Annotated in this window: 40 protein-coding genes and 1 CRISPR repeat array (2 of these 41 cut by a window edge); of the genes, 21 read left to right on the top strand and 19 right to left on the bottom strand. The window is 37.9% G+C overall.

What is annotated here, in order from left to right; all coding sequences use genetic code 11:
- Nucleotides 1-7,631: a CRISPR direct-repeat array (repeat unit 24 nt; unit sequence GTAATAACGACAAGAAACTAAAAC) (it extends 295 nt beyond the left edge of the window).
- 259 nt (nt 7,632-7,890) lie between these two features.
- Nucleotides 7,891-8,433, top strand: coding sequence for a hypothetical protein (locus SACI_RS09000; protein WP_011278678.1), 543 nt, complete (start codon nt 7,891-7,893; stop codon nt 8,431-8,433).
- Between the two features lie 581 nt (nt 8,434-9,014).
- Nucleotides 9,015-9,203, top strand: a complete 189-nt coding sequence (locus SACI_RS08995; protein ID WP_015385697.1) for a hypothetical protein — start codon at nt 9,015-9,017, stop codon at nt 9,201-9,203.
- A gap of 783 nt (nt 9,204-9,986) precedes the next feature.
- Here the strand turns inward: SACI_RS08995 and SACI_RS12270 are convergent.
- On the bottom strand, nt 9,987-10,166 hold the full coding sequence (locus tag SACI_RS12270; protein WP_230937935.1) for a hypothetical protein: 180 nt from the start codon (nt 10,164-10,166) through the stop codon (nt 9,987-9,989).
- A gap of 289 nt (nt 10,167-10,455) precedes the next feature.
- Here SACI_RS12270 and SACI_RS12265 point away from each other — a divergent pair, with 289 nt between their 5' ends.
- The 8 genes from SACI_RS12265 (at nt 10,456) to cas6 (ending at nt 18,931) form a co-directional block, all read left to right on the top strand.
- Nucleotides 10,456-11,682, top strand: a complete 1,227-nt coding sequence (locus tag SACI_RS12265; RefSeq protein WP_230937936.1) for a serine/threonine-protein kinase — start codon at nt 10,456-10,458, stop codon at nt 11,680-11,682.
- A 771-nt stretch (nt 11,683-12,453) separates the two neighbouring features.
- The gene (locus SACI_RS08985) at nt 12,454-12,945 is read left to right on the top strand and encodes a hypothetical protein (RefSeq protein WP_011278676.1); all 492 of its coding nucleotides are present in this window, start codon (nt 12,454-12,456) and stop codon (nt 12,943-12,945) included.
- Nucleotides 12,946-13,466: 521 nt separating this feature from the next.
- The gene (locus SACI_RS08975; RefSeq protein ID WP_011278675.1) at nt 13,467-14,276 is read left to right on the top strand and encodes a hypothetical protein; all 810 of its coding nucleotides are present in this window, start codon (nt 13,467-13,469) and stop codon (nt 14,274-14,276) included.
- Nucleotides 14,277-14,782: 506 nt separating this feature from the next.
- Nucleotides 14,783-15,442, top strand: a complete 660-nt coding sequence (locus SACI_RS08970; protein ID WP_011278674.1) for a hypothetical protein — start codon at nt 14,783-14,785, stop codon at nt 15,440-15,442.
- A gap of 775 nt (nt 15,443-16,217) precedes the next feature.
- The gene (locus SACI_RS08965) at nt 16,218-16,547 is read left to right on the top strand and encodes a hypothetical protein (RefSeq protein WP_230937937.1); all 330 of its coding nucleotides are present in this window, start codon (nt 16,218-16,220) and stop codon (nt 16,545-16,547) included.
- Nucleotides 16,544-16,678, top strand: a complete 135-nt coding sequence (locus SACI_RS12335; RefSeq protein WP_257719737.1) for a hypothetical protein — start codon at nt 16,544-16,546, stop codon at nt 16,676-16,678. The genes SACI_RS08965 and SACI_RS12335 overlap by 4 nt, the downstream gene beginning before the upstream one ends.
- A gap of 26 nt (nt 16,679-16,704) precedes the next feature.
- A complete protein-coding gene (locus SACI_RS08960; RefSeq protein WP_015385693.1) occupies nt 16,705-17,715 on the top strand; it encodes a glycosyltransferase family A protein in 1,011 nt (336 codons plus the stop codon).
- A 370-nt stretch (nt 17,716-18,085) separates the two neighbouring features.
- A complete protein-coding gene (gene cas6 / locus SACI_RS08955) occupies nt 18,086-18,931 on the top strand; it encodes a CRISPR system precrRNA processing endoribonuclease RAMP protein Cas6 (RefSeq protein ID WP_011278672.1) in 846 nt (281 codons plus the stop codon).
- A 257-nt stretch (nt 18,932-19,188) separates the two neighbouring features.
- Here cas6 and SACI_RS08950 read toward each other — a convergent pair whose 3' ends face one another.
- From SACI_RS08950 to cbsA, 6 genes are all read right to left on the bottom strand, one after another.
- Entirely contained in the window at nt 19,189-19,584 is a 396-nt protein-coding gene (locus tag SACI_RS08950; protein WP_015385692.1) for a hypothetical protein, read from the bottom strand.
- 361 nt (nt 19,585-19,945) lie between these two features.
- Nucleotides 19,946-20,239 (bottom strand): antibiotic biosynthesis monooxygenase family protein, encoded by a 294-nt coding sequence (locus SACI_RS08945; RefSeq protein WP_011278670.1) that lies wholly within the window; start codon nt 20,237-20,239, stop codon nt 19,946-19,948.
- Nucleotides 20,240-20,261: 22 nt separating this feature from the next.
- Nucleotides 20,262-21,860: a proton pump complex cytochrome B SoxC gene (soxC, locus tag SACI_RS08940; RefSeq protein ID WP_015385690.1), complete on the bottom strand. Its 1,599-nt coding sequence runs from the start codon at nt 21,858-21,860 to the stop codon at nt 20,262-20,264.
- A 45-nt stretch (nt 21,861-21,905) separates the two neighbouring features.
- On the bottom strand, nt 21,906-22,883 hold the full coding sequence (soxL2, locus tag SACI_RS08935) for a Rieske iron-sulfur protein SoxL2 (RefSeq protein ID WP_011278668.1): 978 nt from the start codon (nt 22,881-22,883) through the stop codon (nt 21,906-21,908).
- Nucleotides 22,884-22,921: 38 nt separating this feature from the next.
- Entirely contained in the window at nt 22,922-23,854 is a 933-nt protein-coding gene (cbsB, locus tag SACI_RS08930; protein WP_011278667.1) for a cytochrome b558/566 subunit B, read from the bottom strand.
- Complete coding sequence (gene cbsA, locus SACI_RS08925) at nt 23,851-25,239, bottom strand: cytochrome b558/566 subunit A (RefSeq protein ID WP_011278666.1); 1,389 nt, start codon at nt 25,237-25,239, stop codon at nt 23,851-23,853. The genes cbsB and cbsA overlap by 4 nt, the downstream gene beginning before the upstream one ends.
- Nucleotides 25,240-25,620: 381 nt before the next feature.
- On the opposite strand from cbsA, the gene SACI_RS08920 reads away from it, so the two are divergent.
- On the top strand, nt 25,621-27,066 hold the full coding sequence (locus tag SACI_RS08920; RefSeq protein ID WP_011278665.1) for an aldehyde dehydrogenase family protein: 1,446 nt from the start codon (nt 25,621-25,623) through the stop codon (nt 27,064-27,066).
- 330 nt (nt 27,067-27,396) lie between these two features.
- Here the strand turns inward: SACI_RS08920 and SACI_RS08915 are convergent, their stop codons facing one another.
- Both SACI_RS08915 and SACI_RS08910 read right to left on the bottom strand, forming a co-directional pair.
- Nucleotides 27,397-28,566 carry a DUF973 family protein gene (locus SACI_RS08915; RefSeq protein ID WP_011278664.1) on the bottom strand — a complete coding sequence of 390 codons (1,170 nt, stop codon included), beginning with the start codon at nt 28,564-28,566 and terminating at the stop codon, nt 27,397-27,399.
- A 595-nt stretch (nt 28,567-29,161) separates the two neighbouring features.
- The gene (locus tag SACI_RS08910) at nt 29,162-30,166 is read right to left on the bottom strand and encodes a DUF973 family protein (RefSeq protein WP_157727262.1); all 1,005 of its coding nucleotides are present in this window, start codon (nt 30,164-30,166) and stop codon (nt 29,162-29,164) included.
- 319 nt (nt 30,167-30,485) lie between these two features.
- Here SACI_RS08910 and SACI_RS08905 point away from each other — a divergent pair, with 319 nt between their 5' ends.
- Entirely contained in the window at nt 30,486-31,319 is an 834-nt protein-coding gene (locus SACI_RS08905; RefSeq protein WP_011278662.1) for a hypothetical protein, read from the top strand.
- Nucleotides 31,320-31,501: 182 nt separating this feature from the next.
- On the top strand, nt 31,502-34,420 hold the full coding sequence (locus tag SACI_RS08900; protein WP_011278661.1) for a PKD domain-containing protein: 2,919 nt from the start codon (nt 31,502-31,504) through the stop codon (nt 34,418-34,420).
- 225 nt (nt 34,421-34,645) lie between these two features.
- Here SACI_RS08900 and SACI_RS08890 read toward each other — a convergent pair whose 3' ends face one another.
- Nucleotides 34,646-35,593 (bottom strand): GH12 family glycosyl hydrolase domain-containing protein, encoded by a 948-nt coding sequence (locus SACI_RS08890; RefSeq protein WP_015385687.1) that lies wholly within the window; start codon nt 35,591-35,593, stop codon nt 34,646-34,648.
- Between the two features lie 763 nt (nt 35,594-36,356).
- Here SACI_RS08890 and SACI_RS08880 point away from each other — a divergent pair.
- On the top strand, nt 36,357-36,722 hold the full coding sequence (locus tag SACI_RS08880) for a GntR family transcriptional regulator (protein WP_011278659.1): 366 nt from the start codon (nt 36,357-36,359) through the stop codon (nt 36,720-36,722).
- Nucleotides 36,723-36,724: 2 nt separating this feature from the next.
- Nucleotides 36,725-37,798: a DUF5808 domain-containing protein gene (locus tag SACI_RS08875; RefSeq protein ID WP_230937973.1), complete on the top strand. Its 1,074-nt coding sequence runs from the start codon at nt 36,725-36,727 to the stop codon at nt 37,796-37,798.
- A 72-nt stretch (nt 37,799-37,870) separates the two neighbouring features.
- On the opposite strand, the gene bgaS is transcribed toward SACI_RS08875, so the two are convergent.
- Nucleotides 37,871-39,346, bottom strand: a complete 1,476-nt coding sequence (gene bgaS, locus SACI_RS08870; RefSeq protein ID WP_011278657.1) for a beta-galactosidase BgaS — start codon at nt 39,344-39,346, stop codon at nt 37,871-37,873.
- A 277-nt stretch (nt 39,347-39,623) separates the two neighbouring features.
- On the opposite strand from bgaS, the gene SACI_RS08865 reads away from it, so the two are divergent.
- The 3 genes from SACI_RS08865 (at nt 39,624) to SACI_RS08855 (ending at nt 45,135) form a co-directional block, all read left to right on the top strand.
- Nucleotides 39,624-40,838 (top strand): MFS transporter, encoded by a 1,215-nt coding sequence (locus SACI_RS08865; protein ID WP_011278656.1) that lies wholly within the window; start codon nt 39,624-39,626, stop codon nt 40,836-40,838.
- A 128-nt stretch (nt 40,839-40,966) separates the two neighbouring features.
- Nucleotides 40,967-41,710 carry a class II glutamine amidotransferase gene (locus SACI_RS08860; protein WP_011278655.1) on the top strand — a complete coding sequence of 248 codons (744 nt, stop codon included), beginning with the start codon at nt 40,967-40,969 and terminating at the stop codon, nt 41,708-41,710.
- Between the two features lie 230 nt (nt 41,711-41,940).
- The gene (locus SACI_RS08855; protein ID WP_011278654.1) at nt 41,941-45,135 is read left to right on the top strand and encodes a thermopsin; all 3,195 of its coding nucleotides are present in this window, start codon (nt 41,941-41,943) and stop codon (nt 45,133-45,135) included.
- A gap of 50 nt (nt 45,136-45,185) precedes the next feature.
- Here SACI_RS08855 and SACI_RS08850 read toward each other — a convergent pair whose 3' ends face one another.
- The gene (locus SACI_RS08850) at nt 45,186-45,626 is read right to left on the bottom strand and encodes a hypothetical protein (RefSeq protein WP_011278653.1); all 441 of its coding nucleotides are present in this window, start codon (nt 45,624-45,626) and stop codon (nt 45,186-45,188) included.
- A 446-nt stretch (nt 45,627-46,072) separates the two neighbouring features.
- Between SACI_RS08850 and SACI_RS12380 the strand changes: the two genes are divergently transcribed.
- Complete coding sequence (locus SACI_RS12380) at nt 46,073-46,603, top strand: cyclase family protein (RefSeq protein ID WP_015385684.1); 531 nt, start codon at nt 46,073-46,075, stop codon at nt 46,601-46,603.
- A gap of 18 nt (nt 46,604-46,621) precedes the next feature.
- Nucleotides 46,622-47,056: a cyclase family protein gene (locus SACI_RS12375; RefSeq protein WP_080504026.1), complete on the top strand. Its 435-nt coding sequence runs from the start codon at nt 46,622-46,624 to the stop codon at nt 47,054-47,056.
- 149 nt (nt 47,057-47,205) lie between these two features.
- Here the strand turns inward: SACI_RS12375 and SACI_RS08835 are convergent, their stop codons facing one another.
- The 4 genes from SACI_RS08835 to SACI_RS08820 form a co-directional block, all read right to left on the bottom strand.
- Nucleotides 47,206-48,015: a PD-(D/E)XK nuclease family protein gene (locus tag SACI_RS08835; RefSeq protein ID WP_011278650.1), complete on the bottom strand. Its 810-nt coding sequence runs from the start codon at nt 48,013-48,015 to the stop codon at nt 47,206-47,208.
- 151 nt (nt 48,016-48,166) lie between these two features.
- Nucleotides 48,167-49,714, bottom strand: coding sequence for a cation:proton antiporter (locus SACI_RS08830; RefSeq protein ID WP_011278649.1), 1,548 nt, complete (start codon nt 49,712-49,714; stop codon nt 48,167-48,169).
- A 95-nt stretch (nt 49,715-49,809) separates the two neighbouring features.
- Nucleotides 49,810-50,367, bottom strand: a complete 558-nt coding sequence (locus SACI_RS08825) for a hypothetical protein (RefSeq protein ID WP_011278648.1) — start codon at nt 50,365-50,367, stop codon at nt 49,810-49,812.
- A gap of 357 nt (nt 50,368-50,724) precedes the next feature.
- Nucleotides 50,725-52,383 carry an SLC13 family permease gene (locus SACI_RS08820; protein WP_011278647.1) on the bottom strand — a complete coding sequence of 553 codons (1,659 nt, stop codon included), beginning with the start codon at nt 52,381-52,383 and terminating at the stop codon, nt 50,725-50,727.
- A 289-nt stretch (nt 52,384-52,672) separates the two neighbouring features.
- Here SACI_RS08820 and SACI_RS08815 point away from each other — a divergent pair, with 289 nt between their 5' ends.
- Nucleotides 52,673-54,730 carry a xanthine dehydrogenase family protein molybdopterin-binding subunit gene (locus SACI_RS08815; protein WP_011278646.1) on the top strand — a complete coding sequence of 686 codons (2,058 nt, stop codon included), beginning with the start codon at nt 52,673-52,675 and terminating at the stop codon, nt 54,728-54,730.
- A 148-nt stretch (nt 54,731-54,878) separates the two neighbouring features.
- On the opposite strand, the gene SACI_RS08810 is transcribed toward SACI_RS08815, so the two are convergent.
- The 3 genes from SACI_RS08810 to SACI_RS08800 form a co-directional block, all read right to left on the bottom strand.
- Complete coding sequence (locus SACI_RS08810; RefSeq protein ID WP_011278645.1) at nt 54,879-55,967, bottom strand: aminotransferase class I/II-fold pyridoxal phosphate-dependent enzyme; 1,089 nt, start codon at nt 55,965-55,967, stop codon at nt 54,879-54,881.
- Nucleotides 55,968-56,090: 123 nt separating this feature from the next.
- Nucleotides 56,091-57,323 carry a metal-dependent hydrolase family protein gene (locus tag SACI_RS08805; protein WP_011278644.1) on the bottom strand — a complete coding sequence of 411 codons (1,233 nt, stop codon included), beginning with the start codon at nt 57,321-57,323 and terminating at the stop codon, nt 56,091-56,093.
- A protein-coding gene (locus tag SACI_RS08800; protein ID WP_011278643.1) for an MFS transporter crosses the window boundary here: on the bottom strand, nt 57,324-57,671 show its 3' portion. Its footprint extends 933 nt past the window's final position; the window shows 348 of its 1,281 coding nt (coding positions 934-1,281); its start codon lies beyond the right edge, outside the window; the stop codon is at nt 57,324-57,326.

The raw sequence follows: 57,671 nt of genomic DNA, 5'->3' as shown, positions 1-57,671 counted from the left end.
CAGTTGTAATAACGACAAGAAACTAAAACGAGAAGAAGCAAAGCATACCGCTCTACAAGGTTCCTTCAGTTGTAATAACGACAAGAAACTAAAACTATGTCGATCTGTCCGGTGTGCTGGTGGGCGAGCATGTAATAACGACAAGAAACTAAAACAAATAGTGGTTTCCAAGACTGTGCAAATGCTTTTTTATAGTAATAACGACAAGAAACTAAAACTTTTAGCTGTTTCTCCATTCCGTCCCACCAACTATGTAATAACGACAAGAAACTAAAACTAAAATATTTTAATGTTCCGGAGATAGATTATAACTGTAATAACGACAAGAAACTAAAACTGATATTTGGAGTGGTCGTGATTTTAATGGGAGCTGTAATAACGACAAGAAACTAAAACATTAACTACATCGCTAACAGCTTGGTACAGCCTGTGTAATAACGACAAGAAACTAAAACAACAAAAAAATGAAGTTTTGGGTTATGACTTTCTACGTAATAACGACAAGAAACTAAAACTAGAGGCACAATTACAGAATTTAGTAATTGATCAAAGGTAATAACGACAAGAAACTAAAACTGAATTCTGCCTTTTTATATAACGCATTACTGTGATCGTAATAACGACAAGAAACTAAAACTTTGAGACGCTGAAAGACGTAGCGAAAGACTCTGCGTAATAACGACAAGAAACTAAAACATTAAAATGCTGTAGAAACACTTGACCAAATATAGTAATAACGACAAGAAACTAAAACTAAAGGGATCCTGACCTAAGGACTATCGGGCTTACTTTGTAATAACGACAAGAAACTAAAACACTATCTCAGCTATCGTCACTATCGACATCTTCACGTAATAACGACAAGAAACTAAAACCATTTTATTTATATAGCCTCGTTGTATAGCTTCTGTAATAACGACAAGAAACTAAAACACTGCTAAAGAGCGCAGGTATTGCGCAAGACTACAGTAATAACGACAAGAAACTAAAACATAATATACGACGCTCTGGTTAGGTAAAGGTACTCTGTAATAACGACAAGAAACTAAAACAAAATTTCATTCTAAAGAGATAACAGATTTGGGCTGTAATAACGACAAGAAACTAAAACAGTGAATGCTTGTCCTGAGCCTAGTCTGTTTAACGGTAATAACGACAAGAAACTAAAACACATTTGCTGGAGTTCAGAAAATATCAGTAACCAAGTAATAACGACAAGAAACTAAAACAAAGTTGTTTCAGCCCCATCTTCAATAAGTGAAGGTGTAATAACGACAAGAAACTAAAACAACATAAAAAACACTGCTAGTTTCTATCTGATTAATGTAATAACGACAAGAAACTAAAACATAGATAAAATAAATAGTTAATGTTTCATAAAATCTGTAATAACGACAAGAAACTAAAACAACAACGTGATGATACTGACATTTGCGGGCTATTGTGTAATAACGACAAGAAACTAAAACGCTGTTCATATAACTGTAATAAATTAAGAAACTTGTAATAACGACAAGAAACTAAAACAACTCTTGAATTGTTAAGTCTTTAATGAATGCATGTAATAACGACAAGAAACTAAAACAATGTACACCGTAGCCATTTTTTTGCACTTCTTTGTAATAACGACAAGAAACTAAAACAAGAACAGCGATGTTTACAAGTCAGCACAAGACGTGTAATAACGACAAGAAACTAAAACCATTTTCTTGGTTTTATCTATTTACCGTTTTAAACGTAATAACGACAAGAAACTAAAACCTAGATTGTTAGCACCGTGCATTAGCAATAATGCGTTGTAATAACGACAAGAAACTAAAACGATTGCTGATGACGATGGAATAGTTACCACAAGCGTAATAACGACAAGAAACTAAAACTTTTATTTTCACCGACAAAACGAAAAAAATTGAATGTAATAACGACAAGAAACTAAAACTTAAAGAGGCAACAAAGCGAAAAATTCTATATGCCGTAATAACGACAAGAAACTAAAACTTGTTGTGCTAACTGGTTTATCGCATCCCCTATTCGTAATAACGACAAGAAACTAAAACTTATGTTATTTGTACAAACTTCTTAGTTGCCAATTGTAATAACGACAAGAAACTAAAACTTCTTGTAGTTTCGGGAAGACATTCTCACTGGTGTAGTAATAACGACAAGAAACTAAAACTAGTAGTAGTTAATACTGCTGACTGAATTTTTCTTAGTTGTAATAACGACAAGAAACTAAAACTTTATTTCAAAAAGTTACACTATAAAGATGAATTAGTAATAACGACAAGAAACTAAAACTTGGGTAAGATCTAGACCTTATGTTCCTCTTTCTGTAATAACGACAAGAAACTAAAACTTGGGATATATTGCACAGACAAACTTTGTCTCCGTAATAACGACAAGAAACTAAAACATGTTAGGAATATTGTTAAAAATCCGCCTATAATTCCGATGTAATAACGACAAGAAACTAAAACATTTTTTATGCCATACCAACCCATTTTAATCAAAGTAATAACGACAAGAAACTAAAACCAGTATATGCGTGTTGATGATTTTCTGAAGACTTGTAATAACGACAAGAAACTAAAACATAGCAAAGTACGAATAATCTATATTCCTGACCTGTAATAACGACAAGAAACTAAAACATATCTCATGGTTATGTTTCTTCAGATCCAGGCTGTAATAACGACAAGAAACTAAAACGCGGCAGCTACTGGGTCTAACGCCTTCCACTCGATGTAATAACGACAAGAAACTAAAACACATAAGCCAGCTAAAGAAGACGTATCTGACTGAGGTAATAACGACAAGAAACTAAAACATTATAAGTAAGGGCTGACTTGTTGAGTAAGACTGGTGTAATAACGACAAGAAACTAAAACATGATTATGAAATTTGTACAGCAAATGTTGATGAGAAGTAATAACGACAAGAAACTAAAACAATGTCTTTTTTTATATAAATTTTTCGAGTCCTAATGTAATAACGACAAGAAACTAAAACAGGGAAAAGATCCTCTTCCTAGCTCCTTTCTCTTGGTAATAACGACAAGAAACTAAAACCCTGTACAACGAAAACGGGACATTGTGGGCAATACAGTAATAACGACAAGAAACTAAAACCTCGACCTCTTCTACTACTTCTGGTGGTGCACCCATGTAATAACGACAAGAAACTAAAACTTAATTAAAGCGGCAAGCTCTCTAGCCAGGCTAGATCCCTTGTAATAACGACAAGAAACTAAAACAAAACAATGTTTTAGTTTTACAGACATTATAAAATTGTAATAACGACAAGAAACTAAAACACTTCAAGAATGGAATACATTTGTTAAAAATTTGCTGTAATAACGACAAGAAACTAAAACGCCCAAGCTCAGGCTGGAAACAGTGGAAATCCGCGTAATAACGACAAGAAACTAAAACATATAACAAAGCGCATTGCTGATACGTTACACAGAGTAATAACGACAAGAAACTAAAACTCCATGCCCTCGCCCCCGCCTTTTCTTTTTCTTTGTAATAACGACAAGAAACTAAAACTTCCACATTGATGAGGTAAGCCTCTGAAAAGGTTTGTAATAACGACAAGAAACTAAAACTGTGACCAAATTGAGGCAGAAGTATCCGCAGGGGAAGTAATAACGACAAGAAACTAAAACACCCCTGACTTTGTCCTTAAAGATAATGAGTTCTTTGTAATAACGACAAGAAACTAAAACAGAAAATGAGTAGTGAAGTTAAGACAAAAAATAAGTCAGTAATAACGACAAGAAACTAAAACTTCACTGTCAAATTTGTCTAGCAGTTCTTTTGCGACTTGTAATAACGACAAGAAACTAAAACATTATACCACGCCAAAGAGATGGCGTGAGGCGATAGTAATAACGACAAGAAACTAAAACTATTTGAAGGCTTCCCTTAGGGCGTTCTTTAGCGGTAATAACGACAAGAAACTAAAACATCGGGCAGGTAGAAAGTCGCTAGGATCTCAGCGATGTAATAACGACAAGAAACTAAAACGTTAAATTCGGCGCCCCAGTAGAAGTCTTTCTCGCGTAATAACGACAAGAAACTAAAACCTATGTGTTGATGAGAGCACAGCTGGGCATGGAGCGTAGTAATAACGACAAGAAACTAAAACAGATGTAGAGAAAACGATCGATTTAAGGCATGCGAGTAATAACGACAAGAAACTAAAACAATAAATCAATCCTTTTTTTAAGGTCTTTCCAAGAGTAATAACGACAAGAAACTAAAACTCAACACAAGGAAACACTTACAATTGGTATGAGTATGAAGGTAATAACGACAAGAAACTAAAACCACTAGACACTGCAGGGACAGATATCAAAAACTTGTAATAACGACAAGAAACTAAAACGTGCCCCTGTCTCCTGCAGTTTTAACGCTAAATATCTGTAATAACGACAAGAAACTAAAACACCTATCACTTTCCTTGCGAATTCAACCAGTGTTAAGTAATAACGACAAGAAACTAAAACCACCAGCTGTGATGACATAGTCTTTGTCCAGTAATGGGTAATAACGACAAGAAACTAAAACTTCTTCATAAGGATGTATCTGTACCAGTTCACCAGTAATAACGACAAGAAACTAAAACGTCTTTACAGAACTTGGGGCGAAGTAGTATCCCGCAGTAATAACGACAAGAAACTAAAACGATGAACTCGCCTGTGTTACTTGATGTGTATAAGGAAGTAATAACGACAAGAAACTAAAACAACTCTGAGACTGAGGTTCTTTTTGTCTCACTAGATGTAATAACGACAAGAAACTAAAACATAGGCTAGAAGCTGCAAAGAGGCTGGGCTGGAAAGTAATAACGACAAGAAACTAAAACTACTGCAAGATCTACATTATAGTTCAATGATTTTGTAATAACGACAAGAAACTAAAACACGAGTCTCTTTATCAATATAGTGATGTTATCTACATGTAATAACGACAAGAAACTAAAACTTTTTTGCTTTTAGCTTTTCGTATTCTATTAATGATGTAATAACGACAAGAAACTAAAACAGTGGCTTAATGTACCTTTTGGTACTGACTATCCAATGTAATAACGACAAGAAACTAAAACGCTGATAGATAAAGATAAAATAAAAATAGACTTTGTAATAACGACAAGAAACTAAAACGTCTACTTTAAGTGAACTTTATTGTAATCGTATCAAAGTAATAACGACAAGAAACTAAAACTAAGCGTCTAAATAAGTTACCGACAATTGTTATGTAATAACGACAAGAAACTAAAACATTGTTGAGAGATGCTACTTATGAAGAAAATGGAAGTAATAACGACAAGAAACTAAAACCTTCATAACTCAACAAAACAAATAAGGTATGCCACTCTGTAATAACGACAAGAAACTAAAACCTTAGCGTAAGAGAGCGTATATTATGCAGCGTATATTGTAATAACGACAAGAAACTAAAACAATTTTCAGAGTCACTTACTTGGAAATTTTGTCTCTCGTAATAACGACAAGAAACTAAAACCAAAAACTGCCGTTTAATGCGCCACTTCTAGAACAAGTAATAACGACAAGAAACTAAAACTTTTGAGAATAGAGTCTATGAAATCTCCTTTTATTGTAATAACGACAAGAAACTAAAACAGGTTCACTCACCCTCGCCTCGCAAGATATTCCAAAGTAATAACGACAAGAAACTAAAACACAATTCTTTCTTTTTTTATAGCTGTTGTACACATTCCTGTAATAACGACAAGAAACTAAAACTAGTAATATCTAGCGACTTCCATAATTGCTGATGCGTAATAACGACAAGAAACTAAAACATTATAAAATTGATGTATTATACATTTGCAGAAATGTAATAACGACAAGAAACTAAAACCGCTATTCTCAAGTACTCTGCGATCTCGCCCTCTGAAAGGTAATAACGACAAGAAACTAAAACTTCATATCGCTCTTTTGAATACTTCATCAATTCTTGTTGTAATAACGACAAGAAACTAAAACTTTTATATTCTGTTGTTCATTTTTTATATCATTTGTAATAACGACAAGAAACTAAAACATATTATTAGGAATGACAGCCGGAGCTACTACTGTGTAATAACGACAAGAAACTAAAACTTGTACAAAAAAGCTGAATTTAAGCAAGTCGGAATGTAATAACGACAAGAAACTAAAACATTTAGTTTGAATATTATGAGTAATTGAGAGTTGGTGTAATAACGACAAGAAACTAAAACTTGCTACAGGAAATGGAGAAGGTGAATATCAGGGAGGGTAATAACGACAAGAAACTAAAACTTTTATCTTCAAAGAGTTGAAAAAGAGAGGGTTAGATAGTAATAACGACAAGAAACTAAAACCTTTCTTCTTCATCTTTATCGATCAAAATTAGCCTTAGCAATAACGACAAGAAACTAAAACTTTATTATCAAGAGCATTAAGTAATTTTGGAAGACCGGTAATAACGACAAGAAACTAAAACTAATAACTCTCCTACCTTTTCTATTTTTAGCATTTGGGTAATAACGACAAGAAACTAAAACTATTTCGTAATCTTCTATAAGTTTTGAGTTGAATGGCGTAATAACGACAAGAAACTAAAACGTATAGTACTGGTGTATTACTTCCAGATATCCCTGTAATAACGACAAGAAACTAAAACCACTCTCTTCAATCCGATTATATCAATTTACTACAGTAATAACGACAAGAAACTAAAACGATTACTGCAGTGATGATGAAATATCGTGCTAATGATGTAATAACGACAAGAAACTAAAACGTTGTAGTCATTCCAGTAATGACTAAGATATTGTGTGTAATAACGACAAGAAACTAAAACTGTAATACAATATTACGCTAGCAATACAACAAACATAGTAATAACGACAAGAAACTAAAACACACTCGCCGACTCTCTCTCATTTATTGCGAGATAGTAATAACGACAAGAAACTAAAACGTGTTGTTCGAGACTTCTACTGCCATTAATATTAGGTAATAACGACAAGAAACTAAAACGATTACTTTATGCTTTATTCAAATATAGAATAAAAAGTAATAACGACAAGAAACTAAAACGTTGGGTATTTAAGCTTACGCATTATATTTTTGAGGTAATAACGACAAGAAACTAAAACGATTACTGCAGTGATGATGAAATATCGTGCTAATGATGTAATAACGACAAGAAACTAAAACTAATATAGCGACCACAGAACTCTTGCTATATTTCGTAATAACGACAAGAAACTAAAACCTCTCAAGAAATTCCAAAAGTTTATCAAACTCCTCGTAATAACGACAAGAAACTAAAACTTTCTACATTATGTACTACCGATAAAACATGTGATCAGTAATAACGACAAGAAACTAAAACTTCTCTTGGTTCAAAACCACTTAAATCTTCGTTATTTGTAATAACGACAAGAAACTAAAACTTTTCATCAACATCTTGACTCCGGTATTCGACATCAGTAATAACGACAAGAAACTAAAACAGTGGTCAGGGCTAGATATCTGCCCACTACCAACTGTAATAACGACAAGAAACTAAAACTATCAAGAAAAATAGGGCTAGCCCAATTCCAATGATGTAATAACGACAAGAAACTAAAACTCCATGTAAAATATCATGACACATATATTAATTTTGAAGCAAAATTTTACGTCCCAAATGTTATCGCTTATGTAGGGTTATAACGTGTCCCTTGTGTGGTTATGAGAATCAGTACTCATACAAAGTTGATTACCATATTGATCCAATCTCGGCGGAGGGGGAGTCTGCAACGTTAAATGTTCCCTCCTTCAACTCTGCTGTAACAAATAAGGAAAAAGTTTTTATTCTCTCAATATTTTGATTTAGTTTATGAGGATAATTGACGAGACTAATTGACATAGTGAAGAGTAATCCGAAGATTCTCCTGTATTTGCTGCTTCCAGCGTATGTACCCATTTTTCTCACCGTTATAGCCATTATTGAAGCGTTGACGGCAGTCCCTCATTTAAGTGAAGTAACGCCTTTACTAATTATCACACCTATAATAACTGTGTTCTTCGTTCCCGCAATAGCATTCTCGTTGTACCCAAATCTACCTCTGGAGGTGGTAAGAACTGGAAGAGACCTAGTTTTAAGAGGAGTTTGGAGAAAATACGTACTGAAAGACTTTGAATTACTAGGTGAGGAAATGCCCATTTTGCCACAAAAATACCTTATTCTTGGACCTCACTTTGACCCATTTGGCGCGGTTAACAAGAACTTGAAATACCCTACGTGGATGAGGCTTAATGTCGAGAACTACGGCGAAGTGATGGTCTTCACTGCGTACGACTGCGGGAAGTGGTATTTGGTAAAAGGTAAGGGTGGTCGTGACGGAGAGGAGTACGCATTCATCTGCACTAAGGAGTTTTGGGTAAGCTGAGGTCATAGAGTTATGAGATGTGAAGATAGGGTATCACGGCGTAGTCTTAATGGCGATCGATGGTCCTCTGGCGAGGAAGGGAGAAGCTGTAAGCTTAGTGAAGTAAGAACGTGAGGAAACTAGAACTGAGCTTCTAGGTATCTAATGAGGATAATTGTATAGAGTGATAATGATAAAAAACAGAAATATACTGACACTAATTATATTTTGCATTAATATTGAGAAAAATTTTACAAGATGAAAATTTACCAAAAAGTATTTATAGATTTTTATTTCTATTCCGTTTAATATGCATAAGGTCTATCCTTTCATGGTTTACGCCGTAACTTCACTCCATATGGGCGTAAGAATGGGGTCAGGTATTGTTGATCTACCAGTGTAGAGAGATCCGATGGGACACCCTATAATATTCTCCTCATCTTTTAGGGGAGCGCTAAAACATTTATGCGTAACAAAGTTCTCGACGTCATCTATCTCGTCAAAGGAGAATGAGCCTAAGGTGTTAGAGCCGAAGCGGGTGGAATATTAGCGACCATTTTATATCTCTTTGCCTTTTCGGCGCAGAGAGTTAACCTGGAGGGATGGGAACTTCAAAGGTCTCAATGACTGATATGACAGTATTAGCTATTAGAGTGAGACTTGTTAACTTAACTGAGAATTTAGCAATACCCATTCGCCCTGGAGACAAAGTGGATGTAATGACAGTGAATTCAAAGAGCTATAAGGAGAGACTATACCTTGTCTTGGGAGAGAGGGCTGTCATTAACTAGAGATATTGGAGGAGTACCAAGGTCTAAAAGCACTCGTCATATCAGAGTGCTCAGCTACATCACCAGTCAGGTCGCGACTCCATCATCACTAGTAAATTCTCTGACTGCGTGAAAATAAATGATAGGTACTCCTTCACCCTTATAACCGGAGACTACTGGAAATCTCAGAGTATCAAGACGGAGAACTACGTCATCACTAGTCATTGTTGAAAGATAACATAATGTAGACAAGATACACGGTTAGAGTGTTTATGTTTTATAGTAGTCATTGAGGAGGAATGGCTAGAACTCACAATATTTATTAAAGTAAGTACAACATCTCTAACTAATGGGAGACGGAAACTCTTCTGATCCCTTGGTAGGGCTCTGTCTCATAATCATAGCGTTTACCTTCTTGTTCACGTCCTGGAACTACTTTAGTGCAATAATACCCTCTGTCTTGAGCTCAGTCCAGGGTAAAGACTTCGTATCGTCTGTCCTTTACTCAATGGAAGTTAAAAGTTCAATCTACCAGTTAAAGGGAGAGCCAAGTGATCAACTAGTCCAGGCGGAAGTAACATTCATGGGTATTTTCTTCAACCCAGTTAGCATGCAGAACTTGGAGTACTTAGCCCTAAGGGTACAGGGTGTTCCTGACGGAGATGCCTTTAACTGGTTCCCTGTATGGATCGTAACAGGGATTGACTTCTTAGCAGGGGTAGTACTGGCTAAGAGGGCTTATGACTTAAGGTCACGTGGGCTAGCCCTGGTGTCCACCTCTATGATCACCAGTAGCACTGTACTTTACTTTGCTAGACCACAAGAGCCGTTCCTAAAGTTCTTCCTTTTACCAGAGAGCCTACTCTTTGTTGTGGGGCAGATAGTCTCTGGTCTAGAGCTCAGGAGGGAGTCGAAGTTAGGGGCATTATTTGTGGCACTCCCAATCTTCCCGGTAATTAACCTCTTTGGCTTCGGCTGGCTCACCGTACTTGAGGGTAGCAGGGTGTATACTCAGCCCATGAACATTACATCATCAACACAGTACTCCAAGGACGAACTTCTGCAGGAGTTCGTAAACTCACTGCTAAACCGTGAGTACGACAACGCCAGGGCTGTGTTAGCGGAGCTGGAGAACCAGGGGGTAGGTGTGGAGGAGGCGTTTAACGAGTTTGTCAGGGCTACACGTACCTACAAGAGGTGTAACGAGGTAATTTGGCTAATGGACAACTTCCTCATAGACTACTGTAAGTGCAGGGAGTGTAGGGGGACTTCAGTGGAATGTGTGAAAACTACAGGCGATATACCTTACACAGTGGACAGACTACTGGAGTGCCTCAGGTGGGTGAACCAGAGTGAGGCTGTAGACTTAGCCAAGGTCGTACTACAGAAAGTGACCAAACAGGACCACAGGAGGGCTAAAGCTGAGGAAGTACTCAGGGCTATCTCTAGAGCTTCCACGAGCCGGACAACTGTTACGAACACTAGCAACCTACCTCCACTGGAGAAGTGGGACCCGAACCTCTGGGTCGGCAGAGAGATCTACGGGTATAAGGTGGAGAGCGTATTGGGTGAGGGTGGTACGTCTTATGTCCTCTCAGCAACTTCAGGTGAGAGGTTTGCGATCAAGGTACCAAAGCTCAGCCAGCCCTCTAGTTCAGCGACCAAGCTGAGTAAGGTCACCTTCGAGGAACTCTATAAGGAGTCCTCAAACTTGCAGAGGCTCTCTGAGGGGGTAGAGAACGTAGTGAAAATATATGGGATTTTCCTGGACATAAACCTCTTGAGGAGGATAGAGAGAGGTGAGGTGAAGTACTACCTCACTAACCCTCCTGCTATTGTCATGGAGTACATGGAGGGTGGTACGTTAGCAGACCTCATGAGGAATGACATTGTCGTGAACTCCTCTCATTGGGGTGATATAGTTAAAGTCGTGGCTAGAAAGGTGGCTAAGGCTTTGGACTACATACACAGTTCAGGCTATGTGCACTTAGACGTTAAGCCCCAGAACATATTCTTCTCCGCCCCTGTAGGTAAGACCGGGGGTGAGGTGTTTGACTCACTTGTCAAGGGAAGGAATGAGGTGAAACTGGGGGACTTGGGCTCAGCGAAGAGAGTAGGTGAGAGGGTATCTCAGTACACTCCAAACTACTGTCCTGTAGACCAGGTGGAGGCGTTAATAGTGGGCAAGGGAGCTGAGACCACAATGGACGTATATGCCTTTGGTGCTACCATATATACTGCACTTACGGGTAAGGCGTTTAGTCCCCCTGAGGTCGTGGGCTTAGTTGAGGAGGCTGTAGAAGACTACACGAGGGGTGGAAGCCCCTTAGGTAAGCTAAAGTTAGCTAGAGATAGGTATGAGGAATACTACTTTAACGTTCTGCCCTCAACTCTGACCAGTGCACCAAGGGAGATAAGTGAGGTGGTTATTAAGGCTACTCACCCTGACCCCTCCAAGAGGGCTAAGGTGAGTGAGTTGCTAAAGGTGCTGGAGAAGTGAGAAGTGGGGCTTAACTCGATTTGAAATAACTTCTTCCAACGTGAATTTTTCTAGTTAAAAAGAAACCGTGTTAACTTTCAGCGTGAACTAGTTTACAAGGAGTAGGTTTCATAAATCTTACACGTCAAGTCTAGGGTTAAAAATTAACCATTTATTCGCATTACTGAGACGCTATTCTGTATTTTATCTTTGAGAACTTGACCCTTTCATGTATTTAGACGACTTTTCCTAAGCCAATCTCCTTACCCTCCTCAGTCAACACTCCTACCTTATCGACCTCGTAAGATAGACCTGAACCCACATCATACTGTGTACTCCTTCCTAAAATGTTCAAATACTACACTAATTTAGAGTACAACTGCTTGCCCGACATCGAAAATGGTTATGTCATAATGTCCGTTTCTCAGTCGCCTTAAGTGTTTTCGGGAAACGTTAACGCGTTTTCCCTAAACTTTCAACCCTTAAACCTTATGTAGATAGTGATTGTCTATATGAATATTAGGAGTTGATTTAAAGACCTTTAGAGGTCTAAAGAACGGTGTTTCCACACGATTTTTGACTGCTAGGGGGTAAAAACCCTAACTCAACACCTTCCTTAGGTAAAATGTTCTTGGATAGGTATTCAGAACCTTAAAAATCCCGTTGTACTTCAGTAACTTCATAGCTAAATGTTCCAAAAGCGAGGCTAGTGAATTTAAAATTTGGATAGAAAAAATTATAATAATAAATTTTCCTATTTTATCTTAGCACTTAAGTGGTAGGGTAATAGGTATGTTGTGTTACAAAGCTGTCCCTCCTGTATTATTATTTTACTACAGTAATCCGCCTAGTCCTGTCCAGGGATTCGCGTTTACCTTTGATGTAAATAATGTTAATATTACGTATAGGTTAAGACCACCTAAGAAGGGTAAAACCAGCCCTCCAAAGGATCAACTAGACGTGGTTACACGTATTCTAGAGGATAACTTTGTTCGTGGATTTGGTATTGGTAGTAAGTTAAAAGTGGCTAGAATTGAGAGGGTTTATCAACCTATATGTGAAATGTCATATGTAATATTCCGGGAGTCCCAGAGAGGTAAAAATTCTTACGGTGTACCGTCGCTAATTACCGGTGACTTTAATGTAGTGAGTAATATGATAACTAAAAGTGTTGTCAATGAAGTTTACTCGAGAAGAGCTAAGAGCGACTCTAATTACTTAATGCATCAAGTGCAAGTTAACATCATAAAGTCAAAAGAGGAGCTCTCAGCGTTACTAGGTTAAAGAATTTCAGGGTTGAACGGTTTAGGTAAAAGCTCCTCAAGAGACATGGATATCTTGTATTAACCCTTTACGGTTAAGAGGTTTCCTAGACCAAGAGATTAAAACAAAGTTAAAATTACAGAAAAGAATTTTCAAGTAATAATACTTCTCGATATCAAGGAACCAAGTCTTCCTATACCTAGTTAAGTGTTTGTATTAACGGTTTAGTGGTGCTTTGGAGGTTTGAGGTGGGTCAGTGACGTTAATGGAGCGTTAAACATTGTGAGACTTGACATAAAGGAAATTGCTTATTACTTTGGGAAAAACCTCTTTCTTTTTCCTGCGACATCTGACAGAGTACTTCAAAAAAGGGGAGCAACACCTAAAACCTCGGTGGAACGCTCGCCCTTTAGGCAGAATGGACGTCAGTTTACCATAAAGGAGAGTTTTGGGTGAGGCGAGAAAATCGACTCTACGACCTTATCCATGGGTCCAGCTAAATAGGGAAAAGTATAAATCCTTTCTTGTGGAGTAATGAACATATGGCTAGCGAAAGCGACGACATGGTTAAAAAACTATTAGAGGATCCTAAGTTTATTTCAACCCTAGCTAGTAAAATTTATGATAGGCTTAAAGACGAAGTCGTGATAAAAAGGTTAGAGGAAAATACTGAGGCAATTAGAAATTTGCAACAGGGGATAATGGGGTTAGAGGAGGCAGTAAGACAACAGGGAGGCTCGATAAAAAGTTTACAAGAGACAGTAAAACAACACAGCGAAGCCATAAGAGGACTACAAGAAGCAGTAAAACAACAAGGAGAGATACTAAGAGAACACAGCGAAGCGATAAAAAGTTTACAAGAGACAGTAAAACAACACAGCGAAGCAATAAAGGGCTTACAGGAAGCAGTAAAACAGTTATCCAACGATATAAAAGAGGTCAGCAAGCTCACCATAAAGCTCTCGACAGAGATCGGTAGCTTTACCAACAGGGCTGGTAAGGGTTTAGAGAAGACAATAATGATGGTATATAAAGAGGCTTTAGAGCTACACGGGATAGACCCAAACAAGGTTAAACACGGTAATATTGTGGATACGTTAGGTATAATAGATAAGGGCAGGATATTCGAAGTGGACTTCTATGAAACCAACGATTACGTTTACGTCTTCGAGATAAAGAACTTTGCAGATGAGGGTGCGTTAGAGCAAATGTTGGTCAGGAAGAAGTTGGTCCCACAGCTCTTCAATAAACCAGTTAAACTTTTCCTTGTGGCGAACTATGTTGACAAGAAGGTTAAAGAAGAGTTAGAGAAGGAGGGGGTCACAATAATTTCGTCCATGGTAGTAGAGTAAGGTCTGTTTTAAACAATATTGACATGTCAGTTAATGGTGTAATGAGTGAGAACTCTAGGCGTTTCGAGAACAGGTATAAGAAATTCACTTTCTTGATCGTAGACGTTTTAGTTATCCTTGAATGAAGTAAATAAAGTCGATAAGGAGACTTGAAACTTAACGGAATGAATATTTTATGTTATGCTAAGAAAGATGAGAACTCGTCCTTAACTCTGTTACACTCTAGAACAAGAAAGGACAGAGATCTCTTCAGACTATCCCCTCACTATAGTCTTACTTCACTTCCCTCAATGTTATCCTAATGGGCGTCAATTTAAAGCTTAACAAATATTGTCTATCGCTTTAGTCTCAAATCTGACTTTCGCCCAGCCATAAATAGCGTTTCCCATTATCGGTTCGGGTTTACTTGCCTCATATAACTTCGCTTTGTATGATCTCCTTTTACCCTTAGTATTTATACTCTAATTACCAAAAAACTTATTATTTTATTTTTATTAACATAAATCGTGGGAGAAGGTAAAGAAGAAAAAGTGATTTATGCCATGGAGATTAAAAAGAACAAATTCCCAGGCTACAGATACAAATTGATAGCTACTACAGAAAGAGTTATTAAAAGAGATTTGAAAAGAAACTACGAGGAAAATATTGGATACAATGAAATAGGATACTTAAAGATACATAAGAGGAGAAGTTTACCTTATATAATAGTAGGATCTATACTGTTGTCGATCGGGTTAGTTTATTTCGGTGTTTATATTGCATTACTCCTAGCAATGAACAACGTACCTCCTTTTAATAACGTTAATATTTTAAGTCTCGCTAATTCAGGACCGTTCACCTACACTACTAACAGTAGGATAGGACCAGTTGATAACGCTATAGCCCAACATTATATAACCCCATATCTTACCTTTGGAAACTTATTTATACTAATGACTGTACTCTGGTTCATTGCAGGGTTATTTATATATCAAGGTATCTCTGGATTAAGGTATGGGTTAAAAAAGAGAACTAGATTGGAGATAGGTGGCAGGAGGAATATAAATTCCTCCTTTGTCTACTGGCGCTTTGAAGTTGTAGAGGGATCTAAAGTGCTAGAGAATTTCGCCGAGATAGTTAAAAAGAAAGTAGATGAATTTAAAAATCAAGTGAACCCAGGGACGTAAGAGAACATTCTCTATCTGATACAATTTGCAACTCGCTCATCTGTTATTTATTCAAAAGATTGTGAATTCAGGTATATGAGATTTCCACATGAAAATCAAGTTATTGTTATCTTTCCTACATAAAGCTAACCAACTACCTACAGTTGTAGGACTACAAAAACATTTAATTAAGATCGGTTATTATCTACTATCCCTTTCAACAATGAGCCTTATAGTATTAGAAATAACTCGTACATAAAGGGTAATTAAGAGAGATTTGAAAAGAAACTACGAAGAAAATATTGGATATTAGGATACTTAAAGATACATAAGAGGAAAATTTTATTTTTGTTTAACACTAAGAATTACGCTGTCATCAACAGAGGCGTATCTTAATCTGGAGATATATATGCACCTAGAGGAACACAATAAGGTCGGGAAAAGTCATTATTAGAAGGTCTCAGGGTCTAAATATGGGTCATATAATGCTTAGCTTTATGGCTATCAACTCTCACTATCCCACTCTTGGTAGCGTAAGTAAATGGTTCCAAACTGGCTAGACTGTCAATATTAACGCTATTAAAAGGAAATCACGTCATTAATTAATAAGAGCAATGGGATATAAATAAAAAGAAAAGCTTGGCTTAAAAAAGAGTATCAAAATAGGTGACAGAAGTATCATAGATTCTTTCTTAATCTATTGTCGCTTGCACGTTACAAAGAAATCTTAAGTATTAATGAACTTAAAAACAAACAGATGGTAAAGCTTTTAAATTCATTATATAGGATAAGAGTTGTGAGCAGGGTAGCTGGGAAGACGAAAAACGAGGTACGTGCTCCTTTCGGAAGGAGAGGTGATAAGATTTTAAACCACTCAAATTTTGGAGACACGTTGGTTCTAATGATGTATGGTTTTGACTCTTGCATCTTTAGATATGTTAGAAATAAACAGAATTTTCATGATAAAAGGGTTCCGGAAGACGACCTCCTGACATACACTTTCTCGTCTTCTTATTGGAATGAGAGAGAGGACTGTTCGTATTACTTAAGGTGTAAGGTTGAGTTTGAGTACTATATCCCTGAGTTATTCGAGACCTTTGTCTACATGAAGGGGCTGATGTTATGATGGACTCGAAATCGAATTTTGGGGAAACAGTGTTCGAGTCTAGTACATTTATCATTGATGTGCAGACTAAGAGGCTGATATACGGGTCAGGGGGAAGCGGTCACAAGTATTTAAACAATTGTAATAGGTGAGTTTAGACAATGTTATTTGAGAAGAGGTGGCTTACTTGAATATTCTAGTGGCTATCCCCACTTATAGAAACGACGGCAGGACTATTCGCTTTACTTTAGAAGGCTTAACAAAGCAGACATACAAGGATTTTAGTGTGCTAATTCTCTATAAACCTAGTGAGGGAGACAGGACTCTAGAAGTTGTAGAGGAGTTTAAGAAGTACCTTGATATTATGGTTATTTATCAAAATGAGGGTTATATTGAGGAGGCTATGAACTTAATTTACTCCAATGCCAATGCTGACCTACTACTAACTATCGACGATGATAACATACCTGATCCTAACTGGGTCTTAGACCACAAAAAGTTCCACGAAAAATACGAGATGTTAGGAGTTGCTCGGGGGAAGGTCATCCGTAAGAACCAGAATCTAAACAATAAAAAATTACTAAAGGACTTTGCAAAGAAGATAATATATCGCCAGTTCTCTGAACTATTTGACGGGTACTCGGGTTACTTAACAATTTACGGAATTCCAAATGATAGACCTGTGAGGTCAGCTGGAGATCTTATAAAGACAATTACCGTAACGGCAGAGAATATGAGTGTAAAAAGGGAGGTGTACAAAGACTTTAGGTTACCTTGTCATACTCTTAGGGGGTTTCATCACGAGAATATCTTGACCTTACATGCAATAATGAAAGGGTATTTTACAGCCGAGATTAATGGTGGTGTAGAAAAGGAGATTGAGAGGATGAACTACGGGGTGAAAAAGGACAGCCTATCGACACCGACCACGCTTAAAGGGAGAATAAATCTTATTGCAGAGCATTACTTGTTCCCTTACGCCTCTAACCTCATGGGATTTAAACCCAGAGATTTGAGGTTTATAAGAAAGTTACTACTGCTTTCCTACAGGGGATTAGAGAAGGAGGCAGTTAAGCTAGGTCTGGATTTAGCCATAAAGGGGATCGAGGAGGGCTTGGAACCTAGAAATATTAGGGAGAGATTGAAGCTAGGGTTAGACAGTATAGTCCAAGGTGAAATAAACATCTAAGGGGAATACTCACCTCATTGTTTTCTTAGCATATCAATATACTTGGTCATCCCTTGTGGGTCTTAAAGTTTAAACGAGTAGTTAAGCATGAAATTAAGTGGAGAGTTTAATGGTCCATATGGGTCAGGAGGTTAGTAGTAACTTTTCCCCTTATTTTCAGCACCACACCTCCCTCTGATCAGTTGATTGGACTTTGATAGAGTTAGAAGGGACACTAGCTTACTTACTGTGGTACAGCAGTGTCTTTAACTGTTTTTCACAAAAATGGTTAACTCAATAACGGTCTCATTAAATTAGTGACGGTAATATTATCGTTAGTGGAATTGAAAGTCGTATTATTTTTATAACTTTATTCCACTGGTATATGTATATGACACTGATAGTTTCAGCCGAAATAGACGTGATACCGAAACATGACGTAATTTTACCTCTCCTGACCTCAAAGGTGGCTAAGTTCATTCTCAGTAAGAATCAACAAATAGGGGAATTAATTGGTAGTAAGAAGAAGTACAAGGAACTATCCATCTCTCCCCTGAGTTCCAACGGGAGATTCTTATATGCAGAAAACGACGGGAAGTTATTACGAGCTATGAGGGGTGAGAAACTCCACTTTACCTTCTCAGTAGCAACCTCTGAGGTGAATGAAAAGACCTTTGACTTAGACGGAGACGTCTCAACTTCATATGGGGAGTTCTACGTCTTGCTCAAGACCATATACATAAATCAATTAAAGGACATCAGACATGAAATAAAGGAGAGGAATGTAAACCTGAGGTTTGAGTCACCGACCTTACTGTCCAACAAGTACATGGTGCCACCGGTCTTCAAAAAGAAGAAGGTGAGGAGTATGAATAGGCTTATACCGCAACCCTCACTGATCTTCTCCTTTTTAGCCAATCTGTGGAACTCAATTGCAGATGAGAGGGAGAGGATCGTGAAGGGTGATTTGGAGTGGACACCATACTATATTGGGAGGATAGCCGATGTAGCCTTCGCTGAGATAGGGTATTCATTAAGACCTGTGACAGTCATAATCGGTAAGGACAATAACCAGAGGATAAGGCAAGCTAGGGGGTTTGTGGGATGGGTGAAGTATGAGGTGATTAATGTGAACCCAAGGTATTTAGAGACCTTCGAAAGGTTATTGGGTTTGGCAAAAATATTTGGGATTGGGAGATCTAGAGGCATTGGTCTAGGGAGAGTCAAAGTGGAATGAAGAGAGGGAGTATAGATGACAGTGTAATCAGACTGAGTTTGTATGAATAATATGTATGGCTTTCAGAATACCTCTCTTCCTTACCTCTTTGAATGGTAACTGAGTGATTGTACAAGGAAAAGTCGTTTTAAGCTCAGCTGGACTATATGATATTCTAAGAATGATCTCATTTCATATAAGTTAATGAGATAAAGAGCCTTGAGAATTAATTCATTTAACGAAACCTAGTTTATACTTACGGTATATATCAGTTTATGTTATTCTTCCAAAACCGCGTTTATTATTTTATATTTTATCTGATCATGAATTTGATTTATAACCGAATACCATGCTTCTCTTGGATTTTCTTTCGATATCTTTATATCATTTTCTTTAGCTACCTTTTTCATACCTACTACACATTGATTCTTTACTGGACAACTTGTACATGAATACTCATTGAATTCCAAGTTAATATAGTACAAGGTGTTATTAGATGAAATGTAAGCTAAACCGTTTGAGAATTTTATATTACCGTTTACCCTAAATGGGATTATCATCTTAAAGGCGATAGAATTATCTTTCATTATCTTGAGGTACCTGAGCCTGTCTAGAAGGAAATAAAAATAGCTTTTACTTATCCCCTGTCTCTCATGTGACGAAATAATTTTCATAATCTTGTCATCGGAAAGGCGTTGAAAGATATCAGACCTTAAAAACATAATTCTACGCTCACTAATTGGTCTTTCAATTTTTGTAAACGTGAACTCATGCACAACGTAAATACTCGCACAATTAGTAAAAATAGTTGTCTATTTATAATGATTATAAAGCAACATTAACTCAGTTAACTTTCAATTTTAACTTTAATACGTGTTCTTGATTCTTAATTTCTAAGAAAACGCTTCGATCTCAGTCTCCAGAGCAGTTTCTCTACTGCTGGCTGTTTAATTAAGTACTTTTTCGTCCTAGAGAAGTTCTCAACCCCTCAACAATGTATATTACATCCTCTGACAGTGGTGTAGGTTCAGCAACTCACGTGTTGAGCTCTTGAAGTACTCTATGGGTAGGTTTTCCATCAAGTATTGTCTTACCGTAGCTAACAGTGTTCTTATAACCTTCACTTAGTATGAAGTTTCTAAATGAATCTAGGTCTTTCCACTCAGTGTACATAAGGTATTCTGTGGGGTCTTCCACTGACCTGTATAATTTAGCCTCTATTAAGCCTGAGTTCGTGGTCTTCAATATTTTTACTATCTCAAGAAATTTCTCCTCAAATTCCTTCTCATGTCCCTTTTTTATTTTATAGTAAAACCCTACATTTATCATTCTCATCACCTGTTTATTTAAGTCACCTTTTATAAACAACGTAATGGTATAGTGAAATTGCCTCACCAAGCATTATAAATATTGACCCTAGGTCTATCCCAAATATATTGGACAGGTAACCAGTTGATGGTATCACCCACAGTTGAGATGCTAATACAACTGAGAGAATGAAGAGGATACTTATCAGTATTTCAGCGATCTTCTTCTTAAGCTCTCTGTTTTCAGGTTTTTCAAGAACTGCTTTAGCATCTCTATGTTCTCCTTCAGACTTCAGAACTATTGGTGATAAGTTCCTTATGGACAGGACAAATATTAACGCAAATACTGTAAACGCTGTTATAGTGAGTAATGATGGCGATACAACAAATGTTATTAAAGCTCCGGCAAATAATATGGAGGTTGCCAGGACAGCTAAAATACCTAAGGGATTGGCTATAGCTTTTTTATTTGACCCAGTCGGTAACGCAAAAACTCCTACCAAAGTAATTACTGCTGGTGGTAAGTAGACTATTATTTGTTGAATAATAGATATCTCTACCCCTGGTGTCAAATCTCCAAAAATTGTGGTTTGTATTAGGTACGTTACCATCAATATTCCGAATGCTGTAAACAACCTTCTTTTCTTTAAATCTAAGTGGGGAGATCTGTCTATGAATGGAACCAAAATTAAGTATAAAAGTGGAATAATAACGCCTATGAAAAGGAATATTAAGACGTCATTCGTAAAGTCAGCTATCTTATATAGGAATAGGAAGAACCATGGAGGATAAGTTGTGATATGTGCAGCTGCTGGGCTATTGGGTGGGGGGGCTGGTTGAGGATTTAAGAAGGGGTTTAGTTGTTGAGGTAAACCGTTCAAGTAAGCCAAGGCGTTGGGTATTAACAATATGAAGCCCCAGGTCAAGAATACTAGTGACATCATGTACACGAAATTTCTAGGCCACCAAGGATTGAACTTTTGCCACTCTTCTCTCGCATACACTGCAGGAGCCCTATCTTTTACCTTCCTTGAAGGCATAATGCCGTAGTGCTCAGCCATGAAGAAGTGGAAGATGAAAAGTAAGCCAATTAAGGCAACAAAGATTATGTGCCAAGCTAAGACTCTTCCATAATATCCAGCGTCATAATTTCCAAACAGGATGGGAATGAAGATTGATAGCCCAGGTACACTGCTTATTATACCCTCACCTACATCTACAGCGCTAGTAGCCAGTGCGTCGCCTATTAAGCTATATCCCAGAAACGCTGTCCCTAAGGTTAGTACAAGCATTATAACACCAATTATCCACAACAGTTCCCTAGGTTTTTTATACGCTCCTGCAAAATAATTTCTAAACATGTGAATATAGGCTAAAATTATCATTGCATAAGCACCATAAAGATGGCTGTAAAGGATCACAGAACCATAGGGCACTTTTTGTATTATGAATTCAGTTGAGGAGTAGCCAGCCTCCGCGTTATAGTATAATAAGAGGATAAGACCTGAAACTACAGTATAAATGAACGCTGCAGCCACTAGTGAACCTAACCAATAGTTTACGTTATACATGTAATCTGGTGTCCTGAAGAATGGTAAATCATCCAGCCCTAATCTCTCTTTAAACCAATCTGATACTCCCATAAAGGATGGTTCCATAATCTAAAATATAAAAATAAAGCGTTGGACTTATGAGGAGAAGGGATTTTCTGTTTGAGACACTGTTATCTTCTCTCCCACAGAGGTGCCAAAACTTGAGCTTAGATCTTCAGTTGGATCTTGAGAAGGTATCCCATTACTGCCATTTGGATAAACTGCTACACCAACAGATCCTATGGCATATAAGTAATCTGTTGAGGAGTCCCATTCGAGTATAACGGCAGGTAAAGGTCTTACTGTGGGTCCAGTTAATACAGATGCACCGTGGTAAGGATCATAAGTTGACCCATGGCAGTCACAATGTATCAAAGCTGGTACATTTGCTTGTCTCGCTGCTAATAAAGCAGCTGCTGTCAGTTGGTCTGGCTCTGAAGCTGTTAGCTGACCTGAATTGACATAATTGGGAGGATAAAAGTGAATATACGGCGGTGTACAACCCAGATGTTGACAAATGGCTGAATAAGCGACAATTGACTTATTAGGACCTACTCCTCCAGGGAAGTCATAGGTTTTCCCCGTTTGAGGTATTACTACCTTGGTAGGGTTGATCTCAACTGGTCTCCCACTCGAATCGCCTAAGTTTATTAAGAAATTAGGCTCTCCAGTCATTGGGTATTCAAAGACCATGATATAGGGACTATTTACTGGTAAAGACGAAGCCTTTACCGGATTTCCTGAGGAATCTATTAATAGTGACTTTGGAAATCCAGTTGCAACAGTAACTGTAGGTGGTACTAGAACACTGACTCCAGGTATAATTCCTACAACTGCAGCTGCAGCCATTCCAAATATCAGTGACTTCAGAAACTTCCTCCTCCTCTCGTCTACGCCACCCACGTTCTTATTAGTGTAATTGAACAGGTAGTCCTCTCCCCTGTTTATGAATTCCCTCACGTCAAATCTTGTCTTAGGGTCTCTCATCTTATTAGTCAACTTCCTAAAGAAGACCAGATCCGAATAATCTAAAATTTTCATCTCTTCATCATTACCTAATCTAAACTTTATCAAATTTAATCACTAATGAACAGATAGTGTGAAAAAATATATCATTTAGTTCTTGGACTGATAATGTCAATGATACGTTTTTTCTCGTTGTAGGTTATTAGGGAGAAGCCTATAATTGGAGATATCATGTATATTAAGACTTGGTATCCGTCGATGCCTAAAAACACTGTAGAGATTACAATGAAGTAACCTATTCCAGCTGAGTAGTTACCTTTTATTATTGACATTACGATGCCCATAGCAGAGAGACCTAGGGCTAGAAGTAAGAGTGTGATATGGTAAGGATTATACAGGTCAATTCCTAGTGTTGAAGGCAATATCATGTTCATTAAAATTTCTAAGTACCTATTACTACCTACTTCGTATATTGAAAAGATGAATGGGATAAGTACCAATACACCAACTGCTATACCTATGTAACTTCTAATACTTTTCTTTTTATCCCACAATAACGTGTAGCTTAAATAACCTAGCAATGAAATTAAGTAGGCCATGATATAACTCATGAAAAGCGCGTGATGAAATACATTCAATGATATAGAGCCAATTAGACCTACAGCTACCATAAACATTGTGGGTAATAAGAGGAGGGAGTAGATTGAAGACTTGAGGACACTCTCAATCATCAGTGAAATACCTACTATCGTTATAAATATTTCAAAGGAGTACCAAAATGGAGACATATTATAATTAGGAATTAGTGGAGCGAAAAGGGAAATTATCAGAGATGCGGTAATCAATGTCATTAATTTATACTTCTCAATCAATAATAAAGAGGTTAAAAGTATAGTAAAAAAGTAGACGTAAAAGAACACATTGCCTAGTGTTTCTAAAATTCCCTCATTTGGCACGTTTAGGGGTAGAATAGATGGATACATGAAAGCTTCCTTAAATACGAACTGAAAGAAAGAGGATATTCCGAGCACTATTAAGAAAGGTCTCAAGTTTTCTCTTAGATCTCTGAAAACGCTCATCTCCTAAACACCACATACAGTATTACCAATGCGACCAGAGCTACAACTACTCCTATTATGGTCACGTAAAGTGTGACAGGTGGTATAGCAGATGATATTGTAGTCACAGGTGAAGTTGAGGTAGTTGTTGAAGTTGGTGGGGTTGTCACTAGCTCTAATGACAAAAAGCTAGAGGTAATCGATTTATCAAATAAAGTTTCACCTAACCTACCTTGCCACACTGCAAAGGCAACATAGTATGTCTTTCCTACAGTTATGTTTGGCATAAATGGCTGGTAGTCTAACGGTACAGAAAGGGGTCTGGCGAACTCCACAACCCATGATCCATTTTCATATTTGGCTCCAGTCCATATAAAAAATAATGAGCCATTTAATCCCTCTGATGCTACTGGAGTGTACCATATCCCTGCTGTATCTACCTCGTACATGTTAGTGTTATTTGTGTATAAAGGAACAGCGAAGCCGTGATTTCCACTATCCACATAAGATAAACCAGTTAACGATTCGTTTTGCCAAATGTTCGATTTGAATGCAGGATCATATGTGGAGTTATTCCAAGTAGCACCAGATACCCACATCCAAATATTAGCTGAACCTCCTGATTGGGCTAGGGAGCCCCCAGCATCCTTAAATGTTATTCCATCAAATTGTTGTCCTGGATATTTTCCGCCTATGTTCATGTCGTCTTTAGTCGGTACACCACTCCCTAAATACCACATTATCGCAGCCCTGTCTGGATAATACCACGTTGAGTTGACATAATAACCGTAAAACATTCCATCATTATATAACAAGTCCTCTACAGGTCTTGGAGAGTGCCATAATAGTATTGTCCCATTGGACATGACAGTTATTTCAGTATTATTAGGAGCTGGTAATGTTATTCCAGAGTAGTTAAAGACTATTCTACCTGTCTCTTCCTTTCCATTTATTATTGATACATAATTGGTATAGTTTCTCTCTAGGCTGTAAGTGGTCCCAGGGGTGAGCTCAATCATTCTAAATAACCCTGGACCAGAAGCATTTGGATATATTCCAGCAACAGCTGTTGACCAAGCGTTAAATGCAGGTTCTGGAGCTTGCCACTCCTCAAGTATGAATATCCATGAGCCGTTCCAAGCTGCTTTAACTAATAAGTAATGTGTTAGCCCAGAAGTAGGAGCCATCGGTATATTAGCCGTTAAGGAGATATTAGTCCAGGGTATTTGGCTCCAATAACCCGCACTACCTGGGTTAGAGAGGTCAGCTGAACCGACTACCTTATAGACCGAAATCTGAGGAGAAGTTTGAGCTAGAGAAACGTTTTCCAGCGTAAAGATTATAGAGAGTAGAAAAATTATTAATAGTACACCGATTGTTATCTTCGACTTAATTTTGAGGCTCATTTTTCACTCCCACTACATTAATTTTTTCTGTCCAGGGTTCATATTAAATGTGAAACATTGGACTGATTATTTTATTACTAAACATCACATAAAGTAGAGGATATCTCAGCTAACACACGTTAAATATTAATTTCGAGAATCACGGTTCTAGTTAAAGTCATTCAATATCACCTCTAGACTTGTAGAGCTACGATTAGTCATGAAGCATGTGGTACCACTATAAGAAGGATAAGAAGATTCATTTCCGGGACTAAAATTATCTATCGTACAAAGTGACTATAAAACTACTTTCTATTGCTCTGTTTACTTCAAGTAAAAACATGCCATATTAAAAACAACTCTCTCTGAAAATTTTAAATATACCGGATAGTAATATATCACATGGTAGTAAGGTACAAGCTCTTCATAAACGGAGAGTTTTCAGAACCTCACTCTGGGGAATATAAAGTAAAGACCTCGCCTATAGACAACTCACCTTTAGCTGAGATCGCTGTGGGGGACAGGGAAGACGCTAAGAGGGCTATTGATTCCGCCTACGAAGCTTTCAAGGGTTGGTCATCTCTAACAGCCATGAAGCGCTCTGAATACCTGTTAAAGTTGGAAGAGACTATAAGGGCTAATGAGGGTGACCTCATAAATACACTGATAGTTGAGGGAGGTGGGACGTATAAAAAGGCATGGGGAGAGGTGGTCTTCACGGAGAGGTTAGTCCGTAACGCCGCTGAAATGGCTAGGCACTTCAAGGGAGAGACTATCCCATCTGACAGTGAAGGGATAATTTCAATGACATTTAGAAAACCCAAGGGTGTTGTCGGTGCAATAACACCCTGGAACTATCCCTTGTCAATAAGTATGAAGAAAGTCGCCCATAGCCTAGCGATTGGGAACACCGTGGTTCTAAAGCTGTCAAGTGAGACACCTATAATCGGTGTTAAGATCGCTGAACTTGTCCAGCGTGCTGGGCTACCTAAGGGTGTAGTAAACGTGGTCACAGGTCCTGGATCCGCCGTGGGGGACGAAATAGTTACCAACAAGAGAGTTTCCCATGTAACCTTCACCGGAGAGACAAACACTGGGAGGGAGATCGCCAGTAAGGCTGGTCACTCCCTCAAGACCGTGACCCTTGAACTTGGGGGTAGCGACCCTCTTATCGTATTAGATGATGCCGATGTTAACTTAGCGGTTAAGATTGCAGTATTTGGTGCTTTCTTCCACCAGGGTCAAATTTGCACCTCTAGCAAGAGAATTATAGTTAGTGAAAAAGTGTATGAAGCGTTTGTAAAGAAGTTTGTCGAGAGGGTGTCACAGCTTAAGGTCGGTGACCCAAGGGATAGGACCATTGAGCAGGGACCCTTAATAAGTAAAAGGCAAGTTGAGAGTATGATAGAGTTCTATGAGGACTCTGTGAAGAGGGGAGGCAAGATAATGACAGGTGGGAAGTGGGATGGTAACTATTTTTACCCCACAGTGGTTACTGATGTGGACAGGAACTTCAGGATAATGAAAGAGGAGGTCTTTGGTCCTATTAGACCTGTATTAAGAGTCAAGGACGACGAGGAGGCTATAGAGGTTGCAAATGACACTGAGTATGGTCTGTCTGCGGCTGTAGTTACAAGAAATGTGACAAGAGCTTTCAAATTTGTTGAGCAGATAGAGAGCGGTATGGTGCATATAAATGACGTGACCATGTTGGAGGAGAGCCATATTCCTTTCGGAGGGATAAAAGCCAGTGGGATAGGTAGGGAGGGAGGAGAGTACTCCTTCAGAGAAACTACATATGAAAGGTGGACTACTATTACTCAGAGGGAGAGGAAATATCCTATATAGTGTTGTAGTCCTATGAGGTGTTTCATGTAAATTATTCATTTTTTAATCTAGGATACGCAACGTATACATAATGGGAAAACATCTAGATCCTTTTGTCTTTTATGTAATATTGTACATAAGAAGAGAGTATTATATCTCACAAATGGATATACATATATTCCTAAGAAATTGAGAGTTACATCACCTTACGCGTTCTATAGGCTTATGACCTTATGTAGATTTATCTGAATTGACTTAAAATCTTTTTATATTATTTTCCTAATTTATGATTTAAGTGACTATTTTTAAAGTTGAGGAATTAAAAACTTGGTAGCGTCATCACGAAACATCTTAACTCTTATAGGTCACTTCAACGCTCATTATCTGTCCGTTAGAAAGAGCAAGAGAGATAGTATACTTCTCTTCCTGAGAAAGGGAAAGGGGTGTCCTGAAGTTAACTGTGACGTAATTTACACCAACTTTAAGCTGGTTCGGGTTTACATCATTAGTAATTACTCCAACACCTGATAAACTTGCACTTAAAATCTGTAAAGGATACTGGGAGTAAACTATTAAATTTGCAGTTCCGTCCCTGTTTAACGTTCCAGAGTTTTGCGGAGGCTGTTCAGTGACTGTCTGTTGGTTCGGCTGGGAAATATTATCCTGTTGTTTAACCTGAGGGATGTTGGTTTGTTGAACTACTACATTTTGCTGTGGCATGGAACTCACTTGACTAACAGGAACACTCACTGATGAAACTCTTAAGTTGGAGTATAATTTGAGGAATCCTATTATATCAAGTGCGTACCCAATTGAACTCATTAAGACTCCAATAAATATGCCTAAAAGGTTTGTTGTAAGGTTGTTAATGCCGTTTATGATTGTCGTAAAAGTCGGTGATGTAACTAAAATGACTCCAAAGCTAGCCAGAAATAGTACATGAGCTATCGAAATCATTCTCCCTGAAACATTTATACCCCCATTTGAGTATACCCTGCCCAAGTTACTATAATCTAAGCCTAATATAATGAATCCTATAGAAGTAATGATAAAACCGGTCCCTCCTATGATAGCTCCAAGATCAATTAATACTTGAATAAGATTAGGAGAGAAAACACTTGATAACAGTAGGGCTATGCCGATTACGATTATTATTCCGCCTATAAGTATCATAGTTAAGGAATAGACTCCCCCTTTCACATCGCTCTTACCCGATGAAATTATAGCGTAGAAACCTCTTATTGAATTTCGGTAAAACATTAGGAATACAGAGAATAGAATTATTAACCCTGAGATTATTGCTCCAAGTGGCAATAGTGCTACTCCTACCACGATTGAAGCTGAGGATGTAATAAGTTGTCCTGATGAGAAGGGTTGTTGAAATAAACCTAATACCGTAGCACCAGCAAATGTTGTTCCCACGAATACTATTGGAAGTAGTATTAAGATCAGAATTAATAAAATGGCATAGAACAAAGATCCTTCCCTTAATTTCTCCATACCTGAAATCTCAATACTCATTTCTTGTTCAAGATAATTATCAGAGTACTAAAATAAATCTTTTTAGGTAATAAATAAATGTCTAATTCATTATATATGTTGATTAATTTTAATAAGTTGATTATATAACTCGCCCTCTCCATATTTGCAGATCTTAAATTCATGTATTTTGGCAAAAATACCTAGCTTTGAAAACTATTTCATGGTTTCTATTAAATTCAGCTTCATATTATGACAGATTTCAATTACGTAATGTTTTTATAAAGAGTATATTTTAGCTTATTGTTCTAGAGTTTTCCCAATTTAGTATGCAAAGAATTTCATGCTTACTAACTTACGCAAATGTCTAATCCTATGCTAAATTAACAGATTCTTAAGTAACATAGTTCACCTCATAAGAACGATCTATGTATTTTAGATCCATTAATTTGAGAATATAACTATTTCTCCTTTTTGTTTTTAGTTTTATCTGAGTTTATTTCCAAAACATTCAACTTGTATTTGAAACTTCTTAATCCATTTTATTAAATCAAAAAAGGCTATCTTAGTCTACTCTAAAAATATTGATGTATATATAAAAAATGAAAATTCTTAGCATCTTATAACATGTAAAAAATTACACTTGATATACTGCGTTAACGTCGATGAAAGTATTGTTAGATAATGATATCCTTATTACGTAAGTAATTCCTACTGTCAAGTTAAGAGGAGTGTTAAAGTTGATTGTAAGAACGTTAGTGCCAGGATTTAAGACATTTGGAGAGATCGAAGTTGTCGAGAAGTTAGTTCCTAATATCTGAGCTGAAACCGCAGCTACCTGATAGTTCGTGAAGACTGAGACAATCGCAACTCCATTACTTTTTATAGCATTCTGTACAGCTGGCTGCATAGGAACCTGAGGAACGTTTGGTGGGGGATAACCAGGATACTGCGTTGGGTATTGAGAGTAAGAGTATGATTTTGGTTGAGGAACAAAACCCGCTCGCAGTTTACTCAGTATGTTGCCTGTGCCAATGACCGCCAATATTGCGCCTATAAAAGATAAAATGTAAATAGCTATCAATATCCCCCCTATTTCCGTTGTTGAGTCATTATAAACACTTCCCAATTTGTAGAACCCTATGCCCAACAATATTTGACCAATTACTACTATTAGAAGAGAAATTAAGTATATTATATAAGATGCACCTAACCCACTTAACAATGTATAGTATGTGCTAATGTTAAGGGAATAAGAGGCACTGGTTAAGAAGATTACAAATATCACAATGGCTAGTATATAAGAAACAATTGAAATTATACTACCAATAAGTACTACTAGAGAGCCAGCGGAGCCAATTCCTACATCTCTCCCATATTCTCTCAATCTTTTAAAACCTCTTCTCATCATGATGAGTGATATAATGTATATAATACTCCCTCCAACTGCCAAACCACTTATGATCACTGAGATTATTAATGGTACATTTAACACCGATGAACTAGCCAGTGAAAAAATGTAACTAAAAGATCCAAATAGTGATACTACCGTTAGTATAGATGAGACTATAAACAAAATCATTGCTACTCTTATTCTAGATACTTCCATAATATCTGGACTTTCAACTCCCATTTTACTCATTATTTTAAAAGAATTACCTATATATAAATATTTTGAAGTTAATAATGATAAGTAATACTTCAAAATAATGAGACTTTTTATCATAAGTTTTTTATTGTATGAAGTTTTTCTTGTTATTAAAAAATTCGTGTTGAGAATTTGACCCTCAGTCATTATAGGAGATTTCCATTCATCATTTTCAGTGTTACCAAAAAGCAATTGAAGTATTGAAATTGGTTTTTCAGTTTTGTAGTGTTTAATGTGGCTACAACCGTTGCATTTTGTTTCTAATATAGGGGATATGGCAACACTTTAATATAAGTTAGAAATATTCATTAATATGGAAGAATTCGATAGAACATCAAAAAAGCTTATTGCCCTATTACTGAGGGGGCTAGAGGATAACAGGGAAGGAGTAAGAGAGAGTGAAATCCTAAGTCGGGTAAAAATCAGTAGGGGTAAAATGGAAAGAGTCCTCTCGGTCATGAGATCGTTGGAAATAATTGATTTCGACGGAAATTTAATAACAAGGGGTAAAGTTTACAGCAAAGATAAAACTGTGTTTGTAATCTCGATGATAAAGAAATGTAATGCCTCAGAGAAAGGCGATAGATCTATGAGTATTGTGACTGAATTCACTCCCCTACTTAGTGGAATGAGGGAGCGCATACATGAGTCCAATAGGTTTGACTCGAAAAGGGCATCAAAGATAATAAGGTGTACTAACGTGTTAAGACATGACTATGTAGAGGGTAAAAAACTCGGTGGAAGATGGGAAAAGAAGGAAGTTAATGAAAAACTAATAAAGTTATCAGTAGTTTTTGACCCTCCATTGAGGGCAGGGGAGTTTGTGAAATATGGCTTCTATACATGGGATGAGAGATACTATCCTTTAACCATGGATGAACTCCGTAAAAGGTATAATAGGGAACAGACAATCGAGGGTGTGATTATAAGCCAGCCCACCTATTACGTAAAAATCGAGGCAGACTTACCCTGGACACCTAGAAATGCAATGGCTAGAAAGGTATTAGTTATTACGGAGAGTGGACCGCATGAGACTGAGGAAATAGAGGGTGAAAAGAACTTTGTTCCGTATAAAAATAAAATAGTCCTTGAACTGTGGAAACCAGAGTATCGTCCTTATGTTATCATATGGCAACCACCAGTGTAAGGAGAGTCTTTACGGTTGAGGGTTTGTGGTAAGACCTATATGGCTACTTATGTATCATGTGTCACATACAACCTGGTAAATCCGATTATCCTCGTTCTAAGGCGAAGGTAGTGTACATTTAACTAATTAGACTAGATCTTGCTCTTGATTTAAATATAAGTAAAGATATAAGGGGTATTATAATGTTCAAAACAGTAATATTAATAATTTATCTAATACTACTCATTCTATCCTCATCTAATTACTATTTGATACCTGAATTACAGGCAAACTGTAAACCTCCAACTCTAATGTTAAATACGCCGGAGATCAACGGCACAATAGTAACTATAAATGGAATAACCCTTCCAGGAGGGAGTAATTACTCAATAACCTCAATTACCTGGTCTTGGGGCGATGGAAACGTTAGCACTAGCTGGTTCACAGCAACTCATGCATACTCTGAAAACGGTACATATACGATAGTTGCAACAACGCATCAGTCGGATGGGCAAAATGCATCAGCCTCGGTCACAGTAACACTCACTTCACCTTACTACAATCCAATATCAAAGGCATCTCCACCTGTAATACAACCTGACGCAGAACCATCTAATAAGTACCCAATCTCCTTGCAATACTCCCCTTATAGAGGAGTTCAACCAAACCAATACATTCAGATATATCAGTCTGTGCCCAATGGACCTCTGGGACTAAGTTTTGGTGTTTATAATGGCACCCTTGATGTGACCATATACCAGGGCTCGGTGCTATTGTACAACGGAAGCATAGAGGGGCCTCCTTTCAATTATATAGTGACATCAAGGACATTAAGTTATAGCTACGTGGACTTCGTATCAAATGGGCAACAACTAAAGATAATTCTCAATAATCCTGGCTCCACAGTTGCTCTTTTTGCATATAACCTATATAACGCTCCAATTACAAATTTTACTGCATCACTAATAACATTACCACCTCAATTTGCGGTGAATATAGGTCCGTCCACAACTCCTCCAAATAATACAGGGATGTCCCTCATTTTGAAGGCACCAATTTACCCAGGACCAGATCCTTTTGCTATTTGGATTGGAGAGGGATTTTACAACTCTACAAATTTCTGGTGGGCACAGGTTGGTTTTAATGATTGGTATGAAAAATATGATAACATATCCCACGCGGGTTGGGGTATATTTTCCAATTATTTTGGTAGCCCTGGAGGAACAGACTTTAACTACCCTCTAGTTCCTGGTGACATATATAACTTCACAATGGCGTATGTAGGTAATGGGGATTGGGCTTTCCTAGTTAATGGAACCCCGATTATAGAACCTGGACTACCGGGTTATATACATACTGGGACTACATATGCTAACGGTGGTGAAGACTTCGGCATAGAAACCTTAACCGCTTTTACATCTAGTTACAACATAACAAATTTAGTTGAAGTTCCATCGATGATGCTCTTCAAAGTTAATGGAACTTGGGTTGAGCCAAATGGACTTGACTTTATTGTGAATGGGATTGGTGAGAACTGGTGGAACGGGAACGCCACATCAGCGAGTTCCATACCTTTCTGGGGCATTGAAGGACATTTGCAAAACCAGAGCATACCCACTGACTCACTGTTAATTCAAGATGGTCTATCTGCTGTAGTCGCTACCCCTGCAGAGGGATTTTATCCTTTATACGGTACATATCAAGCACCTGGTTTTATACCTTATGTTGGAGGTAGTAATTACGGTCCAACACTAGTTAAGGTAAGAGTAGTTAATGGGACTTTAAGTCTTTACTCTCTGACCAGAACTTACGTTTCAGTAGCATTCATCAACTCAAATGGTATAATCCTTCAGCAACTCTCATTAAGACTACATGCAAATTCTACAGCAACAGTCACCATCCCATCACTTTCTGAAACAGACAAAAACGGTAATGGGGTCTATGGGGTGATGATCTACGCCAGTACGTTGTATTTGACAGGAACCCAAAAATTGTATAACCAACAAATCTATATACCACTACATGTGCCTCCGACCATCAAATTAAATGGAAATGTGTTCAATCCAGGCGAGAAATTATTGTTAAGCGGAAAGGCTATACCAGACTCAGAAGTTGATATAAAGTTGATTAACCCATACGGTGAAACGGTTATCGAGAAGTTAGTTAATACTTCCCCCTCTGGACTTTATAATACTACTCTGATTTCTTTCCCGCTATCTCTCAACAGTACTTTCCCATACGGCACTTATAAGATAGAGGTTAATGACGGTTTAGTCTCCTCCTACACAAACATTAGTTTTGAGCCATTAATGTATGCCTTGACTTTCGTTGAACAGGGTCTTCCACAGAACTCCATGTGGTCAGTGACCCTTAACGGTAGTACTAGGACAACCAACTCCTCTTCAATCACATTCTACGTTACAAAGGGCGACTATTATTATTTAGTATCAAACGTCAGCTACAGCACTAACTACACAGTAGGCTACACTCCTCAAGTCCAAAAAGGCTATATAGAACTTGACAACAACTCTACGGTGAGGGTGCTATTTATCCCTCTGTTGTTTAAGCCCATACTTAACTTATCCTTCTTGTCCAATGGCTCTGTGGTAAAAAGACTAATACAGGATAATAATTATACTCTTCAGATAATAACAAAGAATTTGGGTAATGCATCAGAGAACGTAGAGCTGACTATATCGATAACCCTAAATGCAAAATATATGCTTAATGGAGTTGAGTATAATTTCACTCTGAGTCAAAATGGGGTGAAGCTGGTGAAGCTCCCAATAAAATTTAATATGAGTGGAAATATGGCTTTGAACGTCTCCTTGAATTGGCTGAACAGTGAAGGAAAAGTGACCTTCGTATCTGCCTTTATGCAAGAAACTATTTATACTGAAGAGAATAACCAGACAAATACGTCTATTACTCAGACAAATACTCACACAAACACTACTACCTCAACAACGATTTCTTCATCTACAGATCTAACAAGTCAAACTAACTCCAGTACGTTCCAGGGATCTCACTCTAAGACATTCTCTTACAACATCTATATTATAGGCGTGGCTTTAGTAGTGGTTATTGTTCTACTCATTGCTTTACTTTTAAGAAGGAGATGATTCTTTCTTTATTTTCTCACAAAATAAGAGTTTTAATTTATTACTCATTCCATCTATTATCTTCCAATAAATGTAAACATATAAACTTGATAATCATACCTAAGTTACGAATTAAGGAAAATGGTCATACCGATTTTCGTATTAATCTTTTAGATGAATATATCAAAATAAAAATCCAAGGAGAAGCTCTTTATATGTGAAAAACGTCTATTTTACATTCTCCCCCTAGATTGTTATAGTCCAGTTATACAGTGTGTAACCAACGTTCACTACTCCATTTATATCATTAAATTCCATTCCTACTTGAATTGCATTTAAATAATACGCTGAGGTCTGTAAGTCAGGAAATACGCCTCTAATATAATTAAATGAATCTTTTATTAATGTCGACATTGGGACAGTAATATTTCCTGCTGATAATTCTAGTTGACTTATGTAATAAACTCCAATCCAACCGTTCGATGATCCTGTGTGAGGTAAAATATACACTGTGAAATCGTCTTGAATTACAGTTCCATTAACCATAATATTTACGCTCATAACGCCAGCTTTAACAAAATAGTCAGATAACGTCTCGTTGTGATATAGCCATATCATTATCTCCACGTCAGGGAATTGGATATATGTAGTGTTTGGGTTTTGGGTCAACCATATGTCGTAAGAGAAGTCGTCTATGATCCCTCTATTGTCGTTTATCTTATATGATAATGTTGAGTTAAAGTTAGGTAAACTAATAACCTTCACAGGAAGCACAAAACATGAAGGCATCAAAGTCCTCCCTGCAAAAGGAAACCAATCTTCCTGACCATACATCACCCCGGGATAGCCGTCGACTTGCAAATTCGAGTTTATCTTTTCAAAATTAGTGAAGTTAACATTTACCACCAAAGTGTTACCTCTGTAAGTGAGATTAGTGTAACCTAGAGCAGTCTTCAAGTTCCACAAAAAAGGTGAGACAAATAGTGAAGCGTTCTTAGAATACACCATCCCTATAGCGTAAGTACTATCGCTCTGATACTTACCTAGGATGGAAAACTCTCCGCCGTAAGTGTTACCTAGTGTTATGATACAGTCATTTTTTGAATAATTGGGTAATAGTACTATAAAGACAATTATAGTTATAAATATTATGAGAAAAATAGCTGATAGTAGTATGAGCAACCTAATTTTCATCATGCTAATATTCCAAGAACACTAAAAAAGTTTTCACACGTTTTGCGAGTCTTATCAAACTTTATAGGAAAAATTCAACGGCTTTCATACAAATTTTTAATATTATAAATAGGTCCTAATTAATACTTTATATCTGTCATTAACCATAAACATAATCATCTTTCGTATTTTAAACGAGTTCAGGTATTTGATTGGAAATAACGTTAATCCATATTAAAATTAGTTTTTAGGTTGGAAGATAGAGACTTTGTGCCCTAATCACGAGGACAATAGGTTCCACTTAGTCCTATATTTACACGGTTACATTAAATACAAACGCTTCTTGCTCTTCTCCCACCTTAAAGGCGAGGTCTCCACACCGTGGTTCACTAATCTAAGGTTTACCAACTTCACCCTCACCTTTTCATACCTAATGAGCTTTAACACCCACCCCGGTCCAGTCATCAAATAACAGACCACTTGCTGAGCCTTCAGCCAGATACCTTTATCCCTTAGGCTGAAGAGCCTCTCACCCTCCTCAGAGCTCAATGATATGTGTTATGGAGGAAGAGTTCTGGTCCTAACACACAACCTAAAACTTATTGACGTGCGGAATAAACTAAACAAAGGCAGAATGATATTCATTTTATTGAGTCTTTAACACTTCAAGTCTTTCTCTTTATTTATTTTCCTTATTAACCTTACGCAGCGTAAGGACTGATTTAACTTACCTTTTATAGTAGGTAAATAAGGTTTTTATTCCCCTAAATCATATATTTGCTATATGACAAGTATAATAAAAATCGACCTAGAGTCCAAGACTCCCATCTACAAACAGATAGCTGACCAGATTATCGAGTTAATAGCCAAAGGTGAGTTGAAGCCAGGCGATAAATTACCCTCTATAAGAGAGTTAGCATCAATGCTCGGTGTCAACATGTTAACTGTAAACAAGGCTTATAACTACCTGGTTGACGAAGGTTTCATAGTAGTGCAGAAGAGAAGATATGTGGTAAAAAGTGAAGTGAGAGATGAGAGTTGGAGAAACATGCTTCGGGTTATAATTTACAGAGCTCTCGCATCAAACATGAGCAAGGATGAAATAGTGAATGAGATCAACAGAGTAGTTAGCGAGGTGAATAGCAAGTGACAATGTTCTTAGTAATTTTCCCCACTATCTCAGCATTATGTTTAATATGGGCTGGTTTTATGGCTATTCCCTACATACAGCCACCCTACATGTTGATCGGAGCCAGAGTCACCAAATCATTTAATGAATGTCTAGGAAAGAAGATAAAGAGACTATACGCAATTTTCTCTACCGCTTTGTTTACCCTATCTCTATTGATATCGTTTGCCATGATAACCTATGTGGACTCACTCATTGCATTACTTACAGCAACAATATTTACTTCCCTGTCACAGACCATAAATTACGTGATATTTCGAAGTTACGTGTTGAGAAAGAGGGGAGAAATACAGGCGAAAGATAGCATTAGATATGCAGTCTTAAACCACAGTAAAGCGGGGGAGAGATACCTATCACTCCTCATCATTCCGTGGATATTAGCCTTGATCACTTTCCTCATTGGTCTCGTGTACTATAACAAAATACCTTCTGAAGTGATTTTTCACATAGGTCCAGGAGGTTCAGTGGAGTACGCACCTAAAACTCCACTAAACGTATTTCTCAACCAGTTGATATCCATTATCATATTGGCTATTTATACAATGATAGTTTTTGGGACAAGAGGAGTCATGAATATACTTAATCCATCATATCCTGGGAAGAGCTTTAGAATTCAGCAGAGTTTGAGGAAGTACATTGTTGAGAGTCTAGCTATTATGTTCACAGGTATTCAGCTCTCCATGTCAATTATATCGTTTGGAGCCTGGGAAATGATAAATATTAACACTTCGCTTGTTATCTCTCTTTCTATACTCTTCATGAGTATTTTTGGAGGGATTATTTACATAGTGTATAAAGTTACTCGTTTAAGAAACTTTGAAAGAGAGACGGATGTGGAGTTTAGTTTGATCAATGATGATAAGTATTGGATCGGAGGAATTTTCTATTACAATCCTGAAGATGATAGGATCTTTGTGCCAAAGAGAGCAGGTATTGGATACACGTTGAACTTTGGCAATAAGAAAGCCATTCTGTTACTGTCAGTGATAGTAAGCTTGCCTATTCTAATTTCTTTCCTCGCAATACTCCTATCTTAACACCTCTAGGTAGAGCATTGAGTACACAGACGAACTATGCGTAGTGATCTTTGCCTACACTATATATACTAATTAATGTCTCAAAGGTTTTATTGGTGGTACTCTGTTTAGATGTTCCAGCTCCTCAGGAATACCGTTACTCCTAGTAATCTCCCTGTAAACTAATGCAGAAGGTCTCCAGTACAATCTCTTTGTTAGATAATCTACCTTAAGTAGACCGAACCTCATTGAAAAACCTGACGACCACTCATAATTATCTGCCAAAGACCAATGAAGATAACCTCTTACATCTACTCCCTCGTTTAAAGCCCTGTGCACCTGGTAGATATGTGATACTAAGTAATACGGTCTTTGGTAGTCAGCGTCATCAGCGATACCGTTCTCCATTACGTATAATGGTAACCCATACCTATTCCAATACTTCAAAAGTACATCATATAGACCCTCAGGAAAGAACTCCCAACCGAAATCACTGGTAGGGAGGTTAGCTAAACTCAATGAGTTCCTTTCACAACGATCTCCATAACCCGGAAGGGTTAAATAACCACTCTCAGCTTTTGTTACCACAGTCCTCGTGTAATAGTTTACGCCAATCCAGTCTAACCTGTTCCTTAAGTCCTCTCTGACATTTTGTCCCTCACTAGTTATCTCTCCCTTTATAATGGAGTCAAAGAAACTCCATCTGTTCAATCTCTCTGCTATTTCCACAGCTTCGTTATCTTGTGGTCTGAGTGGGTAATATGATGTGTTTGCATATATTATACCTACACTCTTTTTTGATACGCTCTTGATGGCGTCATAAGCCCTCGCATGAGCCTGAATTATATTCCATTTAGCTATTTCTGAAAGCCTGAAGCTAAGGTAATTAGGTGGAAAGCCTGCTCTAGGAAAAGCGTAACCTGCTCCCCAAACCACGTTAGGTTCATTCATTGTTGCATATTCACTCGCCAAATCATCTAATTTCCAGGCTACGTAAGCCGAGAACCTAGCGAACTCATAAACTGTCCTGGAGTTTAACCAACCTGTTGGTCCTGTAAAGTCTCCTCTCCTCACTCTGATAGGGTCGTGCAACCATATGGGCAAAGTCCAATGATACATGTTCAGTACTATGTGAAATCCTCTGTTTCTTAGATCCTCCAGTATTTGCCTGTAATGTGATAACGCTTCATGATTAGCGTAGTTGTCCATTTCTCTCAGCTTAGACTCATTTAAGTCTACGCTAATGACAGGACTGTTCTCTTTATCAGTCCCTGTTTGCATTTCAGGCTTGGGTAGTGGTCTGGGAAATATTCTACTCCACTCTACGTTAATTCTCACTGCATTTAGTCCTATTTTCTCTGCTTCGTCATGAAATCTCTTATAGTTCCCCCAGTACCCTGGACCATTTTCGGGTAAATCTCCACTGACAACCTGTGAGACTATGTTCTCCCTGTCATGAACCCAGACGTGCCAATCGCTGTTCGGATCCTCGCTACCTGGAGTTCCCATTTCAGACTGGAATCCCGACTGAGACCAGCCAAATTTGAAACCCTTTGGGAATGATAACATAGACAGATATAAGTTGACCAAGGCTCTTTATTATTTTAATGGACTCTGTCATGGATATTACTAAGATGGAAGATAGAAGCTAGTTTCACAACTGATTAGCGTGTTTAGAGCTCTAATCTACTCAATCAACAGACCTTAAAGAGGTCACACTGACCTAACTCAATAGTGAGTTTTTATCACTTTTTAGTAAAAATTAAAATAATAAGTAAATCTACAACTATGAATATGAAAATTTTTCTGAGAAAATCTTTTATTTTCATCCACCTTTCATAAATTTATGAGGAACAATACCACTAACGTGATCGGTGCATACATATCTTGGGTCATGGATGGTTACGACTTAGGGGCAGTAGTTATTACGTCATCTATATTGGGTCAATTGTTTTACCCTAAACAGTTGGCACTACTGGCTGCAACACTTCCCATAATATTTACTATAATATCAAGACCTCTTGGTGGTTTCCTCTTTGGTTATATAGGTGATAAATTGGGTAGAAGAGCTAGTATGCTCATAACAGTCCTTGGATACTCTTTGTCCATAGGCTTAACTGCATTCTTACCAACTTACCTTCAGATAGGTATTCTCGCTTCAATCCTCCTCTCTGTATTGAGGATACTACAGGGGATCTTTATTGGTGGAGATGTGGCAGGGAGTTTCACAATATCAATGGAAAGTGTAGTGAAGAGGAGGGGGATATTATCAGGACTAATGCAGGCTGGGGTTTTAGTCGGGTTTGTGATAGTTGACTCCCTCTTTACCTATTTAGCGAGTATTTATGGAAAAGCCTTCTTCACCACTTACTGGAGGATCATATTCGGTATTGGGATGATACCGGCTCTTTTGGCTGTTCTAATAAGGTTTAAGATGTCTGAACCTGAGATGTGGTTGAAGGTTAAGGGTAAAAACCCGTTATCAGGTATCATGGACGTTTGGCAACCACTAATAGTTATGATAGGTTTTTGGATGGCAATTTATGCGGGACCACAATTCCTACCTGTCCTTTACGGTACAGTGATGAAGTTAAACCCAGCCTATTATGGGCAAATCATACTGTACATGAATGTCATTGGCATTCCCGCAATGCTTTTAGCAGGGTTTCTGTCAGACTATGTGGGAAGGAAACTTTTAGGTATCATAGGTTCTGTGATAGGGATAATTGGTGGTGCATTACTCTATTTCCACTTACCCTCTACATATCTCCTGGCAGACTACACTTTCCTGTTTGGATTCCTAGTCAACCTAGCCTCGTCAATATCACCTGCATACTTAGCTGAGAGGTTTAAGACCTTCTCAAGGGCTACAGGTGTAGGGACAGCTTATAACGGTGCGTTTATAATAGCAGGCTGGACACAGCTAATTATCTCACTGCTCTCACAAAGTATTAACGTATTCATTGCTACCTTCTCCATATTCGCAATTGGTTGGATAATAGCAATAGTCGGTTTAGCCCTAGGACCTGAGACTAATAATGTGAATTTAGAGAAAATATGATGTAGATAATTGAAGAGCAAGGTAAAAGGTTTTTACAAAGACGTAATTTGTCTAAAAACAAAATGGAATAGTTTTTAGCTTAAGATATATTTATAAACTATCAATATCTATCATCGTAATAGAAACTTATGTGCAGAATGTTCGCTTATTATGGCTCATCATGGTCTAAGGTTGAAGAGTTATTCAATTGTTTGAGTAGATCAGCAGAAGTAGACCCATACTTTAACAACTCCAGCCATAAGGACGGGTGGGGGTTCGTCATAGTTACTAGAGACAAGATAATCCATTACAGGAGCGGAAGACCTATATTTGAGGATACTTTACCTATTAAATTAAACGATCAAGAGATGATTGCTGTATTTCACGCTAGACAGGCTAGTGCTGGAAATCCTATCGGTTCACAGTTCTCTCATCCTTATCTAGAGGTGAATCAGAACGGTTCCATTTTTCTTGCTCATAACGGAAGTGTTGATAAAGAGAGACTACTAAAGGAAGTCTCCATGAACTCTGAATACGTGGTTGACTCTGAACTAGCCCTAAAGTTTATCTCGAGATTTAAAGACCTATATGAGGGAGTTGAAGTGTTAAAGGGTTATACAAAGTCAGCACTTAACCTATTCCTTGTAAACATTTCTAGACTAGGAGAGGCTGAACTATATTATCTTAATTATGTAAGCCCGTCTCACTGGGACCGTGTTAAGAGCGGGAGAACAAATGCTTCACCAAATTACTACGATCTCTATATAAATAGTGAAGATGGAGACGCTGTTTTCTCATCCACTTTGTCCTATTATTGTAGTGAATTAGGAGAGAGAAAGGCTGAATACAGTAGGTTAACAAAGTTAGGAGAGAGGATGAAATTAGTACAATAGAGGGGTACTGAAGAGTGATAGTCTTTCGCCTATCCCTAGGTCTTCATTGGTAAATTGTCGTCACATTTTGGAATCACTGTGTCTCGTCTAACATAATCCTGGATAGATTTTTAGGAAAATTCTCGATTATCAGTGAAAATAGTTATTTTATTCAATGACTGTTTTTCTTTTTCAGCTGCATTTTAGGTTGTCTTAGTAATGTATATAAATATCCTTAAAAAATATAAATTGTGAGAAAACCGCTAATAACATTCGTCCTCCTCTTTATATTATTTTCACTATTTGCCCATCCACATGTGAACATACCTGTTGGAAGCACTACTCCAGGAACTGTAAAAACTGAAATATTGCCAAATTCTGAGATACCTGCGACTCCAAATGTGTCACTCAGTTGGAAATATATTCCTGACTATATCTCTGTGTATAGTTTACACTATTCTGAACCAGCCCCTATGGGAATAACTGACTATGGTTTAAGCCCTAATGGTTCCTATATTTTAACCACTACACAGTGGATGGGTGTAATAAACCTGTATGGCTTAAGTACAAATACTACTTCTGTATCGTTTCAATTAAATTTGAACTTACACTATTATTTGAATGGTTATACCTATGATCTGTGGGTTCAAGATGTAGCATTTTTTGATACTCAAGACAATAATATACAAATACTAGATAATATTTGGAATTTTTCATCTCCTCATGCATATATAACTTCTGTTCAGGGAAATGGTAACATTTATTCTTACTCTAAATTAAACACCACTTATTACGCCTACGAGGCGTCAGGTTACCCTGGAAGTCCTGCGACCCTCACTTTGCCTGCAACTGTATATTTACTGGTGAATGTTTCAACCAACTCCCTAGGGGAGCCAGTAATCTATTTCTACTACAATGACGGATATGGATGGATACTTTATGATACTGTCACTGTTACCAATGCACAAGGTTCATCACAGGTATACTTCCTGGTTGACGGATTTCAGTATAATGGTTACGGAACATTTTGGGACTCTGAGATGGTATTTGCAGGACCGGGAGGAGGTTCAACAACATATGTTTACTCATCTGAGGTCTATCTTGAACTGCTGTACTGGAATGGTCATAATTTTCAAGAAGTTGAAAATGCCTATAATTTTGGTTCAGATACTGGAGAATCCGCTGAGAACGTAATTGATTCGTATTACTATTATAGATATACAGGACTGCCAGTGGCGGGGTTAACTGCAGGTAGTGGATCGTTAGGACAGTTATGGAATTACGACTCCGTGACTATCTTAGAAATTAATACTCCTGTACAGAGTGGGTATGCGACAGTATATAATTTCTCTATACCTTTCTCAGATTCCTCAAATATACAAGACTTTTACTTTACAGGAGGAGAGTTCATTTTAACACTATTTCCTATGCCCTACTCAATCCTGGTCTATCAAAACGGTCAATTGGCTTATGAGGGTTACTCCCCAGGTGACACGGGTCTTAATGTGGTTAATACTGAGAGGTTCGCATTAAACCTCTCCAGTGGTTTCATAAAACTATATACTAACCAATCATATGACGAGGTAATAAACATAATAGGAGAAGGTCCTGCATACATTTACGTTAATTCATCAAACGGACTGAGTTACTCTCTGTCTCAGGAGTACCTTAATTTAAATGGAGACGGGAGTGTAAATTTAAGGATTTACCCACAGTCACCTGGATTTTATACTGTTACAGTAACAGTCAACCTATTGAACGGATATTACTTGAGGGCTACATTTTCGGTTTATGTCCAAGCCATATCTTCAGTGAAATTCAATATAAATGTAGTAGGTTCGCAGTTACCCACCTCACCAGTCTTGACACTCCAGTTTCCTAACGGCACCATCTCGACCTTAACAGTAAGTCCAGGGGAAACCCTATATCTGCCGGTTGGTACAACGTACAATTTACAGCAAATAATAGGTTCGGGAAATATAAGGTGGGCAAGTCCTTCACCTATAAACGGTATAGTAAACGGTTCCATTACTATATACGTTACATATTACCAACAGTACCTAGTGAACTTTAACTTTATGGTACAGGGGGGCTCAGGTTATCCAGCTCCTCAACTGATATACACCTCATTCGGTCAGAGTTATGAAAGTACAGTCCCTATTACAGTCTGGGTCGATTCAAACTCTCAGTACTATTTTCAAAACATCTTACAAGGAGACAATGAAAGGTGGGTAGACTTCTCCCCAACAGGTGTCATCAGCTCCCCAGGTAATGTTATAGCGTTCTACTATAATGAATATTACGTGACAGTCAAAACCCCTGTGACTGTGTATGCTTACATAAATGGCACTAAAAATACATTGAGCTCAGGGTGGTATATTCAAGGTACTAATATTTCGATAATTAATGAGACATACCCCGTCTCTAATGGGGTCAGAATCATATTAAGTGGAATTTCCCCAGCGCTAAACTTCGTGATAAACTCACCTTTAGTAGTTACCGTGACTACAGTAACTCAGGTATACCTAACGGTTAACTCCATCTTGCCAGTGGAGGCACTGGTTAACGGGACTAATGTGACACTGACAACAGGGTGGTACAATAACGGGACAAAAATACAGATAGAGAACATAACCAGATACACATCTACAGGCGAAAGATATATACTTACGTCAATATATCCATCAGCATCCTTCACCTTAACCTCTCCTGTAAACATAACCGTTACGTACCAACAGCAGTTTAGAATAATCGTCAACTCACAACTACCTATTTACGCTATAGTAAACGGAGAAAACACCAGTTTGACAACAGGGTGGTACAATAACGGGACAAAAATACAGATAGAGAACATAACCAGATACACATCTAATGATCAGAGGTATGTCATGATCTACATTTCCTTTGAGTCATTGACTGTAGATCAACCATTCAATATTTCAGCCAATTTCATAAAACAGTATTACATTAACGTCATATCTCCTATTCCTGTTAAAGCTCTAGTAAACGGGACTTTGACCAGCTTAAACTCGTCTTGGGTAAACAGTGGAACAAAAATACAGGTTATAAATTACACGTATTATGTCTCGAACAACGAGAGGCTAGTTCCAACATTAATCCCCTCCAACCTCACAGTAACGAGTCCTATAACGGTAGAGATAAAGACTGTAACACAGTATTTAGTTACCATTAATGGAAACTCGTCATGGCACAATAACGGTTCAACAATAGTTCTCAACGCAAACATACCGTTTTATATGACTGGCAAGTATATTGGCACTTATAATGTCTCCCCTGGTGCGGAATTAGTTGTGAATAGACCTTTGGTTGAAAACCTGACTGAGACCATTAACTTACCAGTGACTATTGGAATAGGAGCCCTAATCATCATAGTTATTTTAGGAGTAGTAGTGACACGGGTTTTATTACATAAAAAGAGACCTTAGATATGCCGTGATGCCAGTTTGCTTTACCTCTTTGTCCCATCTATTTTTTTTTACTTTTTCTTAAAGTAGGGGACTATCTCTATGAATCCATTTCTGCCATCATAAGGTAAATACAAATTATAATAGAATCCGATTTCTGTGTCTTCTACTACAACATAATATTTTCTCTTCTCTGCTTTCTTAGTATCATCGATTCCCAATAATTCATCCTTTTCGTCTGTTATAGATCTTCCCAGAGAGTGGGCTAGTACATTTACGTTATAAAGGAACTCACTCTTGATGTCTTGCAACATATAGACCATGGGTTCCCAGTAACATGAACCGTTTATGTATAACACTCCTTTAGTCTCGCTCACATATACCATTGGATTCTTAGGGATGTCAAAGTAGAAAGTAGACCCACCCACAGGCACTTCCAGGGTCTTATCTATAAACTCTTTTCTGTACTCTTTTTCTGTCCAGAAAGGAACAGAGTAGACCTGTAAGGACATTCAGACTCACAAGTGGCATATGGAGTAGAATAGTAAATAGTCCTACCCTTAAAATTAAGTATAGTTATGGGGATTACTTGTAGTGGATTTGTACAATAAGAATCTTTAAGTCTCATAGCAAAAGAACGATAAGCCTCGCCTTTAGGGGGAAGGAGATCAGATATATAAATAACGAAAGCCTCTCTTTACGACGTCGCTTAACCTATGAAGTTCTACGATCTACACTAGGTGTATAGTCTCTTATACTATTAAGAGAAGTAATTGTAACCTTGTGAGTGAGGAGTACCACGTAGGAATGTAAAAGGTCTCAAGAACTATAGAGCTGAAACGATGAGATATTTTGTATGGTGAAAAATCTATAAATTTTTAATCAGCTTAACTTCTTTCTTGTACCTATTGGAAGAAGATTTTTAAATTTACTTAATGAGGTTAAATATTGATTGTTAATGGGAAAGAGAAAAAAATATACATTAGAGGAATTTAGGAGGACTGCTTTATCAGTGAGAAACTGGGGTAGATGGGGAAAAGATGACGAGATGGGGACTCTAAATTACGTAACTAATCAGTCGGTAGTTGAAGCCTCTAAGGAGGTCAAGGAAGGGAGGGTGTTCTCGTTATCACTAAATTTTGGTCCCTCAGGTCCTCAAAGAGGAGGATTTGGAGGCAGATTTAACCCCATCCACCTTATGACAGCATCTGGTGCAGATGTGATAAGTGGTGCTCAGAGCAGATTGATGAAGAGAACTTATCAGAAAGACATCTCATACGCTGACGATATAATCATAATGCCATTACAGTGCGCCACACAGTGGGACGCTTTGAGCCATATATTTTTTGAGGGTAAAATGTGGAATGGGTATGATGCCTCTCTAGTGAACTCCTCAGGTGCACTCAAGAACGATATTGCAAAGGTTAAGGACAAAGTTGTAGGTAGAGGAGTGTTATTGGACTTTCCGTCTTTTAAGGGTGTGGAATGATTAGAGCCAGGTGAAGTTATAACCTCTGAGGAGCTTGATGATATAATCAAATTTGAAAATGTTCAGATTAGACAAGGTGATTTTTTACTCATTAGGACAGGACATATGGCTAGATATTTGAGAAAAGGTGACTGGGAGGACTTTGCAGGCTATACTCCTGCTCCTGGTTTAGGATTAGATACTGCAATATGGTTACATGAGAAGAGAGTTGCTGGTGTCGCAAGTGACACGTGGGGAGTGGAAGTTATTCCTAATGAGGTGGAGGAGATAATGCAACCATGGCATCACGTAGTTATCCCAAATATGGGTTTAACTGTAGGTGAAATATTTTACCTTGAGGAGTTAGCTGATCATTGTAGAAAGGACAAACGTTTCGCGTTTATGTTTGTGGCTCAACCTCTACCCTTTGAAGGAGCTGTAGGCTCTCCTGTTAACCCCATAGCTATTAAATGAGGGTAAAACAAATATGGAGAGATGGAATCCATTATAGTAATTCCATAAATTGAGCCTAGATTCTCTAATGACGTTATCACTATATGCCTAATTACGATATAACCTACTTTTTGTGTGTATTAAGCCAGCGAAGATACGTTATGCTCATCTTACTGAATATCTGACGGAGTTATGATTTTAATTCCTAGGCTCTCAGCCCTAGCCTTTACCCTATCAGGATCCCTATCCTCAATGATTGAGGTGATTACGATGACCTCATCTACCTTAACTCCTTTAGCCTTTTCATAAAACTCCTTCTTCTTGAGTATTACTCCCACATCTCCTCTCCTGATACCTGAGGATATTTCAATCATTATCACTTTCCCGTTCTTCAGTACAACATCTATTTCTACATCAGAAGGATCACCATAAACATAGCCTGTATTGTCATAAAGTAGCTCCCTGTTAGCGGTGAATCCAACATCGCTGAGTAATTCTACTACTCCTTGTCTGAAGGAGTCCTCATTCTTTACTCCCCATCTTGCTCCTATACCATTAATCATTGTAATTAGTCTTTTTTCCAATTTTTGGAGGTCTTCCTTAGTAGCCATCTTCTGGAGGTCTTCCTTAGTAGCCATCTTCTGGAGGTCTTCCTTAGTAGCCATCTTCTGGAGGTCTTCCTTAGTAGCCATCTTCTGGAGGTCTTCCTTAGTAGCCATCTTCTGGAGGTCTTCCTTAGTAGCCATCTTCTGGAGGTCTTCCTTAGTAGCCATCTTCCCCTCTAGTTCTTTCCTAAGGGTATCAAATTTTATGTCAATGTCTTTTCTTAAATTCTCCAGGTCTGTTTTAGTAGCTAAGTTCTGCCAAGGAGTTAGTCTTGATAAAACCTGATAAATTATCTCAGGTCTAGCAATGAGTACGTCAACTAAAATAGAAGGATTCTCTACTAGTACCTTTTTTATCTCCTCAGCAGTTACCACAAATAATTAATTTACTTGGAGCAATAAAATACTTGTCCTTAACGATTTATATTTCTATATAAAATTGTGAAATATCTACTATCATTGATTAATAACACGAGGATGCTATAATACCATTTTTTCACTATAACTTATTTTATGAATATAACTATTATTTTTTCTCACTCAAACTCCCAGGTTCTCCGCCCATTAGAAACCTCAGCAACTCTCTCTCATAAAGTGTCCCTTTCAATCTTCTTCTCTTATCTATAACTGCTATAACTGGTGTCTCTGATTCCCTGAATTTTCTCAACGCGTCAGACACTTTATAATCCTCATCAATTATTTCAGCATCGTCAAGATAAACCTGGCATACTCTCAACCTATCATAATCATCCGGGCTTATTTCAAGCAAAGTCTTTACAGTTATTAAACCTATAACCCTCATCTCTTCATCTACAACGACTAATGCTCTAACACCCTTCTCATTAATCTTTAATATAGCTTCTCTTAACGTGTTATCGCAACTAACGAAAACTGTTGACGTGACATTCACTAGGGAGGATAGTTTAGTGTTAAGCTTCACCCTCTCTCCATGACTTACCCTATAACCTGTCCTTAGCTTAAACAACAATGGAATAGCCAATGAGGCTAATGATATTGCTAAAGTGGTGTAGGAGTACTCAATTGGAGTGATAATACCTGCAGTTAATGCACTAATTAATAATGAGACATCCACACCTCCCTTAGTCGATGTCCCTAGACCATTTGTTATTGGGTCATTTCTGGTAATTTTACCAGATATGAAACCTGCAATAAACTTCGATATTAAGACGGATAAGAAGAGAATGAAACCTATTACAAGTATCTGAAGGTTAATCTTGACAAAGAATAAACCTATACTGACGAAGAATAAAGGTTCAAAAAAGCCGTAAGTAAACCCATGTAGCTTCTCTAAGAGGTCTGGTCTATCCTTAAAATATCCCCTGAGTAAGAAACCAAGAAATAGTGCTGCTATAGCAGAATTAAAGTTGAAGAACTCAGCCAAGAAACCAATTATAAGCACAAGTGAAATTATGCTTGCAAATTCCACTTCTCTAACCTTTATATAGCCTTCAATTTTCTCCAATACTTTTGTTATAAAAGGACCTAAGATCAGGATCAAGAGAAAGATTAATACTATCTCCAGAGTTATAAGGAGCAAATTTTTGTTAAACTGTGAGAATATTGAGAATAAAATTACGGATATGATTTCTACTAATGTTGCTTGATAGAACAGATTTGCTCCCACTTCATTTCTGCTTATTCCTAAATCAATTAGTAATCTAGTCAAAGGACCTGCACTTGTCATGATTAAAGGGACTATGAGGGCTAAGTAATCTGGGATATCAAGAACCTCGTGTAAAATAAGAAATATTAGAATAAATGGTAAGATAATTTGAATAATAGTAGTAAATAATAGTTTATTACTAATCTTGTACTCCGTGTTTATTTCTTCAGCCCCTGCTAAAAAGAGTAGAAACACTATTCCGAGAGATGATATGAACGAGATTATTGTGTTTACCTGAATGAGGTTAGTGACCCCTTCACCCAGAACAATTCCTACGAATATAGACCCTACGAAAGGAATTAGCCCCAGCCTAGAAAATACTTGCTCTGCAATTTTGGATAAAATCAACATAATTCCAAGGTCTAAAAGTGTGATCTCGAGGCTATTCATATTAGTTGTAAGTAAAAATGCGTTATTATATAAGGTTAATTAAATCATAAAGCAATTATTTCCCTTCTACTCTTTATTATTGAGGATCTTATGAGCTAATGCATACTCATGAGTGTGGTTATAAGCTCATATAGAATGTAAATTATGCTACCTAAAGAGATAACAATGTTAACTATCTTATCAAACCTCTTAGGAATGAGGTTTAAGAGAGAGAATATCATGAAAGATATTATGGAGGTGACTATAAAGACTAACAGTATAAGAACAGCGTAAAATATACTCTCTGACGCTAAAGCTAATATAAGCACTATTAGTTTAGATGGGCTGATCACCAATGCCCCTTGAAGTAGTCCGAATCTCTTTGGCTCAATCTCCAACTCCTTTCCCTTAACAGTACCGTAAAGTAAAAGTCCACTAACCAATAATCCTATGGAATAGGAAGTTATTAGGAGAGGAAATTCTAAGATCGTAACTAAAGACAACAAACTAAGCGGGATGGCTATTATCAAAAATCCTGCTGAGTGAAAAAGGGAAAACTCAAAAATTTTCTTCACACTCTTAAAAATCCTAACATTCGCAATATGGTCAGCATCTAGTCCATGCGCTAGCCCTAAGAAAGCAGATATCAGCAGCGAATATAATATATCTGACATTGTATAAAGTTACGTAAGGTAAATATTAATCCTTATGTTTTCTTGCGGTATTTATTCCTGGGGATTGAATTAAAGTATATGGGAAAAAACTTACATTGTATTTTTTGTTCCAAGATATAAAAATGTCTAAAGAGTTAACTAGAATCCACGATTTAGAACTAGAAGCCATTCCACATAATTTACTCTTGAATCACGTTGTTTGTTGCTCTCCTTGACGAAATCAAGACAAGCCTCGCCCTATAGGGCAAAGAGGAGGTCATTGTGTTTTGCATTTTTAACATATACATGCTAAGCGGAAAACCTATAAGTTCAAGTTTCTAGCCTAATCTCGTTTATAACAACTATGTATGGCTAAACTCAAATTTCGCCCAGAAATAGTAACGTGACCAGTCCTACAACGATCAGCATTATAGAACCTGCCATCAGAAAGTCCCTTACTCTATAGCCTCCAGCCTCACTAACCAGAAGATTAGCTTGATGACTGAACGGAGTTATAAATGTGCATGAACTTCCCATGGCTACAATTGTTAAAGCTAATAACGGATTATTCATAGTCAGTGCAACTGGTCCTAAAATAACTGCTGCTGCGGTGTTACTAACAAAGTTAGCCAATAAGGCTGTTATGAAGAATAATACTATTGGGTTCCCTATAAATGGTATGTGTGTTAATAATCCAGTTGATGCTAGTGCGTCACCCATGGAAATATAAGTGCCTACAAAAACAAGTATTGTCCACTCTATGTTTCTGTAAATCTCTCTGTACTCCATTACTGCAACAGGGATCAACCCTATCAAAAATGCCTCTGCTATATTAATTCCTAGCAACGATAGTGCTATCGATAGACCTAGTGAAGACAAAGCGAGTACTCCTCTTTTCACATTAAATATTTTAACAGTCCTCTTATACAGGGGAACCAGACCTAAATTATTCATCATTTTCGTTATGCTCTCCTCCTTTCCCTGAACTAATAAGATAACTCCTGGGGTTAGAGTTATCCTGCTTAACTTCCCTCTAATGAACTTTCCCGATATTCCAAGAACTCTAACTCCGTAAACGAAATCAAGTTCTAGGTCAGCTAATGTCTTCCCAACTGCTTCTGATCCTGAAGGGATCAAGAGTTCATACAGGTCTTCTCCTTTGACCTCCTCAGACGAGGGTGCAAGTTTGAGTCCTTGTATGGACGTAAGAACAGATAACTTATCCGGGCTTACCTGTAACAATAACAGGTCTCCCTTTAGTATTGTTCTTGGACCAAAACTTATCCTTCTCGGATAAATATCTAGTATCTTCACCCCCAGTTTCTCCAAATACTTGACTGACTTTCCAATTAACTCGCCGTCTTCCACTTTAGCTTCCACTAAGTAGTTGGAAATCTTGAAATCCTCAACATTTCCCGCCCTAGTTAAGTTTGATGGTAAAACACGCACAATTACGATCATTGCCAAAAGACCTACCGCAACCACGCTGAGCCCGATTGGCGCAAACTGAAATAAAGAAAGGAATTTCCCCTCTTTTTCAAACCATAATTGGTCCAATATTAAATTTGGTGTCGTACCTATAATGGTGTATCTCCCGCCTAAGATAGCTGTAAAAGACAATGGTATAAGATATTTAGATGGACTATCATTAAATCTCTTGGACACATAGAAGAATACAGGGATAAGGACTGCAGTAAGGGCAACATCACTCATGAAACCTGATGAGAGAGCAGTAATGGCTAAAAGGGTCGCAAATATTACGTACTTGTTTTTTAACCTAGATGAGATAAGCTCTCCAAAACTCTCTAAAAAGCCTGACTTCTCCAGAGTTTTACTTATTATCATCAGGCTACCTAAGACTACCACAGCTGGATTAGCAAGGTTTATTAAGGCTTGATTAACCGAAATCCCCCCTATTAGGATGAGGACAACTAACGATACTATTCCTACTATATCAAATCTAATTCTCTTGCTTATCAGCAAACCTATTGAGACTAGGAATGTTGCTAGGATAAGATATATCTGAATTGAGTTCATTGTCTTTTAGATGGAATAACAAACATATATAATTATAATATTTTCGTATAACAGGATTGTCAGTGATCGAAAGAAGAGAACTGACTAATTATGGGTTTTGAATATGATTTCGAGGGGTTTGATTTTAGTCATCTCTCATATCGGTCTTGAGTTTATCTCTAAAAGAAACTCTAGATGAATCTCGACGGATTAAGTTGTTTAGGTTTCTTCAATAAGATCCCATAATTCGCCGTTACGTTAGGCGTTAAGTGTTAATTGACTTTATTAGGTCGGTATCGAACAATCTTTTATGATCAAAGAACACTTCCCCATAATTACGGGAAAATCCACATACATAGATGATATATCCCCTAAAAACGTTGTATATCTCCACGTGGTCAGATCCTCTATAGCTAGAGGGGTTATAAAGAGCGTGTCAAAACCCTCAAATGTTCTCTTAGCTCTTACTTGGGACGATATAAAGTCGTTTATGTCAGCTAGACTGTTCCCAGGATTAGCTGGAGCACAAGTTGCCAGAATGCCTGTACTAGCTAACGGTAAAGTCAATTTCGTTGGGCAACCTGTTTTAGCCTTTGTTGTAGATGACAGATATAAGGCTGAGGACGTAGCTGAGGAAGTGTCTATCGATTATGAGGAGATGAAGCCTATAGTTGACCCTGAAGAAGCGTTGAACAGTGAACCTATCCATGACGATCTGAAGAACAATATATCCATAGATCAGGTCTTACAAGGGGGCAACTTATCTCTGAAGAGTAGTGCTGATGTCGTAGTCTCTAGAAAGATAAAACAACACAGAATTGTCTCAAATCCAATGGAGCCGAAGGGATTTATCTGTTGGTGGGACAATGATGTACTTAATGTGTACGTCTCTACACAAGCTCCTTTTGGAGTTAGAAATGATTTACGGGAGGCTCTAGGAATACCCCCTGAGAAAATTAAAGTTTACTCACCTCCTAATGTGGGCGGAGGATTTGGGAATAAAAGCGGAGGGTATCCAGAGTACGTCCTTGCTTCAATTGCATCACTTAAACTAGGTAGACCTGTGAAGTGGATAGAGACCAGGAGTGAAATTTTAGTGAACACGCAGTCCCTAGGAAGGGGTGAGGTATCTGATATGAAGCTCTATGCAACAAATAAAGGTGAAATATTGGGTATTGAGGGGACAGTAATAGCAAATATTGGAGCTTACAATCACGGCATAAATTTCTTTACTCCATTGTTTGTAGCAAGCCTTTCCAATGGTCCTTACAAGCTAAAATTCACCTCAATTAGAGCCATATCAGTCTTCACTAATACACCACCCATGGGATTTTATAGGGGTGCAGGGAGACCTGAAGCAGCATTAATTCACGAAACGTTAGTAGAGGATCTCGCTGAAGAACTTGGTATTGACCCTATCGAACTAAGACGTAAAAATCTAGTTGACAATACGGGGTATATAACTCCTCTTGGTGCTAAGTTGGATCCAGCTGGATATCAGGACGTTTTAAGTAGGGCTGAGGTATATTACAGAAAGGCTAAGGAGGTGCACAAGGATAAGGGAGTATCGTTAGTTATCTTCACAGAAATAGTGAGGACCTCACCAGGCGAAGGGGCTAGAGTCGAGGTAAAGGATGGTAAAGTTCATTTCTATTTAGGTTTAGGTCCACATGGTCAAGCTTACAGTACGACCTTTAAGAAACTTGCCTCTGAGACATTGGGCATAAGCGAGGAAAATATTGAGATAATAACCGGTAATACTGACACAGTAAAAGAGGGAATAGGAAGTTTTGGATCTAGAGCAGGCACGATAGGAGGCTCTGCAGTTATCGCTGCAGGGAAAGAATTATTGAAGAAATTGAACGTAAGTTCCCTAAAGTCAATGGACTTGTCGAAGTTTGAGGGAATAGGAGTTGAGGTGTTTTATAGGGCTGACGATATCTTTGCTCCAGGTGCTCATGTTGCAGTCGTTGATGTGGATAAGGAGACAGGATTTGCTAAAGTGATTGATTATTACGCAGTTGACGATGTTGGTAGAGTACTAAACAAAGAGGAGATTGAAGGACAGATAGTCGGAGGAATGTTACAAGGCGTATCTCAGGTTTTGATGGAGGCGATGAGGTATGATGAAAGGGGAATACCTTTATGTTCTTCAATAGCTGATTGTGGTGTCCCCACTGCCATGGAGTCGCCATTAAGAATACATGAGGATTATGTTGAACATCCCTCTACATTGTTATCTGGAAGCAGAGGAGTGGGAGAAGCTGGGACTACCGGAGCCTTACCCGCTGTATTCATAGCATTTGAAAAAGCTACAAAAAGGAAGTACAATACTACTCCCATTGATCCCTGGTTAGTGGTAGAGTGACCCTTCTTTTTTAAGTTGTCGAGTAATTAAAAACAAACCTTAACCATAAAATGAAAAGAGGTTTTTGACGATAAAGAAATAATATAGTAAGATTTTTTCCTGTGAGGCTATGAAGTTGTACTTTATAATTCTCTTAGTTTTTCTATGCCTAAGTCCCTTTCTTTACATATTCTTCCAGATATTTTATGAGTAACGTGAGAGCCTCCCTTAAATATTCAGCGTTCTTGGACCCTAAACCTATCCTCAAATACCCAGGCATTTCAAAGCACTCACCAGGATTAACTAAGACACTGTATTTTTCAAATAACTCCTCACTGAACTTATAGGTGTCCTTTACGGGAGTTTTCGGAAAGGCAAGCACTGTGGCATTAGGTCTTACCCATTTCATATCAACATTCCTCATCAACTCTTCAAACAGTCTCATATTCTTATTGGCAATATCCCTGCTTCTTGCCTGAAGCTTTTCCCTATTCATCAATACTTGAAGAGCGATCTCCTGACTTATTACTGAGGGTGAGATTGAGGTATAATCTTTTACACTCCACATCTTATCTACTATCTCCCTACTCCCCACTACCCATCCAATCCTTATACCGGGCAGACCATAAACTTTCGACATACTGTTCGTACTAATTGCCTTATCATACACATCAACGAAGCTAGGTCTTACATTGCCGTCGTGCTCTGACCCCCTATAAACTTCGTCTGCTATAATCCAAGTTTTGTTGTCCTCTGCTATTTCAACTATAGCCTTAATATCACTGTCTGATAGAGCCATCCCTGTAGGATTATTTGGGTTAGTTATAACTATCGCCTTAGTATCCTTAGTCACCTTTTCATTAATTTCCTCTAGGTCAATTCTGAAACCGTTTTCGTCTTTAAGCCAAAAGTAATCAATTTTAGTGTTTAAACCCTTCAGTAGTCCAGGTATCTGCATGTAATTTGGCATCTCCACTAAGACGTGATCACCAGGTTTAATTAGAGATAAAATTGTAATGTAGTTAGCCTCTGCTCCACCATTGGTTACGATCACGTTATCGCTACTCGCAGTAGAATACATGTTGCTGATCAGTTCTCTAAGCCTTATTTTTCCTTTAGTATGTCCATATTCTAGTTTAATATCAACCAAGTCAAAGTCCTTCAAGTCCAAGGGCTCAACTCCACTTTCAGACAAAACATACTTAGCTCTCCAGTCCCTCAGAGATTGCCATCTCTCTAAACAAAACTCAGGATACATTTGTACAAGTCATGAATGAATAATAAAAATTTTTTGAAAGCGAAGGAAAAAAATTATTGATTTAAAACTTAGTTCTGACCACCTCCTGACCTAGAGGGTCACCCCTGTCTTTCAATGTAACCTCTAAGTTTTAGACTCCAATTTACCGTTTCGTACTTCAACTCTCCCAGCTTTTAATACATGGGTGACTTTAGTTACATCATAAATGTTTTCTAAGGGGTTTCCATTTATAACCACTAGGTCGCCATCCCTTCCAATATCAATAAACCCTGCATTAATCCCTAGAGCTAAAGAACTATTATATGTAGCTGTTATAAGGGCTTCTTTAGGCGTTAGACCTCCCCTCTCCACTAGCAGAACCAATTCATACCAATTTTTCCCCATATCAATATCCCCTAAACCTGTTTCAAAGCCAAGATCAGTACCGCTGATCATCAGCACTCCGTACTCCTTTGCTTTTTTAACCACATCGGCAACCCTTTCCCTCACTTCAAAAATCTTCTGTAACCCCCATTCATCTACACCGATCTGTTTCCCATATCTGTAAATGACTTCTTGAATTGTTAGGGTAGGGGTAAGGCTGACTCCCCTATTTACCATCAGCTTCAATGTATCGTCTTTAAGTAAGGTACCGTGCTCAATAGTTTTCACACCCGCTTCTACCGCAATTTTAGCTCCTGCATCACCATGGGCATGTGCAGCTACATATGTACCGACCTTATGAGCCTCGTTTACTATAGCTTTAATTTCCTCATAACTTAATTGAGGATTTTCAGGTTTATCCCTCTGAGACAGTACACCCCCAGTTGCAAATACCTTTATGAAGTCACTTCCGTCCCTAAGGACTTTCCTAGCTGCATGTATACACGATTCTGTACCGTCACAGAACTCGGAGAAACCCACCTTATGGGAGAACTCAAGAGGAATATCGTGGTTTATTTCACCGTGTCCAAAGGTCTGTGTAATTGGTCTACCTGCAGCTATAATATTTGGACCCCTGATGATCCCTTCCTGGACCGCTCTTTTGAGAGCAAGAGAGACATATTCCCCACAGTCCCTGACCGTAGTAAAGCCTGCCAACAGTAATCTCTCAAGCCATTTTGACGCCCTAAGTACCCTATATTCAGGTCTTTCAAACATTGTCTTCAACAGACTACCTCCTTTAATTCCCGATAAATGGATATGAGCATCAATTAATCCGGGCAATACGAACATGTCTCTGGCATCAATTTCCTCCTTTGCCTCTTTCACTTCCTTTGATACCTCTACTACTTTACCATATTTGATGTATACGTTAGCTTTTCCTACAAAATCCTTTCCGTTAAATAACTCTCCTCCCTTGATTAAGATATCCATTTAGCTCACCTTCTGTTGACCCTCAAACATTGTTCCTAATGTTTCTTTGTACAGTATATAAGCTATTAATGTGACTATCATCCCTGCTATTCCCCAATATACTGGGGCAAGTTTGTAACCCGTTGCATAAATTAGGTAAGTGGCTATAAATGGTGTTGTACCACCAAATACTGCAACTCCAACATGATAGTCAAATGAGAGAGCAGTATACCTCACCGACGTCGGGAACATCTCTGTAAGGGCTGTCGCATAAGCTGCTGTACTAGCTGAGCCAACTATAGAGTAGATTAATTGGGCTAGGAGTATGTTGGAAAATGCACCTGTAGATAATAGGTAAAAGTACGGATA

Source organism: Sulfolobus acidocaldarius DSM 639 (genome assembly GCF_000012285.1).
GTDB lineage: Archaea > Thermoproteota > Thermoprotei_A > Sulfolobales > Sulfolobaceae > Sulfolobus > Sulfolobus acidocaldarius.
The sequence above is the reverse complement of the archived record's forward strand: the minus strand, read 5'-3'. Positions and strand labels throughout refer to the sequence as shown.

Excerpts from the sequence above, each read along its gene's own strand:
- SACI_RS08900 (WP_011278661.1), top strand. The coding sequence starts at position 31,502 with ATGTTCAAAACAGTAATATTAATAATTTATCTAATACTACTCATTCTA.
- SACI_RS08890 (WP_015385687.1), bottom strand. The coding sequence starts at position 35,593 with ATGAAAATTAGGTTGCTCATACTACTATCAGCTATTTTTCTCATAATA.
- SACI_RS08915 (WP_011278664.1), bottom strand. The coding sequence starts at position 28,566 with ATGAGTATTGAGATTTCAGGTATGGAGAAATTAAGGGAAGGATCTTTG.
- SACI_RS08815 (WP_011278646.1), top strand. The coding sequence starts at position 52,673 with ATGATCAAAGAACACTTCCCCATAATTACGGGAAAATCCACATACATA.
- SACI_RS08975 (WP_011278675.1), top strand. The coding sequence starts at position 13,467 with ATGGCTAGCGAAAGCGACGACATGGTTAAAAAACTATTAGAGGATCCT.
- SACI_RS08985 (WP_011278676.1), top strand. The coding sequence starts at position 12,454 with ATGTTGTGTTACAAAGCTGTCCCTCCTGTATTATTATTTTACTACAGT.
- cbsA (WP_011278666.1), bottom strand. The coding sequence starts at position 25,239 with ATGAGCCTCAAAATTAAGTCGAAGATAACAATCGGTGTACTATTAATA.
- SACI_RS08880 (WP_011278659.1), top strand. The coding sequence starts at position 36,357 with ATGACAAGTATAATAAAAATCGACCTAGAGTCCAAGACTCCCATCTAC.
- SACI_RS08825 (WP_011278648.1), bottom strand. The coding sequence starts at position 50,367 with ATGTCAGATATATTATATTCGCTGCTGATATCTGCTTTCTTAGGGCTA.
- bgaS (WP_011278657.1), bottom strand. The coding sequence starts at position 39,346 with ATGTTATCATTCCCAAAGGGTTTCAAATTTGGCTGGTCTCAGTCGGGA.
- SACI_RS08950 (WP_015385692.1), bottom strand. The coding sequence starts at position 19,584 with ATGAAAATTATTTCGTCACATGAGAGACAGGGGATAAGTAAAAGCTAT.
- SACI_RS08860 (WP_011278655.1), top strand. The coding sequence starts at position 40,967 with ATGTGCAGAATGTTCGCTTATTATGGCTCATCATGGTCTAAGGTTGAA.
- cas6 (WP_011278672.1), top strand. The coding sequence starts at position 18,086 with ATGACACTGATAGTTTCAGCCGAAATAGACGTGATACCGAAACATGAC.
- SACI_RS08810 (WP_011278645.1), bottom strand. The coding sequence starts at position 55,967 with ATGTATCCTGAGTTTTGTTTAGAGAGATGGCAATCTCTGAGGGACTGG.
- SACI_RS08875 (WP_230937973.1), top strand. The coding sequence starts at position 36,725 with ATGTTCTTAGTAATTTTCCCCACTATCTCAGCATTATGTTTAATATGG.
- SACI_RS08830 (WP_011278649.1), bottom strand. The coding sequence starts at position 49,714 with ATGAATAGCCTCGAGATCACACTTTTAGACCTTGGAATTATGTTGATT.
- SACI_RS08995 (WP_015385697.1), top strand. The coding sequence starts at position 9,015 with ATGGGAACTTCAAAGGTCTCAATGACTGATATGACAGTATTAGCTATT.
- SACI_RS08905 (WP_011278662.1), top strand. The coding sequence starts at position 30,486 with ATGGAAGAATTCGATAGAACATCAAAAAAGCTTATTGCCCTATTACTG.
- SACI_RS08865 (WP_011278656.1), top strand. The coding sequence starts at position 39,624 with ATGAGGAACAATACCACTAACGTGATCGGTGCATACATATCTTGGGTC.
- soxC (WP_015385690.1), bottom strand. The coding sequence starts at position 21,860 with ATGGGAGTATCAGATTGGTTTAAAGAGAGATTAGGGCTGGATGATTTA.
- SACI_RS08910 (WP_157727262.1), bottom strand. The coding sequence starts at position 30,166 with ATGAGTAAAATGGGAGTTGAAAGTCCAGATATTATGGAAGTATCTAGA.
- SACI_RS08805 (WP_011278644.1), bottom strand. The coding sequence starts at position 57,323 with ATGGATATCTTAATCAAGGGAGGAGAGTTATTTAACGGAAAGGATTTT.
- SACI_RS08820 (WP_011278647.1), bottom strand. The coding sequence starts at position 52,383 with ATGAACTCAATTCAGATATATCTTATCCTAGCAACATTCCTAGTCTCA.
- SACI_RS08945 (WP_011278670.1), bottom strand. The coding sequence starts at position 20,239 with ATGATAAATGTAGGGTTTTACTATAAAATAAAAAAGGGACATGAGAAG.
- cbsB (WP_011278667.1), bottom strand. The coding sequence starts at position 23,854 with ATGAGCGTTTTCAGAGATCTAAGAGAAAACTTGAGACCTTTCTTAATA.
- SACI_RS12335 (WP_257719737.1), top strand. The coding sequence starts at position 16,544 with ATGATGGACTCGAAATCGAATTTTGGGGAAACAGTGTTCGAGTCTAGT.
- SACI_RS08920 (WP_011278665.1), top strand. The coding sequence starts at position 25,621 with ATGGTAGTAAGGTACAAGCTCTTCATAAACGGAGAGTTTTCAGAACCT.
- SACI_RS12380 (WP_015385684.1), top strand. The coding sequence starts at position 46,073 with ATGGGAAAGAGAAAAAAATATACATTAGAGGAATTTAGGAGGACTGCT.
- SACI_RS08850 (WP_011278653.1), bottom strand. The coding sequence starts at position 45,626 with ATGTCCTTACAGGTCTACTCTGTTCCTTTCTGGACAGAAAAAGAGTAC.